The following is a 56,833-nucleotide window of genomic DNA, read 5'->3' as shown; positions in this document are numbered from 1 at the left end:
AGGCGGCCCCACGCATCTGCGCCTCCAAATCGGTCGCCGCGGCCTCCAGACGGGCCACGGCCTCGTCCACCTCCGTCTCGCCGACGATCAGCGGCGGCAGGAGGCGGACCACGTTGTCGCCGGCCGGGATCACCAGCAGGTGCCGCGCGCGGGCGGCCGCCGTGAACGTGGTGTTCGGCAGGTTGAGCTTCAGGCCCCGCATCAGCCCCTGCCCGCGCAACTCGGCGAAGACGTGGGGGTGCCGGTCGATCAGGCCCGCGAGCTTCTGCGTCAGCAGCAGGTCCATGCGCTCGACATGGGCCAGGAAGCCGTCACCCAGCACCACGTCGAGCACGGCGTTGCCGACCGCCATGGCGAGCGGGTTGCCGCCGAAGGTGGTGCCGTGGGTGCCGGCCGTCATGCCGCGGGCGGCCTCGGCCGTGGCGAGGCAGACGCCGAGCGGGAAGCCGCCGCCGATGCCCTTGGCCGCGCTCATGATGTCCGGCGTGACGCCCGACCACTCATGCGCGAAGAACTTGCCAGTGCGGCCGACGCCGGTCTGCACCTCGTCCATGATGAGGAGCAGGCCGTGCGCCTCGCAGAGCGCGCGCAGGCGCCGCAGGGTCTCGCCGGGGATCACCCGCAGGCCGCCCTCGCCCTGGATCGGCTCGATCATCAGAGCGGCGGTCTCCGGGCCGATCACGGCCTCCAGCGCAGCGAAATCGCCGACCGGCACCTGATCGAAGCCCTCGACCTTCGGACCGAAGCCCTCGATGTACTTCTGCTGGCCGCCCGCCGCGATGGTCGCGAGCGTGCGGCCGTGGAAGGCGCCCTCGAAGGTGATGATGCGGTAGCGCTCGGGATGGCCGCCCGCCGCATGATACTTGCGCGCCATCTTGATGGCGGCCTCGTTGGCCTCGGCACCGGAATTGGCGAAGAAGGCCACATCGGCGAAGGTCGCGTCCACGAGCCGTTGGCCCAGCCGCTCCCCTTCCGGGATCTGGAACAGATTCGAGGTGTGCCAGAGCTTTTGCGCCTGGGTGGTCAGCGCCTCGACCAAGTGCGGATGAGCGTGGCCGAGCGCGTTGACGGCGATGCCGGCACCGAAATCGAGGTAGCGGTCGCCGTCCTCGGCGACCAGCCATGCGCCCTCGCCTCGCTCGAAAGCGATCGGGGCGCGGGCATAGGTCGGCAGCAGGGCGGAGGTCACGCGGGTCCGTCTCCTCGGGCTCGATCCAGGGAACGCAATGGCTCCCGAAGTCGCCAAAAGAAAGTGCCGCCTCGGGGGACGGGCGGCACGGGCGCGATTACTAAGAAACGAGGCGCTTCTGTCAATCGCAGGACGGCGCCGGGGCGGCCCGCGCCACCGCGATCCGCCCGAAATCGACGCGCCGCGGTGCCGTCCGGCACCCGCTTTTGAGGCTCAGGCCCGCTGCAGCCGGGTCGCTTCCGTCGGCGAGCGCCCGATCATCTTGCGGAAGGTCCGCCCCATCCGCCGCGCATCGGGAAAGCCCGCGCGCAGGGCCGCCTCGCTCAAGGAGACCGTGCCGGAGCGGATCAGCGACTGGGCCAGCGTCACGCGTTCGCGCAACACATATTGATAGGGCGTCACGCCGAAGGTGCCCTTGAAGGCCCGCACGAAATAGCCCTCGCTGAGGCCTGCCACCGCCGCCATCTCCCCGAGCGACAGGGGCGCATCGATCCGCTCGGCGACGAGGTCGCGCACCCGCCGCGCCTGCCGGGCGGTGAGCGCCGCGCTCTTGCGGGCGGGCGGGCTCGAAAGGGCGCCGGAGGCGCGCAGCACCGCGAGCGCCACGCTGTCGACCAGAAGCGCGTCCGCGGCGCTGTCGTGGCCGCTGGCCGCCTGCCCCAGGGCGGCCAGGAGATGGGAGACGGTCATCCGCTCGGTGAGATCGCAGGTGATCGAATCGATCAGGAGATGCGAGAGCGGCGCCTCGATCATCCGCTCCACCGCGGCGGGCATGAAGGCGAGATAGCGCCCGCGGCATGGCCCGCTCCAGAGCGTGCGGCCGGCATAGCCGGGCCCGCGCAGGACGAAGGCCTCGCCGGTGCGCTCGTCGCAGGGCTCACTGCCGGTCGGGCCGTCGCTGAAGGTGAGCGTGGTCCGGCTCAGGCCGTACCAGCCGCCGTGCCACGTGCCGACGAGAAGGCCACCGACCCAGTGCGTGCTGAAACCTGCCGTCTCGTAGGCGAAATCGAGGAAGGCGATGCCGTCGAGGCCGCTGGCGGGGATCTGGCCGAAAATTCGGTCCGGCGGGGCGCTGAGATCGCCCTGCACCGAGGCGTTGACGAACGGAACGCTCATCGGCCGCGTCGTTCTCCCTCTCGCTGGCGCGCCTCCGGGGCGCGCTTCGAATTCTCTTTGCCTTGGCGGTCTTCGCCGCCCTTTGGCCGCCCTGCGCCCGGAACCGAGAGAACGGCGCGGTCACGGCGACGCTTCGATCCGAACGGATGAGAACGACCCGCCTACGCGGTCGTTCCCTCTGCTGTTCCCTCGGCCCGCGGGGTCGATCGTGCCGGCGGCGGAAGCGCCCGTCGAGGGCGCATCCGGTCGTCGCGTCCCGCACGAGGCCCACGGAAGCGGTGGGGGCGGCCGCTTCCGTGGGAGGACGTGTCAGGAAATCGGATTACTTCCCGAGCAAGCCGCCGAGAAGGCCGCCCACCGCGCCGAGCACGGTGTCGAGCGTGCCGCCGACGAGGCCGCCCACTTGATCGACGACACCGGACACGGCTCCGAGTTCGCTGCTGAGATCGAGATCGAGGCCGAGAGACAGACCGCCGCCGACCTGATCCAGCTCCGCAGCGTTCAGCTCGCGGACCGTATCAATGTTCTGCTGCATGGTTTTCTCCTTTGTCCGAATGGTACTGGAAGAACGTTCTGTATTTCTGTCTTCCCGTGGAATAAGAGCGCCGGTGTGCGTCGCTCTGCTGGATAAGGTACGGATATTATTCCGGCAGGCAACCCGGGCTGCGTTATACGGTCCGGGGTGATCGGCTCAGGACCTCTCGGATGGACAGATCTTGCTCTCTCACAGCACGACCAGCGGTCGTATCCGGACTCCGCGCGCCGCCCCCGGCCCTACACGTGCGCCGCTCCCCTTCCCTTCGGCCGACCCGCGCGATCGACCCTCGCGGGGCGGGTGTGGCGGGACGGGCCGCCGCCGGCGCGGGGGACAAAAATTGACGTGCCGGCCGGGGAGCCGGCCGTCCGCGCCGCCGGAGTGGCTAAGAATTTGATGCTGTTGCGGATTACGCCCTGCATGCGTCAGAACAACGCACCTGATCGTTCGGTCCCTACCCCGGAGGAGGCTTCCCGGTGAACGCGCCCCTGTTCCGTCGCGAGGTCGTGGAGGCACGGCGAAGCGCCTGGCTCGGCGAGGCCCAGGTAATCCAGCCCCTGGCGATCCGCGTCGTGGTCGGTCTGTGCCTCGCCTTCGCCGTCCTCGTCGGCGTCTACGCCTGGCTCGGCAGCTACACCCGCCGGGTCCATGCCGACGGCCTGCTCGCGCCCGATATCGGCCTCATCACCGTGGCGAGCCCGCTCGCGGGGCGGGTCAGCGCCTCGGGCGCCAAGGAGGGGGACCGGGTCGAGCGCGGCCAGCTCCTCTTCACCATCGACCTCGACGCGGTCTCGGCGAGCGGCCCGACCCAGGAGCGGGTGATCGCCCAGCTCGGCCGTCAGCGCGAGAGCGTGGAGCGCCAGCGCGCCGCCCGCGCGGCCATGGCCACCGCGGAGAAGGAGAGCTTGAGGGAGCAGGTCGCCAACCTGGAGGCGCAGCGCGCCAGGATCGAGGAGCAGCTCGCGCTCCAGGAAAAGCTGGTGCCGCCGCTCAAATCCCGCGCCGACGAACTCGCCGACCTCGTGACCCGCGGTTTTGCCCGCGCGGCCGACTTCCAGAGCCAGAACTACCTCTATCTCCAGGCCAGTTCGCAGCTCGCGCAGTTCCGCCAGGGCGGGCTTCAGGTCGAGGGCAAGCTCGGCGATCTGCGCGCCAAGCTCGCCACCTTCGACGAGACCCTGGCGCGGGATCTCGCCGAACTCGACCGCACCGCCGCGCAGCTCGAACAGCAGCGGGCCGAGAGCGAGGCGCGCCGCGCCATCGAGGTGCGCGCGCCGGAGCGCGGCATCCTCACCTCGATCCGGGCGCAAGCCGGGCAGACCGTGGCGGCGGGGGCAAACCTGCTCACCCTGCTGCCGAGCGAAGGCCGGCTGCAGGCCAACCTGTTCGTCGATTCCTCGGCGATCGGCTTCATCGAGCCCGGCGCCAGCGTGATGCTGCGCTACGCCGCCTTCCCGTTCCAGCGCTTCGGCCTGCACCGGGGCACGGTGACGGAGGTGACCCGCGCGCCTTTGGAAGGCGATGCCCGGCCCGTGGCAGCGCGGGACACGGCCAAAAATGCGGGGAACGGGGGCGTCTACCGCATCATCGTGCGGCCGGATGCCGACAGCGTGACGGCCTATGGCGAGCAACGCCGGCTGGAGGCCGGGATGCGGGTCGAGGCCGACATCGCGCTCGAGAAGCGCCCGCTCTACCGCTGGCTCCTCGACCCCCTCTACCACGTCAAGCGCAGCGTCGATCTCGTCACCGAAGGAGGGACACGTTGAGCCTGCTGTCGGATCTTCAGTTCGGCTTCCGGCGGCGCCTGCCGGTCGTGCTCCAGGCGGAGGCCGCCGAGTGCGGCATGGCCTGCCTCGCCATGGTGCTGGGCTACCACGGCCGCCGGGTCGATCTCGGCACACTGCGCGCGCGCCACGCCCTCTCGCTGAAGGGCATGACGCTGCGAAACCTCATGGACCTCTCCGGCACCCTGGGGCTCTCGACGCGGGCGCTGCGGGTGGAACTGCCCGATCTCGGCCGCCTGCGCCTGCCCTGCATCCTGCATTGGGGGCTCAACCACTTCGTCGTGCTGGCGCGGGTCGGGCGCCGGGAGATCGTGATCCACGATCCCGCCCGCGGGCGCCGTACGTTGAGCCTCACCGAAGCCTCGCGCGAATTCACCGGCGTCGCCCTGGAGGTGACGCCGAACCAGAGCTTCGTGCGCGAGCGGGCGGCCCGCGGCCTCGCGCTCTCCGACCTGTTCCGGGGCATGGCCGGCATCCGCGCGGCGATGATGCAGATCCTGGCCCTGTCGCTCGGGATCGAACTCGTGGCGATCCTGATGCCGATCGCCTCGCAGATCGTCATCGACGAGGTGATCGTGAACGGCGATCTCGATCTGCTGCTCGTCGTGGCGCTCGGCCTCGCCTTGCTGCTCGTGCTGCAACTCGGCCTCGGCGTCGCCCGAAGCTGGGCGATCATGCTCACGGGCACGAAGCTGAACTACCAGTGGTCGGGCTCGCTGTTCGACCACCTCTCGCGGCTGCCGCTCGACTATTTCCAGAAGCGGCATGTCGGCGACGTGATCTCGCGCTTCGGCACGCTGGCCACGATCCAGAAGGGCATCACCACCGACCTCGTCCAGGCCCTGCTCGACGGGCTGATGTCGGTCGGCATGCTGATCATGCTGTTCCTCTACGGCGGCTGGCTCGCCCTGGTGGCCATCGCCGCCACCGCGCTCAACGCCGGCTTACGGATCGCCGCCTACAAGGCCTATCGCGAGGGCACCGAAGAGGCGATCGTCGCGGAGGCGCGCCAGCAGAGCCACTTCATCGAGACCGTGCGCGGCATGGCGAGCGTCAAGCTCCTGAACCTGCGCGAGCGCCGCCGCGGCACCTGGATGAACCAGTTCGTCCAGGCGCTGAACGCCCGGCTGCGGCTGCAGCGGCTCGACCTCGTGTTCGGGCGCGGCAACGAGTTCCTGTTCGGTGCCGACCGGCTGATCCTGCTGGTGCTCGGCGCGCGTGCGGTGATCGACCAGTCGATGACGCTCGGCATGCTGGTCGCCTTCCTCGCCTATCGCGACCAGTTCTCGACCCGCATCGGCAACCTGATCCAGTCGGGCTTCCAGCTGCGGATGCTCAACGTGCAAACCGACCGGCTCTCGGACATCGTCATGACCGAGCCGGAGGAGGCCGCAGCCCCCATGCCCGCGGCGGCGCCGGTCGCGGCCCCCGCCCTCCTCGCCGGCGAGCGCCCGCCGGTGCGCGGCGCGGGCTTACGCGCCGTCGGCCTGTCCCTGCGCTACGGCGACGACGAGCCCTGGGTGTTCCGCAATCTCGGCCTGGCGGTGTCGCCGGGCGAAAGCCTGGCCATCACCGGCCCTTCGGGCTGCGGCAAGAGTTCGGTGATGAAGATCCTGATGGGTCTGCTGCCGCCCTCCGAAGGCGCGGTGCTGGTCGATGGCCGCGACATCCGCTCCGGAGGGTTGGCGGCCTACCGCGCCCGCATCGCCGGGGTGATGCAGGATGACGGGTTGTTCGCCGGCTCGATCGCCGAGAACATCGCCTGTTTCGACGAGCGGCCCGATCCCGGCTGGATCCGCGAATGCGCCGCCCGCGCGGCGATCCTCGACGACATCGCCCGCACGCCGATGGGCTTCGAGACCCTGGTCGGCGACATGGGCTCGACCCTCTCGGGCGGCCAGCGCCAGCGGGTGATCCTCGCCCGCGCCCTCTACCGGCGGCCGGAGATTCTGTTTCTGGACGAGGCGACGAGCGCGCTCGACGAGCCGACCGAGGCGGTCATCGCCGCCGCGCTGCGCGACCTGAAGATGACGCGGGTCATCGTCGCCCACCGTCCGGCGACCGTGGCCCATGCCGACCTGCGCTACGATTTTTCCGCGGAGGCACCGCGGGTCGAGCCTCAGGCGACGGAGACCGCCGGTTGAGAGGGCGCTTCGCCCTTCCCCCCTTGCGAGTCGCCCCTCCCCCATGCTCAGACCCCCGCAGCATCATGCGGGAGACGGCGATGAACTCGGTCAAGGAACGTCTGGAAGCGCTCGGCCTGAAGCTGCCGAAGGCAGCCGCCCCGGTCGCGAACTACGTGCCCTATATCCGCACCGGCAACCTCGTCGTCATCTCCGGCCAGATCTGCTTCGGGCCGGACGGCACCCTCGACCCGGCGCATAAGGGCAAGCTCGGCGCCGAGGTCTCGGCCGAGCAGGGCATCGCGGCGGCCCGGCTCTGCGCGCTCAACGTGCTGGCCCAGGTCCAGGCGGCGGTGGGCGACCTCGACCACGGCGTCGTGCAATGCGTGCGGCTCGGCGGCTTCATCAACGCGGTGCCGAGCTTTGCCGGTCTCGCCCCGATCATGAATGGCGCCTCCGACCTGATGGTCGCGATCCTCGGCGATCGTGGTCGCCATGCCCGCTCGACGGTGGGTGTCGCCGAACTGCCCCTCGACGCGGCGGTCGAGGTCGAGGCGATGTTCGAGGTCGCGTGAGCGCGACCCTGGACCGGGCGCCGGACTGGCTCATCGCACGTCCGATCGCCCATCGCGGCCTGCACGACCGCGCCGCCGGCATCCCGGAGAACACCCTGGCCGCGGCCGAGGCGGCGGTGGCGGGCGGCTACGCCATCGAGTGCGACGTGCAGCTCAGCGCCGACGGCGAGGCGATGGTGTTCCACGACGAGGCGCTCGGGTGCCTCACCGAGGCGTCCGAGCCGGTGGAATCGCGGACGGCGGCCGAACTCGGCATGCTGACCGTGGCCGGCACGGGGGAGCGCATCCCGACGCTGCCGGACTTCCTGGCGCGGGTCGCGGGCCGCGTCCCCGTCATCGTCGAGATCAAGTCGCGCTTCGACGGCGACCGGCGGCTCACCCGTCGCGCCGCCGAGATCGTCGCCGGGCTCGACGCCCCGGTGGCGCTGAAGTCGTTCGATCCGGGCATCGTCGCGACGCTGGCCGAGATCGTGCCGGGCCTGCCCCGCGGCATCGTCGCCGAGGCGAGCCAGGACGATCCGCACTACGCCCTGCTGGCGCCGTCAGCGCGGGCCGAATTGTCGGGCCTGCTCCACCTCCATGTGAGCCGGCCGCATTTCCTGTCCTGGCGTGTCGGCGACCTGCCGGGACCGGTGCCCTATCTCTGCCGCCGGCTCGGGAACATGCCGGTGATGACCTGGACCGTGCGCACCGAGGCGCAGCGGGCGCTGGCCCGCGAGCACGCGGACCAGATGATCTTCGAGGGTTTTCGCCCGTAACGGGTTCCCGAAGGGCAAGCCCTTCGGCGGGTCCAGGGCAGAGCCCTGGAAAAGCGGCTCCCGCCTCAGGCCGCGCGAACCGTATCGAGGAACCGGGACACCTCCGCACCGAGATGCTCGGACTGGCGCGACAGCTCGGTCGCGGAGGCCAGCACCTGGGCGGCGGCCGCCCCGGTCTCCTCGGCGGCACCCGCCACGCTCGCGATGGTGCGGGTGACGGATTCCGTGCCGCCCGCGGCCTGGGCGACGTTGCGCACGATCTCCTGGGTCGCCGCGCCCTGCTCCTCGACCGCAGCGGCGATGCCGGTGGCGACGCCGCTGATCTCGCGGATGCGCCCGCTGATGCTGTCGATGGCCGCGACCGCCTGACCCGTCGCGCCCTGGATGCGCCCGATCTGCCCGGTGATCTCGTCCGTGGCCCGCGCCGTCTGGTTGGCGAGTTCCTTGACCTCCGCCGCGACCACGGCGAAGCCGCGGCCCGCCTCGCCGGCCCGCGCCGCCTCGATCGTGGCGTTGAGTGCGAGCAGGTTGGTCTGGCCGGCGATGGTCGAGATCATCGCCACCACGTCGCCGATCCGCGCGGCGGCCTCGGAGAGGTCGCGCACGAGGATCGCCGTCTGCCCGGCCTCGGCCACCGCGGCCTGCGCCAGGGAGGCCGAGCCGTCGACCTGCCGGCCGATCTCCTGCACCGAGGCGCCGAGCTCCTCGGCCGCGGCGGCGACGGTGCCGACATTGGAGGCGGCCTCCTCGGCGGAGGCCGCCACCGTGCCGGATTGCCCGGCGGTCTGGCTGGCATTGGCGGTCAATTGCTGGGCGGTGGCCTGAAGCTCGGTCGCGGCGGCGGTCACGCCCGCAATGATGCCGCCGACAGCGCGCTGGAAGTCGTCGGCCAGGGCGCGCGCGGCGGCCCGCCGCTGCGCCTCGGCGCCGGCGCGGGCGGCCTGCGTCTCCTCTTCCAGGGCGCGGGTGCGGAGCAGGTTGTCCTTGAACACCTGCACCGCCGCGGCCATGGCGCCGATCTCGTCGCCGCGCCCCCGTCCCGGTACGGCAACCGCCGCGTCGCCCGCCGCGAGCGCGCCCATCGCCCCGGTCATCCGCGTGATCGGCCGCGAGATCCCGAACCAGCCGAACAGGGCGGCGGCGAGCGCCGAGAGCAGGGTCACGGCCATGGCGATCCAGGCGGAGGCGGTGGCGGAGGCCGCGCTGCCGACGGCGCCCTCGACGCTCTGCTTGGCGCCCCGCTTGTTGAGGGCGAGATTTTCCTGAAGCGCCTTGGTCGCGGATTGCGCGAGGCCCAGGGCCTCGGGCCCGGTGAGCAGGGCCAGCGCCTCGGCCCGCCGTCCCTCTCGCATCAGGGCGACGATCGCCTCGACCCGACCCGTATAGGTCGTCCAGGTCGAGGCGAAGCGCTCGTACAGCGCCCGCTCCTCGGGCGAGGCGATCAGCGGCTCGTAGGCGCGCCGCAGGGCTTCGAGGGCCGCCTGGCTCGCCCGCACGCTCTTCTCGTTCTCGGCGAGCAGCTGGTCCGTCGGCGAGGCGGCGACGTAGCGGTAGGTCTTCACCCGCTCGTCCCGCGTCGCGGTGCTGATGTCGCCGAGCAATCCCACCGAGGGCAGCCAATTGTCGGCGATGTCGCGGACTTCGTGATCGATGTTCGAGAGCTTGATGACGCTCATCCCGCCTTGGGCCGCAGCAACCACGGCCAGAAGGCTGAACGAGCCCGCCAGGGCAGCCTTGAGGGAAACGCGCATTATGGATCCGGGGGTGTGGTTGGCCTCTTGAGATGCCCCACCCTGCAACGCAATACTTAAGGTTCTCTCGATTTCTGCAAGAAAGTGCATGCGGCAGCCGGCGCCACCGGCTCGGATAGGCTGGCCGCCGTGTCACGACGGCCTGTGGCAGGCTCCGACGGATGGCTTTCGGCGCCGCCTCCGCTCCGCCAGCGGCCCAGCCCGTCTACCGGCTGCCCTCCGGCCGCTCCGACGAGCTCTCCTTCTCCGTCGTCGCCTCGGGCTGTCTCACGAATTCGGCGAGGTAGCCCTTCCACAGGCCCGCGAAGCGCAGGGATTGATGGCCGTGCGTCTCGGGCGAGGTCGGGACCAGCACGAAGCGGCCGTCCTTCACCCGCGCCAGCGCTGCGTTCATCACGTCGAGCTGGGGCGGGTTCAGCTCGTCGTCGGCGAAGTTCACCGCGAGCACCTTCGCGGTGATCTTTTCGAGGTCCGGCGAGGGGTCGTAATCGTAGGAGGAATCGAACCAGTACAGCCAATCGTTGGCGTCGGCCTTGTTCTCGTAGCCGGCGATCATCTTGTCGTAGGCCGTGTCGGCCGCCGCGCGGGTCGGGGCCTGCTTTTGAAGGCCGAGCACGCTCTCGGTCATGATGTTGAAAATCGGCAGGATGCGGCCGAAGCTGCGCGGCTGCGCGGTGTACTCGCCGCCCTTCCAGTCGGGATCGGTGCGGATGCCCTCGATCAGGAGGCGCCGCCACAGGGCGTTGCGCCCGCTCACCGGGATCGGCTGGCTCGCCACCGCCATCAGCAGGTCCATCTCGCCGGGATAGCGCTCGCCCCACATCCAGGCCTGCATCCCGCCCATGGAGGTGCCGAGCACGAGGCGCAGATGCTTGACGCCGAGCGCCTCGGTGACGACCCGATGCTGGCCCTCCACGACGTCGCCATAGCCGTAGCGGGGGAAATGCGCCTTGAGCCCGTCGGAGGGTTTCGAGGAGCCGCCGCGGCCGAGCCCGTCGGGCAGGATCACGTACCAGCGCCGCGCGTCGAGCGGCGCGCCCTCACCGAACAGCTCCGGCCCGAGCGTCGGGATCAGGAAGCTCTTGCCCGTGCCGGTGGTGCCGTGCAGGACGAGCACCGCGTTGTCGATCTCACCGTCGGCGCCGCGATGCGGCGTGCCGAGGGTGGTGTAGTGCAGCTTGACCCGATCCAGGCTCTCGCCGCTCGCGAGTTTGAAGTTCTCGACGACGTGGTCGCCCTCCTGCTGGCCGGGATAGGCGGCGGCCGGCGCGGCGATGGCCGCGATCGGAGCAAGGCCGGCGGCGAGCGGGGTCAGCGCCAAGGCCGAAACCAGTAGAGCGGTCCGAAGCGAGCGTATCCGAGCACCCATCAAGCGTTCTCCTCGACCCATCCGAACGAGCGTTCTACGGCCCGGCTCCAGCCGGCGAACAGTGCCCGACGTTCTTCTGCCTGGATATGCGGATGCCAGCGCTTGTCCACGGCCCAGTTGTCGCGAAGATCTTCGAGTGTCTTCCAAAACCCTGTGGCGAGGCCGGCGGCATAGGCCGCGCCCAGGGCCGTCGTCTCCGAGACCTTCGGGCGCAGGGTCGGCCGGTCGAGGATGTCGGCCTGGAACTGCATCAGCAGGTCGTTAACGGTCATGCCGCCGTCGCAGCGCAACTCGGCGATCGGACAACCGGAATCGCGCTCCATCGCCTCCAGCACTTCGCGGGTCTGGTAGGCCGTGGCCTCCAGGCAGGCGCGGGCGATGTGGCCGCGATTGGCGTAGCGGGTCAGGCCGATGATGAGGCCGCGGGCGTCGTCGCGCCAATGCGGCGCGTAGAGGCCGGAAAACGCCGGCACCACGTAGACGCCGCCATTGTCCTCGACGCTGCGGGCCAGCCCCTCGATCTCGCTCGACGCAGCGATCAGTCCGAGATTGTCGCGCAGCCACTGCACCAGGGCGCCGGTGATGGCGATGGAGCCCTCCAGCGCGTAGGCCGGCGGGCGCCCGTCGAGCCGGTAGGCCACGGTGGTGATGAGGCCGGCACTCGACGCGACGGGCGCGGGGCCGGTGTTCATCAGCGCGAAGCAGCCGGTGCCGTAGGTGTTCTTGGCCTCGCCCGCCGAAAAGCAGGTCTGCCCGAACAGGGCCGCCTGCTGGTCGCCCAGAATGCCGCCGAGCGGCACGCCGGGAAACGGGTCACGGGCCTCGCCCAGCACGGCGCTGGAGGAGACGATCGTCGGCAGCACCGCCCGCGGGATGCGGAACACGCCGAGCATCGCCTCGTCCCAATCGAGGGTCGCGAGCGACATGAGCTGCGTGCGGCTGGCATTGGTCACGTCGGTGACGTGGAGCCCGCCATCCGGGCCACCGGTGAGATTCCAGACGAGCCAGGAATCGATCGTCCCGAACAGGGCGGTGCCGTCCTCGGCCTTCGCCCGCGCGCCCGCCACGTGGTCGAGCAGCCAAGCGAGCTTGGAGGCGGAGAAGTAGCTCGCGAGCGGCAGGCCGGTGACGGCGCGGAAGCGGTCGCGACCGCCGTCGCGGGCGAGCGCGGCGACGGACCGGTCGGTGCGGGTGTCCTGCCAGACGATGGCATCGTGCAGCGGCTCGCCGGTCCGCCGGTCCCAGAGCACGGCGGTCTCGCGCTGGTTGGTGATGCCGATGGCGGCCAGATCCCCCGGCGCCAGCCCGGCGCGGGCCAGCCCCTCGCGCATCACCGCATGGGTGTTGCGCCAGATCTCCCGCGGGTCGTGCTCGACCCAGCCGGGACGGGGAAAGATCTGCTCGTGCTCGCGCTGGGCCTGCGCCAGGATCGTGCCCCGGCGGTCGAACACGATGAAGCGCGTGCTCGTGGTGCCCTGGTCGATCGCCCCGACCGCATCCGGCATGGCGTCCCTCCCGGCGTGTCTCGCCTCCGGGATTTTTCGCCCGGCTCGCGCCCGATCCTACACGAGGCCGGGCGCGCCGGAACCGGTCAGCCCGCTTGTCAGTCCCCTTGCGCCCGTTCCAACTGGGCCGGCGTGTTCTGCGCCCCCATCTGCCGGGCCATGTCGGCGGCGCTCATCCCCGAAGCGTCGCGCCTGGACGGGTCTGCGCCTTGGGCGAGCAGCAGATCGACGATCTCGGTGCGGTCGAACATCGCCGCCACCATCAGCGCGGTGCGGGTGCCGTCGCCGGCTCCATCGACCTGCGCGCCGTGCTCCAGCAGCAGCCGGACGATGTCCGCATCGCCCTTGAACGCGGCGCCGGCGAGCGGGGTCTGGCCGCGGTCGTTGGCGAGTTCGGGATCACCCCCGGCCTCCAGAATCACCCGGGCCGTCGCCGCCTGGCCGTTATAGGCGGCGAGCATCAGCAGGCTGTCGCCCTTGTCGTTGCGCAGGTTCGCCGGCAGCCCCTGGCCGAACAGCTCGGCCAATTCCTCCGCATGGCCCATCCGGGCGTACTGGAAGAGGCGCGCCGCGAAGGCGAGGGTCTCGTCGTCGAGGGCGGGAGGCGCAGCGTTCGGATCGGCCTGCATCGGAATCTTTTTGGAAGCTTCGTGACGGGATTGGTCCCGTGCATGTGGCGTTTGCGGGGGCTTCGTCCAGTCAGGCGGCCTCGCGACCAGCCGGACGGGATCGGGCCGCGGCGCGCACGGCCATCGCCTCCTCCCGCTCTTGCCCCCTGCCCCAGAACGCCACGACCGTCGGGCCCGTCCGTGTCAGCGGATCGCGCAGCCAAGCCAGGATCTCGTGGGACCAGACTCGCCGGCCCATCCGCGTGTACCAGCGCATGGCGTGGCGCAGGCGAGGATCGCGGTTCAGGTAGATGCGCGCCAGCGCCTTCGGGCGGGCCTGAAGGATCACCTCGATCAGCTTGAACCAGAGCAGCACCCGCCAGGGCGGCATGTGGCGGGTGGCGAGCACCTGATGCTTGTAGTCCCACCGCCGCCGGTCGAGCTGGATCACGCGGCGCTCCTCGGCAAGCCGGAAATAGGGCGTCCAGCGATGCGGCGTGACGTAGAGCATCTGGATCTGGTCGGGGTCGTAGGCGAGGAGCTGCCGCAGGCCGCGCCAGTAGTCGCGGTCGCGCTCCTCCTCGAAGCCCACCACCCAGGTCGCCATGGAGAGGATGCCGTTCGCCCGCAGGAGGCGGATCGCCTCGCGGTCGGTCGTCGTGGTGGCGCCCTTGCGGATCAGGTCGAGGGTGGCCGTATCGGTGCTCTCGAGACCGAGCAGGAAGCGCTCCCACCCCGCCCGCTTGTAGAGCGGCAGGATGTCGGCATCGCGCACGATGTCGTCCGCCCGCGTCGAGCCGACCAGGATGAGATCGACGTTCTCCGCAATCAGCGCTTCCAGGAAGGTGCGCCAGACCTTTTTCGAGACGGTCGGATTCTCGTCGGCGAAGTTGATCACCCGCACGCCGTGCTCGCGGTGAAGCCGGGCGAGTTCGGCGGCGAAGCGGACGGGATCGCGGTGGCGCCAGCGGGTCCAGAAGCCGCGCTGGCCGCAATAGGTGCAGGGATGCGGGCAGCCGCGGGAGAACTGGACGACGACCGCACGCAGACCGCCCCAGTAGCTGTAACGGGCATGGTCGATCAGCTCCCAGCCGATCCGGTAGGCGTCGAGATCGCGGATCAGCGGGGCCGGCGCCGTCTCGCGGATCGCGTCGCCGTCGCGGTAGGCGAGGCCGGGCACGGTGCCGAGCGACCGTCCCGCCGCGAGGGCCGCCATGAGCCGCCGGGCGGTCTCCTCGCCCTCCCCGCGCACGATCGCGGCGACGTGGGGCTCGGCCTCGAGAATCTCGCGCGCGTGATAGGTTGGAAAGACGCCACCGTAGACGATCGTCACGCCCGGCATCGCCGCGGCCACCCTCGACGACACCTCCGCGATGACCGGGTGCCCCGAGGTCGAGCCGGAATGACCGAACAGGACCGCCTCGGGTGCCTGCGCCACGATCTCCCGGACGAGGTCCGGCAGCGGCACGGGTCCGAACTCGGCGTCGATGAGCGAGACGGCATGCCCGTCATCGATCAACGGGCCGCCGATGGCGAGAAGACCCAGCGGAGGCAGATGGTCGTCGGGGATCCGGCTGCCGATCGCCGGATGGGGCACGTTGACGAGCAGGATCTTCATCGTGTGCACCGGACATGAGCGAGGGTTCGCAGAACCGGACGAATCCTGCGTCGAGACCACCCGGGCAGCTGGGCCGTGGTTGGAGCGTGTCAGGCGGCTTGCGGCACCGCGGGTGGGTTCAGTCCGCCGAACCGCCGGTCGCGGGCGGTGAAGTCGGCGACCGCCGCGGCGAGGTCGGTCGCGCCGAAATCGGGCCACATCCGGTCTGTGAAGTGCAGCTCCGCGTAGGCCGCCTCCCAGAGGAGGAAGTCGGAGAGCCGCTTCTCGCCCCCCGTTCGGATCAGGAGATCGACATCCCCGTCCGCCCCCAGGGCCTCGCTCAGGCCCTCGCGGCTGAGCCCCTCCGGCCCGAGCCGGGCGGCGGCGGCGAGGATCGCGTCGCGCGAGGAGTAATCGACGGCGATGCGCAGGTGCAGCCGGTCGCCCGACGCGGTCGCGGCTTCGGCCCGCTCGATCGCCTCCGGGATACCGGGCGGCAGGCGGTCGCGGCGGCCGATCACCGTGAGGCGGGTGCCGCTGCGAGCGAGCCGATCGGTCTCGCCGCGCAGATAGGCCCGCAACAGGCGCATCAGTCCGCCGACCTCCTCGGCCGGGCGGCGCCAGTTGTCGCTGGAGAAGGCGTAGAGCGTCAGCGTGCCGATGCCGAGAGCGAGGGCGGCCTCCGCCACCCGCTGGATCGTCTTGACGCCCGCCCGGTGGCCCGCCCCCCGCGGCAGGCCGCGGGCGCTCGCCCAGCGGCCGTTGCCGTCCATGATGATCGCCGCGTGGAGGCCTGATCTGCGATCGAGAGGGCTTTGCATCGTAAAGTCTCCGGGCGAGGTGCGGGACAGGCGGGGGGATGCGGCGTTCGGTGGGATGTCGGAGTGCGGTCGTCAGACCGGTTTGGCGAGGCCGGAACGGTCGTGGCCGGCGGGCCGGTCGTCGGCGGCCTGGGACCGGCCGGCAGCGTTCTGCGGCCTGCCGGCGGCGTTCTGTGGCCTGCCGGCGGCTTGTGCGGCGTCGCGCACCACCTGCTCCAGCACCCCGAGATAATCGAGGAAGCGGGTGCGCCCGGAGGGCGTCAGGCGGCAGAGGGTCTGCGGCCGGTTCTGGTCGTAGCCCTTCTCCAGGCTGACGAGGTCGGCCTCCTGCAGCACGGCGAGGTGGCGGCTGAGATTGCCGTCGGTGAGCCCGCACAGGCGCTTGAGGTCGGGGAAGGCGAGGCCGCGGGGATGCGAGACCAGGGAGGTCAGCACCGAGAGCCGCGCCCGCTCGTGGATGATCCGGTCGAGCCCCTCGTAGGAGAAGCGGGCGTCGCTGCGATCAGAGGTCGGCATCGGCGTCTCCGTCGGCAGATCCGTCAGTCGATCCGTCACCTGGGCCCGAATGGCGGTGGATGATGATGGCGACGAGCCCCTGCCCCACCGCGAAGGGCACGCCCATCAGCCAGGGCGAGAGGTGGCGCGTCTCGCTGGCGAGGGCCAGCACCGTGAGTCCGGCGAGCAGGTACCACGCGCCCGCCAGCGGCACGGAGCGGGGCAGGATGCGGGCGGAGGCGAACAGGCCGAGCCCGACCAGAACCTGCCACAGGCCCGGCAGCATCCAGAGCTGGTCCGGCGCGAAGCGGGCGAAGACGAGCCCCAGACAGAGGCCCGCCCCGCCCGCGGGCAAAAAACCTTCGATGGCGTTGAACACCATCGCGTCGGCCAGCCCCGAATGGACCCGGCGCGAGCGGCGAACCGCCTCGAACCCGATCAGGAGGCAGGCGGTGACGGCGGCGGCGATCCACAGGCCGAAGAAGACGACCGGCCGCGCCGTCGGGTCGTCGAGCAGCAGGGCCTGGGCCCCCGCGACGACGAGGGCGAGGGCGCCGGTGGCCGCGAGCGTGGCAGAGCCGAGCCCGCGGAACGCTGTGTCCCGCGCGATCTGCATCCGGATCGCGACGATGTCGGCCAGGGCCCTGTCGAGGTCGCCGTGGGTCTCACGCATGGGGTTCAGCTTCCCGCGTCGAAGCGTGCTTTGCATTGCAAAGTACACGCGGGTGCAGAGCCGTCAAGCGGAGAAGCGTCAGGCTTCCGCCCGCAGGCCCGCGAGGTCGAGCCGGCGGGTGACCATGGTGAGATCGCCCGTCCCGTCCCGCGGCCACTCGGCCTCCGGGCGGTCGCGGTACAGTTCGACCCCGTTCCCGTCGGGATCGCGCAGGTAGAGCGCCTCGGACACGCCGTGGTCGCTGGCCCCGTCGAGGGAGAGGCCGGCCGCCTCGACCCGGCGCAGGGCGTCGGCCAGGGCCGCCCGGCTCGGGTAGAGGACCGCGAGGTGGTAGAGCCCAGTCGTGCCGGGCGGCGGAGGGCCGCCCGCGCTCTCCCAAGTGTTGAGGCCGATATGGTGGTGATAGCCGCCGGCCGAGACGAAGGCGGCTCGGGCACCGAAGCGCTGCATGAGGGCGAAGCCGAGCACGCCGCAATAGAAGCCCAGTGCCCGTTCGAGATCGGCCACCTTGAGGTGAACGTGGCCGATGCGGGTGCCGGGATGGATCGGTTCGCTCATGGTTCCTCTCCCCATGGTCCCTCTCCCGATGGGTTCCGTCTCACGCCCGCCGCAGGGCGTAGGCGCCGTCGCCGAGCCCGGCCTGGACCAGCAGCATCACCGCCCAGAAGCCGGCGAACTCCCAGCCGCCGCCCGGATTCTGCGCGAAGAAGCCGTTGGCGCCGTGCACGGTGACGATGGCGCCGATCAGGATCGGGACGAGGGCCAGGGCGACGAAGCGGGCGTAGAGGCCGAGGATCAGGGCGAGGCCGCCGACGGCTTCCGCGGCGATCACCCCATAGCCGAACGCGGGCGGCAGGCCGAGCGAGCCGAAGAAGGCGGCGGTGCCCGCGGGCGTGAACACGAACAGCTTCAGCCCGGCATGGGCCAGGAACAGGCCGCCGAGGGTGAGCCGCAGCAGCAGGGCGGCGTAGGGGGCGGTGCGGGCGTCGGTCATGATCATCTCGAAGGTGTGGCGCGGTCGCGGTCTTTGCGGTGACCGGACCATGCCTTTCTCAGGCGATTGCGATAATTCGCGTTCGCTGCCATTCACCTCACTCTGAGAGAGTGAGGCTGTCGTGCTCGACCGCGTGACGGGAATGCAGGTCTTCTGCCGCGTCGCCGCACTCGGCAGCTTCTCGGCCGCCGGGCGGGCGCTCGGCCTCTCGCAGACCGGGGTGACCAAGCATGTCGCGGCCCTGGAGGCGCGGCTCGGAACGCGGCTCCTGCACCGGACGACCCGCCGCCTGACGCTCACCGAAACCGGCCGGACCTATCTCGAGGCCTGCGAGCGTATTCTCGCCGAGATCGACGACGCGGAGGCGGCGGTCGGTGCCGAAGGGGTCGAGGCCCACGGCACCCTGCGGCTCAACGTGCCGCTCTCCTTCGGCGTGCGGGAGATCGCCCCGGCGCTCGCGGCGTTCTCCGCCGCGCATCCGGCGCTGACGATCGAACTCGGCCTCAACGACCGGCGGGTCGACCTGATCGAGGAGGGGTGGGATCTCGCCGTGCGGATCGGGACCCTCGCCGATTCGGGGCTGATCGCCCGGCGTCTCACATCCAGCCGCCTCGTGGCCTGCGGCGCGCCCGCCTATTTCGAGCGGCACGGCACGCCGCGCCGGCCCGAGGAGCTGAAGAACCACAATTGCCTGGGCTACACCCTGTCGGATTCCAGCGGCTGGCACTTCGGCGAGCAGGCCTACCCGGTCTCGGGCAACCTGCGGGCGCCGAACGGCGCCGCCCTGACGGCTGCGGCCATGGCCGGCCTCGGGCTGATCTACCAGCCGACCTTTCTGGTGGCGCAGGCCCTGCGGGCGGGAACGCTCGTCCCCCTCGATTTCGGCACCCCCTCCCCGGTTCTGCCGATCCACGCCCTGATGCCGCCGGGCCGGCGCCCGGCCAAGACGTGCGCCTTCGTGGAGTTTCTGGTGCAGCGGTTCGCGGGCGAGCCGGCCTGGGAGCGGGATCTGCCGGAGGCTTTGCGGCGGTGAGGGCGATCAGACACGCCGAATCGGGCCGGGATAGCGGGCGACGAGAGCGTCGGAGGTCAGGAGCGTGATGCCTTCCACGGTCGCCTGAGCGACGAGGAGCCGGTCGAACGGGTCCTTGTGGATGAGGGGAAGTCCCTCCACCGCAACGGCATGCTTTCCGAGAACGGGTAGCTCTTCGTACCCGTTCTCAATCAGGCCGCGATACAGGATGCAGCTGTCGATCCTGAAATCCGGCCGGCCGAGACTGCGCTTGATCGCGATTTCCCAAAGGCTGGCGATGCTGAAGACGGGCGTAAGATCTGGATCCTCGATCGAGGTGCGGACCGAGGCCGGCAACCGAGGGGATCCCTCCGCAACCCAGATCAGCAAGTGGGTGTCGAGGAGGAGCCTCACTTGTCCTCTTCGCCCTCGAACAACCGGATGATCTCGTCCTGAAACATCGTGTCGAAATCGTCCGGCACCGAGATCTGCCCGGCGAGGAAACCGAGGCGTCGCTTCCGCGGCGGCTCGGCTTCCGCGGGCACGACGCGGACCAAAGGTCGGCCGTTTTCGGCGATCACGAACGGCTCGCCGCGCGACGCCGCCTCGATCAGCCGCGACAGATCCGCCTCGGCCTCGCGGAGGCTGACCGTTTTCATGACGGTCTCCCTGATGTGAAAACGCGCTAAAGCTAGTCCGGGCCCAAAACGGCCGCAAGCCGGGACAATCTTGGGCCGTTCGGACTCTTCCGGAGACCGCCCGACGGGCCCATATTGCCGCCATGCCCGCACCCAAGACACCGCGCGTGAGTCCGGCCAAAGCGCCTGCCAAAGCGACCTCGAAGACGACGGCGAAGGCCGACCGGCCCGAGCTGATGCCGCTCGACGAGCATCTTGCCGCGCTGCTCAACCCGGCCCTTAACCGCAACCGCCTGAAGGCGGTCGAGCCCGAGCCGGAGCCGCCCCGAAAGGGACGCGGGCAAAAGGGCGAGGCGAAGGCCTACAAGAAAATCGCGCAGGACGGCTTCGCCGAGGCGCCGCAGGCGGGCTTCGCCATCGGTGACGCGGCCGACGTCGATCCGCGGCTGGCCCAGGCGCTCGGCCTCGTCCCGCCCGACGACGGCCCGGCACCGGAAACCGCGCCCGATGCCGACACGCCCTCGCTTGCGACGGAGGGCGTGTCGGCCACGGTCGAGGCGCTGGAGCGGCTGCTCGTCGAGGGCAACCCGCTGTTCAAGAACGGCGAGGCCTGGGTGCCGCACAGGCCCGAGCGGCCGGCGAAGTCCGAGGGCGGCGTGAAGTTCACGCTGAAATCCGAGTTCACGCCCGCCGGTGACCAGCCCACCGCCATCGCCGCCCTGGTCGAGGGCGTCCGGACCGCCGAGCGCGATCAGGTGCTGCTCGGCGTCACCGGCTCGGGAAAAACCTTCACGATGGCCAAGGTCATCGAGGAGACGCAGCGCCCGGCCCTGATCCTGGCGCCGAACAAGACTCTTGCCGCGCAGCTCTACGGCGAGTTCAAGAGCTTTTTCCCGGACAACGCGGTCGAGTACTTCGTCTCGTATTACGACTATTACCAGCCCGAGGCCTACGTGCCCCGGTCCGACACCTTCATCGAGAAGGAAAGCTCGATCAACGAGCAGATCGACCGGATGCGCCACTCGGCCACCCGTGCCCTGCTGGAGCGGGACGACGTCATCATCGTCGCCTCGGTCTCGTGCATCTACGGTATCGGCTCGGTCGAGACCTACACGGCGATGTCGTTCACGGTGTCGCTCGGCGAGCGGATCGAGCAGCGCCAACTCATCGCCGACCTCGTGGCCCTTCAGTACAAGCGCATCCAGTCGGACTTCGCCCGCGGCACCTTCCGGGTGCGCGGCGACGTGATCGAGCTGTGGCCGGCCCACTTGGAGGATCGCGGCTGGCGCATCGGCCTGTTCGGCGACGAGATCGAATCCATCGTCGAGTTCGATCCGCTGACCGGCAAGAAGCTCAACGAGCTGAAGTTCGTCAAAGTCTACGCGAACTCGCACTACGTCACGCCGCGCCCGACGCTGCAGCAGGCGATCAAGGGCATCAAGACGGAGCTGAAACAGCGCGTCGAGGAGCTGACCCGGATGGGCCGGCTGATCGAGGCGCAGCGGCTGGAACAGCGCTGCACCTTCGACATCGAGATGATCGAGGCCACCGGCGCCTGCAACGGCATCGAGAATTATTCGCGCTACCTCACCGGCCGCAAGCCCGGCGAGCCGCCGCCGACCCTGTTCGAGTACCTGCCCGACAACGCCCTCGTCTTCACCGATGAGAGCCACGTCACGGTTCCGCAGATCGGCGGCATGTACAAGGGCGACTTCCGCCGCAAGGCGACGCTGGCCGAGTACGGCTTCCGCCTGCCCTCCTGCCTCGACAACCGCCCGCTGCGGTTCGAGGAATGGGACGCGATGCGCCCGCAATCGGTCCACGTCTCGGCGACCCCGGCCAAGTGGGAGATGGAGCGCACGGCCGGCGTCTTCGCCGAGCAGGTCATCCGCCCCACCGGCCTCGTCGATCCGGTGATCGAGATCCGCCCGGCCCGCTCCCAGGTCGACGACCTGCTGGGCGAAGTCCGCGAAGTCGCCCAGGCCGGCTACCGCACCCTGGTGACCACGCTGACCAAGCGCATGGCCGAGGATCTCACCGAGTACCTGCACGAGAACTCGGTGCGGGTGCGCTACATGCACTCCGACATCGACACCCTGGAGCGCATCGAGATTATTCGCGACCTGCGCCTCGGCGCCTTCGACGTGCTGATCGGCATCAACCTCCTGCGCGAGGGTCTCGACATCCCCGAATGCGCGCTGGTCGCCATTCTCGACGCCGACAAGGAAGGCTTTCTGCGCTCCGAGACCTCGCTGATCCAGACCATCGGCCGCGCGGCCCGCAACGCGGATGCCCGCTGCATCCTCTACGCGGACAACATCACCGGCTCGATGGAGCGGGCGATGGCCGAGACCGAGCGGCGCCGCCAGAAGCAGCTCGCCTACAACGAGGAACACGGCATCACGCCGCAATCGGTCAAGCGCGGCATCAGCGACATCCTCGAGAGCGTGTACGAGCGCGACCACGTCCGCGTCGATACGGGGCTGGCCAAGGACGCGATCACCGTCGGCCACAACCTCAAGGCGGTCATGGCCGACCTCGAAAAGCGCATGCGCGCCGCCGCCGCCGATCTCGACTTCGAGGAGGCCGCACGGCTTCGCGACGAGCTCAAGCGCCTCCAGGCGACCGAACTCATGGTCTCCGACGATCCCATGGCCCGGCAGGGCGACATCGAGCGCGAGGCCGGCCGCTACGGGCAGAAGGGCAGCCGCATCTCGAAGCCCACCCTCGACAATATGGGCCCCGGCACCGACCGCGAACTCCCGGCCGACGCCGTGCCCTGGCAGGAGCGGCCCAAGGCGCGCTCGACGCAAGGACTCGGCGGCCAGAAGCCCCGCTACAAGGGGGGCGGCGGACGCAAGCGAGGGTGAGGGCGCGCGACGGCGGAACCTCGGCCGTCGCCTGCGATTGGCTCTTCAGATCCTGCAACCGTCGGTCCGCTCCGCCGTGAGCCCGGCCGGCGGCGCCAAGCGTGATGGAGTCGACCGATGCGATCCCCCTCCCCCCTCAGCCGGGCCGCCCTGGGCGCCCTCCTCGGCAGCCTGCTCCTGTCCGCGCCGGCCCTGGCCCAGAGCGCGGCCAACCCCAACGACCAGCCCACCGCCGGCACCCTGCCCTCCGGCACCGATACGGTGCGCGGCAACGACCGCTCCGCCGAGCGGCCGACCGGCGAGGTCTCGCCCCCGAGCGCGATCCGCTCCTCGACCGCGGTGGTGCCGGAAGGCAAGAGCGGAAAGACCGTGCGCACCAACCCGTCCGATCACCTCTCGAAGCCGTTCCGCTCGAACCACGAAAACTGATCCGCAACCCCACCCCCGCATTCGCCGTTGCACCGGCACGGCCGCCACACGGGGCGTGAAGGGCGGCGTGAACCGGCGGGAGGAAACGCATGGGGCTGCTCGATCAGGTCATCGGCGGAGTCGTCGGACAGGTTTTGGGGGGCGGACGCGGCGGGGCGCTGGCCTCGCCGGTGGTGAAAGCGCTCCTCATGCTGCTGCTCGCCAAGGGCGGCGGCGGCCTCGGCGACATCCTCGGCCGCGGATCACCGGAATCCGGCGGCCGATCTTTCCCCGGCCCGGGCGAAGACGACGGCGATCTCGGCGGGTTCAACCAGGGCCGCCGCAGCGGGCCGCCGTCTCAGGCAAGTGAGGCCGGCAACGACCTCGGCGGCGATTTCGGCGACCTTGCCGGCATGCTCGACGGTCCCGGCGGGGGTGCCTCTGGCAGCCGTTCGCCCGCCGGAGGTCCCTATGCCGGGCTCGACCGTGAGCCGGATGACGGAAGCGGCGCGGCCTCCCACGGGCTCGACGGCTTGATACAGAGCTTCGAGCGGAGCGGTCTCGGCGACGTGATCGGCTCGTGGATCGGCCACGGCCCCAACCGCGAGATCGCGCCGAACCGTCTCGCCGAGGCTCTGGGCCCGGGCACCCTCGACAGCTTGAGCCGCGAGACCGGCCTGCCGCGCGAGGATCTGCTCGCGCAACTGGCGCAGGCCCTGCCCGGCGTGATCGATGCGCTGACGCCCCAAGGCCGGGCGCCGAGCCGCGAGGAGCGCGGCGGCTGGTAGTCCGAGAAAGGCTTCTGCCATGGCCTACGAGCTGCACTACTGGCCGATGATCCCCGGCCGCGGCGAGTTCGTGCGGCTCGCCCTCGAACAGGCCGGGGCGGATTACGTCGATGTTGCCCGCCAGCCCGAGGAGGCGGGCGGCGGCATCGCGGCGATGATGGACCGGCTGGAGGACGAGCCGATCCGCCCGCCCTTCGCTCCGCCTTTCCTCAAGGACGGCGACCGCGTGATCGGTCAGACCGCGGCGATCCTGCTCTATCTCGGGCCGCGCCTCGGCCTGGTCGGGGCGGATGAGGCCGACCGGATCTGGACGCACCAGATCCAGCTCACGATCGCCGACATGGTGGCGGAGGCGCACGACACCCATCACCCGGTCGGCGTCGGCCTGTACTACGAGGACCAGCGGCCGGAGGCGCGCCGCCGCGCCGAGGATTTCTGCAAGAACCGCATCCCGAAATTCCTGGACTGGTTCGAGCGCGTGCTCGCCCGCAACCCGGCAGGGCCGGAGCATCTGGTGGGCGGCGCGGTGAGCTACGCCGACACCTCGCTGTTCCAGCTCGTGGAAGGTCTGCGCTACGCCTTTCCCCGGGCCGCGGCCCGGGCGCTGGCGCAGACGCCGCATGTCGTCGCCCACGCGGAGCGGATCGGGCGGCTGCCGCGCATCGCCGCCTACCGGGCCAGCGAGCGCTGCCTCCCCTTCAATGAAGAGGGCATCTTCCGGCATTATCCGGAACTCGATGCCCGCTAACCTGCCGGTGCCGGTCACGGCACCGGGGCGGAGCGACGAAGGCCGTTTTGTCCAAACCGTCGCGCTTGTGCCCGCTGGCGGCGTGCTACATGTGCTCTTGTGAACATGCCCGAAAGTCTTCCCTCTCCCGTGCCATCCGACGCCGAATCGGCGCGCTTTCGGATCCTGGAGCCGTTGCGGGCGGCGCAGGAACAGCTCGCCCGCGTGCAGGATGCCGCCGGGATCGGTGTCTTCACCCTCGACCTGCGCGAGGGCGTGCTGCATCCGAGCCCCGCCTTCTGCCGCCTGCACGGCCTGGAGGTGCGCGAGCGATACGCCCTCGCCGCCCTCGCCGAGCGCTTCCCGGCGGAGGATACGGCGATCCCCTCGGGTACGTCCTCCGAGGAGGCGGTCTACCGCGTGCGCGATTCCCGGACCGGGGCGTCGCGCTGGATTGCCCGCACCCTCGAGATCGAGCGCGATGCGGACGGCGCGGCCCTGCGGCTCGCGGGCGTGGTGCGGGACGTGACCGAGCAGCGGGCCCAGGGCACGGCGCTGGCCGAGAGTGAGCAGCACTACCGCACGCTGTTCGAGCAGATGGACGAGGGCTACTCCGTCATCGAGTTCATCGATGGCCCGCACGGCCCCTTGAGCGACTACGTCCACGTCACCGCCAACCGCGCCTACGCCCAGCATGCCGGCATCGAGAACGTGGCCGGCAAGCGCCTGCGCGAGATCGTCGGCGAGGAGGCCGAGGGCTGGCTCGCGCTCTACGGCGACGTCCTGCGCACCGGCCGGCCGATCCGCTTCCAGCGCGAGCTGGTCGCTACCGGGCGCTACCTCGAACTCGCCGCCTTCCGCATCGAGCCGCCGTCGCGGCGGCAGGTCGCGGTGCTGTTCCAGGACATCACGGCCCGGCGGCGCGTGGAGCACCTGCTCCATTCCAAGGCTGCCGACCTGGAGGCGGAGGTGGTGGCGCAACGGCGCGACCGCGACCGCGTCTGGACGCTCTCGCCGGTCCTCAAGGTCGTGGCCACCCCCGACGGGCGGATCGAGGCGGTGAACCCCTCCTGGGGCCGGACGCTGGGCTGGTCGCCGGCCGAAACGGTGGGCCGCTACGTGCCCGACTTCTTCGCACCCGAGGAGCGCGCGGCCGCCGAAGCGGCGCTGGAACGGCTCGCGGCCGGCGCCTCGACCGATCTCGAACTGACCTGCCTGACCAAGGACGGCGGCACCTGCCGGGTGCTCTGGACCATCGTGCCGGCCGACGGCCTGCTCTACGGTTTCGGCCGCGACATCACCGAGCAGCGCCACGCGGAGGAGGCCCTGCGCCAATCGCAGAAGCTGGAGGCGGTGGGCCAGCTCACGGGGGGCGTGGCCCACGACTTCAACAACCTGCTCACCATCATCCGCTCCTCGGTCGAGTTCCTGCGCCGGCCCGACCTCGCGCCCGAGCGCAAGCGCCGCTACCTCGACGCGGTCTCCGACACGGTGGACCGGGCGGCGAAGCTGACGGGTCAACTCCTCGCCTTCGCCCGGCGGCAGGCGCTCAAGCCCGAGACCTTCGATGTCGGCGAGCGGCTGCGCAGCATCTCGGAGATGCTCGATTCGGTGACCGGCGCGCGCATCCGCGTGGTGACCGACCTGCCCGGCGCCCCCTGCTTCGTGCGCGCCGATGCGAGCCAGTTCGAGACGGCCCTGGTCAACATGGCGGTCAACGCCCGCGACGCCATGGACGGCGAGGGCCGCCTGACCCTGCGCCTCGACGGCGCCGTTCCGATGCCGCCGATCCGCGGCCATGCCGGCGCGGCCGGGCCCTTCGTCGCGGTTTCGGTCGTCGACACCGGCACCGGGATCGCCAGCGCCGACCTCGGCCGCATCTTCGAGCCGTTCTTCACCACCAAGGAGGTCGGAAGGGGCACGGGGCTCGGCCTCTCCCAGGTGATCGGCTTTGCCAAGCAATCGGGCGGAGACGTGGACGTGTGGAGCCGCGCGGGCGAGGGCACTACCTTCACCCTCTACCTACCCGAAGTCGCCGCCCCCCTCGAAGCCCCCGCCCCCGCCCGGCCGAGGCCAGATGCGGATGCCGAGGCGCATCTGCGGATCCTCGTGGTCGAGGACAACCTCGAAGTGGGCCGCTTCTGCACCCAGATCCTGGAAGAACTCGGCCACCAGCCGGTCTGGGCCGAGAACGCCGAGGCGGCTCTGGTCGAGCTGGAACGCACCGAGACGCCGTTCGAGGCGGTGTTTTCCGACGTCGTGATGCCCGGCATGGGCGGCATCGCCCTCGCCCGCATCCTGCGCGAGCGCTACCCCGATCTGCCGGTGGTCCTCACCTCCGGCTACAGCCACGTCCTGGCGCAGGACGACGCGCACGGGTTCGAGCTGCTGAGGAAGCCCTACTCGGCGCAGGAGCTGGGGCGAGTGCTGAAGGAGATGGCGGGGCGGCGGGGGAGGCGGGAGACGGCCTCGCGCTGACGGCCAAAGCCGGACGCGCGGCCATCCATCCCGAGAGAGCCTTTCGAAGCGGACCGCGCCCGGCCGCTGGCGCAGCCTCGCGCCTCGGCGCTCACTCGCTCGCCCGATCGAGCGTGCCGAGACCGTTCGCGTTCAGCGCGTCGAGCGTCACCGCATCGGCCTTGCCCCCGCTTCCGACGGCGAAACGGATGGCCGACGGATTGTCCGGCGCCTCCGCATCGGGAAAGCAGAGGAAAAGGTCGCGATCGAAGTGGCGCAGCGGATAGGTCCGCGCCCCGCCAGGCCCGACCGTAAGGGTCAGGCGACCGTCGATCTCCGCCACCTCGGCATTGCCGACATACGCGTTGGCGTAACGCCCCGTATAGGCCGACAGGGGGAGCGACGCCGAGGCGTTCGCCGGAGGCTGGCCGTAGACGGCGCGGTTCGCCGCCGCGCCCGGCCCGAACAGGCTCGTGTAGGCTTCGCCCCAATCTTTCAGCCAATCCTTGCGGATCCGCCCGTCGAAGACGAGATCCGCGAAGCTGTCGGCCAATCCCTCCGGGACGCCGGACGGGAAGGCGTTCGTGAGCAGGACGATGCCGAGCTTGGCCTCCGGATGGATCGAGACGAGGGTCTGCGCGCCGATGCTGAAGGCGCCGGCATGGCCCCAGACGAGGCCGTGGCGGCCGTACTCGATGTTCCAGCCCAGGCCGTAGAAGGAGGCGCCTCCGGTCACGGGATTGGTGCCGCGTGCGGTAAGCGGCCCACGCGTCTGAGCGAGGGCCGCGCCGGCAACCCGTTGCGTGCCCTCGAACAGGCCGTTTCCGATTTCGAGCCGCACCCAGCGGGCGAGGTCGCGGACATTCGAGCTGACGCCGCCGGCCGGCGCCTGCGCGTCGGGATCGCGTTCGGTCCCGGCCGTCCAGACGCCGTCGCGCCTGACATGGAGTGCGGCCCGGTCGGCCCGCGTCAGGAAGTCGTCATGCCGCGTGCTCGTGGAGGTCATCCCCAGCGGGCCGAACAGCTTTTCTTGAGCCACGACATCCCACAGCTTGCCGGTCGGCCTCGCGGCGGCCACGGCCCCCTCGGTGAACCCGAAATTGCTGTAGGCGTAGCCCGCACGGAAGCTGGAGGACGGCGGCACGAGGCGCAACCTGCGGAGGATGTCGTCGCGGCCGTATCCGATCCCTTCAAGGTCGTCCCCGGCGCTGCCCGGCAACCCGCTGCGGTGATTGAGAAAATCGCGCACCGTGACCTGCGAGGCCGGATAGGGCTCGTGAAGCCGGAAGCCGGGGTCGAGATCGGCGACGCGCGAATCCCAGCCGACGACACCCTCGCTCACGAGGGCGGCCACCACGGTCGAGGTCACGGGCTTGGACAGGGAGGCGATCTGAAACACCGTCTCCGGCCCGACCAAGTCGGGCTTTCCGATCGCCCTGCGGCCGAAGCCTTTCAGGAAGAGGGTCTCGTCGCCGTAGACGATTGCGATCGCGAGACCCGGCACGTTGCCCGCATCGATGGCCTGCTGCGCCAGCGCTTCGAGGGCCGGCAAACGCGCCTCGACCTGCGCACGGGTGACGGCTTGGCCGAACGCGCTGCCGGAACAGCCCGAGATGACGCCGAGCGTGAGACAGAACTGCGCGACGCGCGGATGGGATCGAAGCCGCTGCATCTGATCGTCGATCCCATCAAGGACGGCTCGGGCATAGAGAATCGCGCCAAGGCCGCCTCCAAACTGATCGCGGCGACAATCGCTGACAAGCCGATATCAGTCGCTCCGATTGAAGGGGGATCGAACTGGATTTGGGCTGTCTCGTTTTCGGTGCCGGCCTGCACGGCGAAGCCGCGTCGAGACGGGTCCGCCTCGGAGAAAAGCAACAACGGCTTGCCGCATGCCCCTGACGAGGGTCGGGAGGGGCACCGTAGCCGCCGGTCCCGACGCTCGTTCGATCGGCTCCCCTCACGCCGCCAGGCGCGGAAACACCAGCGTCTGATGCAGCGCCACGCCGGCGGTCACGCCGTCCGCCGAGGCCCAGGCCACGCTGTGGGGAGACCGTGCCGCGTCCCCGGCCGCGTAGACGCCGGGAACCGTCGTCTCCTTCATCGCGTCGGTGCGGATCACCGGCCCGAGCATGCCCTCATCCACGGCGCAGCCGAGTTGTTCGGCGAGCGGGCTGTTCAGGCGGTAGCGGGGGCCGGCGAAGAGGGCCTCCAGCGGGAGCGTCCGACCGTCCGCCATAACGAGTGCCGAGAGGGCCCGCCCCTCGCCCGCAAGCGCCCGGATCGGGCCGGGTTCGATTCCGATGTTGCGGGCGGCGAGCCGGGCGCAGGCCTCCGCGTCGGGCGCCGGGTGTCCGTTCAGGAAGAGCGTGGTCGGGCCCCATTCCGCGACCAGTTCGGCCTGATGGACCGATAGGGCGCCGGCCGACAGCACGCCGAGGACGCGCCCGGAAAACTCGAAGCCGTGGCAGTAGGGGCAGTGCAGCACGCTCGCGCCCCAGCGCTCCGCCAGCCCGGGAAGATCGGGCAGGATATCGCTGATGCCGAAGGCGAGGACGAGCTTGGACGCCGCGAGGCGTTGCCCTCCGGCCAGCGAGACGGCAAAGCCGTCGCCTGCGGCTCGCGCCGACACCGCCTCCCCCGTCACGAAGGTGGCGTTCGGGTAGTCGGCAAGCTGCGCGCGGGCTGTCGCGATCATCGCCAGCGGATTCTCGCCGTCCTGCGCGAAGAAGCCGTGCGAGGCGGCGGCAAACCGGTTGCGGGGCGCGCCGGCATCGATGACGCAGACCTTCCGGCGCCCTCGGGCGATGTAGAGCGCTGCGGAGAGGCCGGCGAAGCTGCCGCCGACGATGATCGCATCATACCGCATGGGCCGTCTCCAGATTGAAATCGCCGCCGCGCGCCGCGAGGCGGGCATGGAAGTCGGCGCTGAGCGCGGCGAGGGTAATCCGGCCGAGTTGCTCCATCAGAAGCGCCTCCGCCTCGCGAAAACTCTCGTCCATCGCGGCATTGACCGCCTGCTCGACGAGGCAGCCGGGCGCCTCGCTGCGGTTGCCCATGGCGAAGATTTCGGGCGCGCCGAGCGCGTCGTAGATGTCGCGCAGGGTGACGGCCCCGAAATCGCAGGCGATTCGCCAGCCGCCGCCATGCCCCTTCTCCGAGCGGACGTAACCCCGGTCGCGCAGGCCCGCCATGATGCGCCGGACCACGACGGGATTGGTCTGCATCACGCCGGCCAGGAACTCGGAGGTCACCGGCCCCTCGATCTCGGCCATGTGCAGGAGCACGTGGAGGACGCCCGAAAGCTTGCTGTCTCGTCTCATGTAACTTTACATGTTTCATGAGACGGCGGCTGTCAAGCGCGTCGGGTGGCAGGCCCCCGAACGCAAGAAGGCCCGCCTCCCGGCGAGCCTTCCTCCTTTCATGCCGCCCGGTCACCGACCGGGCGACGTCGCAAATCCGCTAAAACTACGGCTGGCCAGCGGGCTTGTTGGTCGCCGGCGGGGTGGTCGGCGCCGTGGTCTGGCCGGCGGCGGGCGGCGTCGCGGGGGCGGTGGTCGTGGTGTTGGCCGGAGGCGTGGTCGTGCCCGTGGTGTCCTTCTTCTCGTCCTTGCAGGCTGCGAGGCCGAGGGCGAGCAGGCCGAGAACCGGGATCAGCTTGATGGCGCGCATGTGTTCCTCCGTGTCGTTGAGCTCTTGAGGCGCTGCCGCGAACGGCCGGCGCATCGGAAGAGCGGAAACGGTCTTTGCCGTGCTGTGGCAAAGCTGAGAACGCGTTGCGGCCCTGAACCGTTCAACATTCGCGTGGGCGGTGAGCCGAAGAACGGGGGATGAGCGCCGAATTTCAGGGAGACATAAGCGGGATGAAACCGGCGGCCCCGCCGTTCAGACCTTACCGGACCGGCAACACCTGGCAGGTTTCGCAGAAGAAGGTCGAGCGTCCACCCTGCACGATCCGGCCGACCCGGCCGGTACAGCCCTTGGTCGGGCAGGCATGGCCCACCCGGTCGTAGACGCGGAAGCCGTGCTGGAAGGCGCCGCGCTCCCCGTCCGGCCGGGCGTAGTCGCGCAAGGTGGAGCCGCCGGCCGCCACTGCCTCCGTCAGCACCGCCTTGATCTCCTTGACGAGTGTCTTCGCCTTGGGCGCCGGCGAACCGTCGGGCTTGGCGAGCGCGCCCGCCGGCAGGGCCGGGTGGAGGCCCGAGCGGTGCAGCGCCTCGCAGACATAGATGTTGCCCAGGCCCGCGATCAGGCGCTGGTCGAGCAGTGCCGCCTTCAACGGCGTGATCTTCCGGGCGAACAGGCGCGCGAGCCGGGGTGCGTCGAGGGCGTCGGAGAGCGGCTCGACGCCCATGCTGGCGAAGTGGCGGCAGGTCTCGAGATCGCGCGTGGCCACGAGATCCATGAAGCCGAAGCGGCGGGCGTCGTTGTAGGTGACGGTGGCACCGTTGGCGAACGCCATCACCACGTGGTCGTGCTTGGGCGTGCCGAGCGCCCCTTCAAGGTAGAAGTCGCCCGGCGAGAGGTTCGAGCCGTCGGGCAGCCGCACGTCGAAGCGCCCGCTCATGCCGAGATGCAGGATCAGGCTCTCGCCGGAATCGAGATGCGCCGTGAGGTATTTGGCCCGGCGCGCCAGCTCCAGCACCGTGGTGCCCTCCAGCCGCTCGGCGAAGCGCTCGGGGAAGGGGAAGCGCAGGTTCGGCCGGCGCAGGGTGACGCGGGCGACGCGCGCCCCGACCATCGCGGGGGCGAGCCCCCGGCGCACGGTCTCGACTTCGGGCAGTTCGGGCATGGTCGTGGGAGACAAGCGGCGGCGGGAAAGAGAGCTGTAGCGCCCTCCCCGGCTCCGGCGCGAGCCCCGCCGGCCCGTGCCGGGCGGCCACGGTGTCGCGCTTGCCGCCGGGCCTCCCCGGGAACCGATATCGGGGCTCACGGCTTGCTCCCGGCCAAGGTCCTTTCGGTGCGCCTCTCTGGCTGGAGCGGCCTCCCCTCCGATGAGAGCGCGTCAGCCGGTCGTCGGAGTCAGCACGGCATGAGCGCCCACCCCTACCGGTTCGGGATCGAGGAAGAGTATTTCCTTGCCGATGCCGAGACCCGCGGCACCCCGCGCCGCTCGGTCAAGCCGTTCCATCAGGCGGCCGGGGAGCGGCTGCCCGAGATCGGGCGCGAGCTGCTGCAATGCCAGGTCGAGGTCTGCACCCCGCCCTCCACGGCGTTCCCGGCCGCCCACGCCGCGCTGCGGGAGCAGCGGCAGGCGCTGGCGGAGCTGGGCCGCGAGCACGGGCTTCTGGTCTTTGCCGCCGGCACCCACCCCATCGCCGACTGGGCGCGGCAATTGCCGACCAAGGGCGACCGCTACCGCGGCATCCTGCGCGATGTCGGCCTCGCCGGGCGGCGCAGCCTGATCTGCGGCATGCACGTCCATGTCGAGGTCGCCGACCCCGACCGGCGCGTCGCGCTGATGGACCGGCTGCTGCCGTTCCAGCCGCTGCTGTTGGCCCTCTCCGTCTCCTCGCCGTTCTGGCAGGGCAAGCCGACGGGGCTGGCCGCCTATCGCCTCAGCGCGTTCGGCGAGCTGCCGCGCACCGGCCTGCCCGACCTGATGGGCGATGCGGCGGCCTACGAACGCTACGTGCGGATCATGACCAATGCCGGCTCGATCCAGGATGCGAGCTTCCTGTGGTGGTCCCTGCGCCCCTCGATCAAGTTCCCGACGCTCGAACTGCGCATCGCCGATTCCTGTACCCGGCTCGCCGACGCCATCGTGGTCGCGGCCCTGTTCCGCTGCCTCGTGCGGCTGATCGAGCGCCGGCCCGACATCAATGCGGGGCTCACCGGCGTCTCGCGGGCGATCGCGGCGGAGAACCTGTGGCGGGCCCAGCGCAGCGGGATCGAGGCCGAGCTGATCGACGAGGCGTCCGAGCAGGCCTTCCCCTTCGACGCCGCCCTCGACACGCTGCTCTCGCTGATCGCGGAGGATGCCGAGGCGCTGGGCTGCACCGAAGAGGTGGCCGACGCCCGCCGCATCCTTCGCGAGGGCACCAGCGCCGACCGGCAGATCGCCGCCTTCGAGGGCACCCGCGGCGGCGACACCAGCAACCGCCAAGCCCTCGACGCGGTGGTGGACTGGCTCGCCGAGACCACGCGTGACGGGTGACGGCTAACCGAACAGCTCCGCGAGGCTCACGAGGCTGAGGCTCGCGATCAGGAGGCCCACCACGACCATCAACACCCGCGCCGGGATCACCCGCACCAGCAGGGCGGCGATGGGTGCCGCGAACAACCCGCCGACGACGAGGCCGGCGATGGTGGTCCAGTGGGTCAGCCCGCCGAGCAGGGTGAAGGACAACCCGCTCGCCACCGCGACGAAGAACTCCGCGGCGTTGACCGAGCCGATCGAGGTGCGCGGATCCTGACCGCCGCCGACCAGCGTGGCTGTCACCACCGGCCCCCACCCGCCGCCACCGACCGCATCGACGAAGCCGCCGCCGAGCGCCAGCGGCACCACGGCCCGCGGCGGCGCGCGGTTGGCCTTCAGGGTGCGGAACGCCTTCGACAGGACGTAGAGCCCCATCCCGAGCAGGTAGACCGAGACGAACGGCTTGATGGTCTCGCCATCGACCGAGGTGAGAAGGGTCGCGCCCGCGACCGCGCCGATCACGCCGGGGATCAGCAAGCGCCGGAACAGCGGCCCGTCGACATTACCGAGCCGCCAATGCGAGAGGCCGGAGAAGGCGGTGGTGAAGATCTCGGCCACATGCACGGAGGCTGAGGCCGCCGCCGGCGGCACCCCGGTGGACAGCAGGAACGTGGTCGAGGTGATGCCGTAGGCCATGCCGAGCGCGCCATCGACGGTCTGCGCCGCGAGGCCGACCGCCGCCGCGGTCCAGAAGCCGCGACTGCTGAGGCCGTCCCGGACCGCCTGGACGGTGCCGGCATCGGCCAATGTCGCGAACAGGGCCGCAGCGGCGGCGACGGCGAGGCCCGCGAGCCCGATCAGGGCCAGCGTGCGCGGCTCGACGCGCTTCGTCGGCCGCGCGGCGGCGGAGGACGATCCGGCCATCGGGAAACGATCCATGCGAGAGGGAGCCGACAGGCTAAGGACTCGGGCGGCGCGAGCAAGGGAGCGGAGTTCCCAAGTTCAACGCGCGCCAAGGCCGAAGCTCTCCCTCGCTCCCCTGCGGGGGGGAATGTCCTTCCCGCGAGGATCGCGCTTTCCCTGACGGAGCGGCCGTCTCAGCCCTTCTCGAACGGGTTCTTCGTGGTGCGCAGGGACAGCCGGATCGGCGTGCCGGGCAGATCGAAGGCTTCGCGCAGGCCGTTGACGAGGTAGCGGGTGTAGGATTTCGGCAGGGCGTCGAGCTGGTTGCCGAACAGGGCGAAGTGCGGCGGGCGGCTCTTCACCTGGGTCGCGTAGCGGATCTTGATGCGCCGGCCGGAGACCGCGGGCGGCGGGTTGCGCTGGAGCGCGTCGGTGAGCCACGCATTGATCCGCGCCGTCGAGACGCGCCGGCTCCACACCTCGGAGGCATCGACCACGGCCTGCATCAGCTTGTCGATGCCGTCGCCGGCGAGCCCCGAGAGCGACACCACCGAGACGCCGCGCACCTGCGGCAGCAGGCGGGTGCAGTCTTCCCGGAGGGTCTTGAGCAGGCCCGGCTGGTCGGCCACGAGATCCCACTTGTTGAGGCCGATCACCACCGCGCGGCCCTCGCTCTCGACGAGATCGACGATGGTGAGATCCTGCTTCTCGAACGGGATCGTCGCGTCGAGGAGCACGACCACGACCTCGGCGAAGCGCACGGCGCGCAAGCCGTCCGAGACCGCGAGCTTTTCGAGCTTGTCGTCGATGCGCGCCCGGCGGCGCATGCCGGCGGTGTCGTGCAGCTTGATCCGGCGCCCGCGCCACTCCCAATCGAGGGAGATCGAATCGCGGGTGATGCCGGCCTCGGGGCCAACCAGCAGGCGATCCTCGCCGATCATCCGGTTGATCAGGGTGGACTTGCCGGCATTCGGGCGCCCGACGATGGCGACGCGCAGGCCCTTGCCGCCCTCCCCGTCCTCGTCCTCCTCGTCGGGTTCGGGCAGAACCTCGCGCAGGGCATCCTGCAGCGAGCCCAGGCCCTCGCCGTGCTCGGCCGAGAACGGGATCGGATCGCCGAGCCCCAGCGAGAACGCGTCGTAGGCGCCGGCCATGCCGGCGCCGCCCTCGGCCTTGTTGGCGATGAGGATGACGGGGCAACCGGAGCGGCGCACCAGTTCGGCGAAGGGCCGGTCGGACGGCAGGACGCCGGCGCGGGCGTCGATGACGAACAGCACCGCGTCGGCTTCGAGAATGGCGGCCTCGGTCTGGGCGCGCATGCGGCCGAGCAGCGAATCGGCGTCCGCCTCTTCGAGGCCCGCGGTGTCGATGACGCGGAAGGCGACGTCGCCGATGAAGCCCTCGCCCTCGCGGCGGTCGCGGGTCACGCCAGGGCGGTCATCCACCAGGGCGAGCTTGCGCCCGACCAGCCGATTGAACAGGGTCGACTTGCCGACATTCGGGCGTCCGACGATCGCGACGGTCGGCAGATCCATGGGAAATAACAGTCTCGTCAGGCGCGCGGGCAAGGGAGCCCGACGCGCAACATCCAGTTCGAAGATAGGCGGTTCCGGCCGCGCCGTCAGCGGGTGATCGGCGGCGGCGCGGCATTCTCGGGCTTGGCTTCCGTCACGGTGACGGCGCCACCGGCCACAAGCGCTTGGTAGATCTCGACCCGCTGACGCAGGCCCTGGGGCGTCTCGCCGTCGGTGCTGATCTGGTCGAACCAGCGTCCGGCGCCCTCGATGTCGCCGCGCTTGAGCGCCGTCAGGCCGAGCATCTCGCGGGCGGTGTGGCGGAAGGCGTTGGTCGGGGCGGCAAGCCCCTGGAGGCTGGTCAGCGCCGCGTTCGGATCGGTGCCGTCGAGGCGCAGCAGCGCCGCGCGCAGGCGGGCGAGGTCGCGCAGGGCATCGCCGATGCCGGTATCGGCGGCGAGCTTGTCGTAGGCGTCGGCCCCGGCGGCGGCATCGCGCTTGGTCGCCTCGGCGGCGAGGCGGAAGCGGGCGAGCAGGGCGTAGCCCCCCGGCCCGTCGGCTTGGATCGCGGCGAAGTCGCGGTCCGCCTCCTCCGCCTTGCCGTCCTTGGCGAGGCGGTTGGCCTTGTCGAAACGCACGGAGGCCGCCTCGGCGCGGGTGCGCTCGGCATGGCGCCAGTAATTGTAGCCGCCGACGCCGGCCACGAGGAGGACCGCCAGGGTGATGATCAGCGCGTTGTAGCGCTTCCAGATGTTGGCGATCTGGTCGCGGCGGTAATCCTCGTCGACCTCGCGGATGAACTCGTTGTTCTCGGCCATGACAAATCCGGGCGCTCCTCGCGGAGCGCGCTCGCCTCGCTCGTCGTCGTATCGAGGGCGCCTAGCACAGCGCCCCCGCTTTGGCGAATAGGGGGCTCAAGTCTGTCAGGGCCATCGCGCGAAGCCGCTTGAGCGGTTTCGCGGCGCGAAGAGTGCCGCGCGGAGCGGGCTTTTCGGGGCTTTAGCCTCGGAAAGCATCGAGCGGAGCGACAGCCTGAGGTCGCGGAGGCGACCGCCGACGCTTGAGGCCGGAGTCAAACTAGAGCCGTATCCGACCTGATTGTATCAGGCCGGCGTCTCTAGGTCCTTGTTTTGACGCGCATTCTATCGACGAACCGGTTCCCACTTCGTCGGAATGCGCTCTAGGGCGATCGCTTCGAGCGATCGCCCTGTCAGGCCTGCCCCGGCCAGGCGGCGACGCCGATGAGCAGCGGGTGCAGGTACTTGCCGAACACGAACCACGCCACGACGCCGACGACCACGGCGATGGCGTCGTTGCGCCAGCCGGCCGGCGCGGCCTGCCCGCCATGCTGCTGCGCCACTTGGCCCGCCGTGAGCGCGCGGCGCTTGGCGCTGATGCGGGCGACCACCGCCCAGGCAAGGAAGGAGCCGAACAGCAGGATCGAGCCGAGATCGCCGTTGGCCAGGAGGTGGGCGGTCGCCCAGATCTTCACGGCCAGCAGCATCGGGTGCTTGAGCCGGGCGCGGAGATGGCCGGGCAGGTAGGTCGCGGCGAGGCTGATGAAGGCGAACAAGGTCAACAGCACCGCGAGATGCCGGGTCCAGAGCGGCGGCGACCAGACCGGGATCATGCCCTCCTGCCGGTAGAGGCCGTAGCCGTAGACGGTCAGGATCAGGCCGAGCACCGAGAGCAGGGTGTAACCGAGCTTGAACCGGCCCTCGCCGATCCGGCCGATCACCTCCCCGCGCTTGGCCCGGGCCATGGAGAAGGCGTGCGTGCCGAGAAACAGCACGAGGCCGAGGATCATAACCAGCATGGGGGCAGCCTGTGGACGGCGCTCGCTCCGGCGGATGCGGACAAGCTCCCTGTAACGGTTCAAAACGCAATCTTTTCGCGATGTCCAGACTGACTCGCCTCCTCGTCGCAGCGCTCGCGCTCTCCTGCGGCGCCGTGCCGCCGGCCCGCGCCGCAGCGGAGCCGCCGCTCTCGGCGCTGACCCTGACGGGACCGGAGCGGACGCTGTTCTCCGCCACCCGCGACGCCTGCGACGGCGCCGACGTGCCCGATGCGCCCGCCCGCGCCTTCCGCGACGCGTCGGGTCAGATCGCCATCTTCGGCCTGCACTACCGCAACCGGGCCCTGCGCGGCCCCGACTTCGAGCGCCTCAAAATCGATTGCCGCGTGGTGCTCGATTCCGGCGAGAAACCCGACCCGGCGCTCTACGACGACCGCTCGTGGATCACCGCCACCTGGACCGAGGACGGCACGACCATCGCCGCCCTCCTCCACCACGAGTATCAGGCCAACGAGCATGAGGGCCGCTGCCGCTCCAAGGTGTACATGGAGTGCTGGTACAACACGGTCACGGCGGCCTTTTCCCGCGACGGGGGCTTGAGCTTCACCCGCGCGGCGCCGCCCGCGGTGGTGGCGGGCGCGCCGTTCCGGCAGGAGGAGGGCCAGGGCCGGCACAGGGGCTTCTTCAACCCCTCGAACATCGTCAGTGAGGGGCGAACCCGCTACTTCCTCGCCTCGACCACGGGCTGGGACCGGCCCGGCAGCGATCAGGCGGCGGGCGTCTGCCTGTTCCGCACGGAGCGGCCGGAGGATCCCACAAGCTGGCGCGCCTGGACCGGCACCGGTTTCACCGCCGCCTTCCCCGACCCCTACCGCAAGACGGCCAAGATCGCCGACACCTGCCGGCCGGTCGGGCCGTTTCCCGCCCCCGTCGGCGCGGTGGTGCGCCACCGCGGCACAGGGGCCTGGATCGCGGTGTTCATGGCGGCCAAGGGCGGCGTGTTTCCGGAATCGGGCTTCTACTGGAGCACGTCGCGCGACCTGCTGACCTGGGACGTGCCGCGGCTGCTGTTGGCCGGAGCCACGCTCTACGACGATCCCTGCAGGGCCAAGGGCAGGCTGATCGCCTACCCGTCCCTGCTCGATCCGGGTGCCAAGGGCCGCAACTTCGACGATGTCGGCGAAGGCGCGCTCCTCACCTTCGCGACCCTGCGCCTCGAGGGCTGCACCATCACCTCCGACCGCGACCTCGTGCGGCGGCCGGTATCGATCAAGGTCTGGCCGTGAGGCTTACGAGGCAACCGCCTCTCCCATCCTCCGCCTCATCCTGAGGCGCCCGCGTCAGCGGGCCTCGAAGGATCGTCCAGATGCCGCGCGAGAACGGGAGGCTCCTTCGAGGGCGACGCTTCGCGCCGCCACCTCAGGATGAGGATGCGAGTGGGATAAAAGCTGTCAGCCGCGTGTCACCCCTCAGCCGAAGCCGAGCGCCGCCTTCTCCTCGAGATAGGCCGCGTGCACCGCGTCCTTGCCGTAGGCCCGCTCGAGCCGGCGCACGGTGAAGTGGGCGCGGGCCATGGACTGGAAGTGGTCCATGAAGGCGGCGTTGACGGCAGCGCCCCCGAGTGCCCCGATCACCGGCACGGCCTGGGCCGCGACCTTCTGCGAGACGACGAGGCCGAACCGGGCGGCGATCTGCGCGGTGAGCCGCACCAGCGGCGGCGCGCCGGCATCGAGCAGCGAGCGGTGGGCCGCATAACGGGCCGCCTCCGACATGGTCTTGGCGAGTGCGGCGCGCACCGCGAAGTAGCCGCTATCGGCGACCGTCGTCTCGGCGCCGGCCCGTCCGCCGAGCGCGAAGACCTGCACGCAGGCGAGCGCGCTCTCGGGGTCGCTGAGGTCTTCGCCCTCTTCCCGGGCGATCTCGGCGATGGAGCGCAGCATGAGCGTCGTGGAGACCGGCAGCTCGACCGCCAGCGTCGCGAGGCCGAGCACGCCGCCGACCGCGCCGGTCACCGCGGCGAGCGCCTTGTGACGGGTTTCGCTCGACCCGAGCAGGCGGCTCAGGCGCCCGCCGGCCTCGGTTTCGATGCGCTCCAGCGCCGTGCCGGCCGGCTTCACGTCCTTGTCCGGCAGGGTCGCCAGCGCGACCCGAAGGGCCGTGCGCATCGCGCCTTCCGTGGCGCTGGCCACCGTCTCGGTAATGGGCGCCGGCAGTGCGCGGCCGATCATGTCGAGGGGTGCGCCCGCGGCCGCCGAGAGGCGGGAGGCGAGCCCCGGCTTCTCCAATACGGTCACCGCGCGCCGCAGGACGGCGCGGTCCTCCTCCGACAGGGGCTTTCCGGCCGGCGGGTCGATCGGAACCGGCAGGGTTTCTCCGACAACGGCAAGGTCGTTCACGTCTGCGCCCTCGCGACTTTGGACGGGATCTTGGGGCCCGCTTCGGCTGAGGCAAGACCGACGGGGCCGGTTGGGTTCCCCTGCACGGCCTCGGGCGTGGCCTCGGCCGGGCTTTCCGCGGGCGCCGTGCGCTGCGGGGTGCGTCCCACGGCAAAGCACAGGGCGACGACGGGGATGCCGACCGCCGCGGTCATCGCGAAGAAGGCCGGGAAGCCGTAAGCCGCCACCACGAAGCCGGAGGTGCCGGCGACCAGCTTGCCCGGCAGGGCGTAGAGCGAGGAGAACAGGGCGTATTGCGTGGCCGCAAAGCCCGGCGTGGTCAGGCTCGACATGTAGGCGATCAGCGCGATGCCGGCGAAGGAGCCGCACAGGCTCTCGATCGAGACCGCGATGGCGAGCCGCCATTGCTCCGGCTCGCCCAGCGCCAGCCACGCCAGCGACAGGTGCGAGGCGGCGGCGATGAAGGCGCCGATCACCAGGGTCGGGAACATGCCGAGCCGGGCGATCGACCAGCCGCCCGCAAAGCCCCCGGCGATCCCGACCCAGATGCCGAACAGCTTGACGATGGTGGCGATCTCCGCCTTGCCGTAGCCGAGCGTGATGTAGAGCGGGTTGGCCATCACGCCGGAGACGAAGTCCGGCATCCGGTAGAGCGCGACGAGCGCCAGCACCGCGAACAGGGCCTTGCCCATCCGGGCGTAGAGTTCCGTCAGCGGCTCCAGCACGGCGCGGCGCACGGCGGCGGGCAGGTCGCGCTTGCCCGTCGCCGCCTCGCGCGGCCGGTCATAGGGCGTGGCGAGCAGGGCCGCGATCAGGCCGACGCCCATCAGCGCGGCCATGCAGAGATAGGCGAGCGTCCAGCCGCCATAGGCCGCGACGTAGAGCGCGCCGGCCCCCGCCAGGATCAGCCCGAACCGGTAGCCGAGGTTCGAGGTGGCGGCCATGATGCCCTGCAGGTCGGTGCCCGCCGCCTCGATGCGCCAGCCGTCGATCACCACGTCCTGGGTGGCGGCGCAGAAGGCGACGAGGAAGGCGCCGAGGCCGATGAGCGCGAGATGCTCCTTCGGGTCGGCGAAGGCCATCAGGACCAGCGCCAGGGCGGTGGCGATCTGCGTCACGATCATCCAGGCGCGCTTGCGGCCGAGGCGCGGGGCCAGGAACGGGACGTCGACGCGGTCGATCGAGGGCGCCCAGAGGAACTTCAGCGAGTAGGGCAGCGCGACGTAGCTGAACAGGCCGATCGTCTTGATGTCGATGCCGGAATCGGCGAGCCGCAGGGTGAAGGTGCCGAGCACGAGCAGGAGCGGCAGGCCGGAGGAGAAGCCGAGCGCCAGCATCTGCGCGACGCGCTTGTCCTCGGTGATGTCGCGCAGGCGCAGCTTGCGCGGCTGCGCTTTCAGGGCCGTGTCCTTAGGAAGCGTCTTGGAGTTCGCCGCATCCGCCATCGCGTAAAACTCCCTGGAGCCCCCGCCCGTCGGGCTGGGTTGCATGGATCTGGGACGCCGCGCGGAGCCGGGCGCCCGGACACTCGCGCATCTTTGATCCCGATCTCCGCAGAAAACATGACGGACTTGCGGCCCGCAGCCCCCGTCATGTCCCTTGCGAGTCCCGCGCAAAGTCGGAATCCTGGGCTCCGTATAGAGCCAACATGGTTGATAGAACCGTAATTGCAGGCTCCCGCACGATGACAGGTCCGCAGGGTGCTCCGTGCTTCACCGCACGGAACGGGGGAGGGGCCGGCTCGTTGGAGTCGCGGGGCCGGACGCTACGGAATGCGTCGGGTGACTCCGGTTCGCGTGCTGCGATCGAGAGCGGCATGCCTGTGTTGGCGTAGAGATGACGGGTTTTCCCAAAGGAGCGAGCCTGCCCTCGGGCGTCACGGTGGAGGTCTTCGCGGCAGCCTTCGAGGCCAGCCCGACGCCGATGGTGGTCACCGATCCGCGGCGGGGCGACAACCCGGTCGTCTGGGCCAACGGCGCCTTTCTCGGGCTCACGGGCTATGCCCGCGAGGAACTCTACGGCCAGAATTGCCGCATGCTGCAAGGTCCCCTCACCGATGCGGCGGTGCTTCAGACGATGCGGTCGGCGCTCGCCACAGGCCGTCCGTTCGAGGGCGAGCTGCTCAATTACCGCAAGGACGGCACATCGTTCTGGAACGGCATGACGATCAACCCCGTCTGCGACGAGGCGGGCAAGGTCCTGTTCTTCTTCTCGGCCCAGGCCGACATGACCGACAAGCACCGCCTGGAATTGGCGATGCGCGACGCCAACGACGCGCTGGAGCGCGAGGTGAGCGAGCGCACCGCCGACCTGCGCTCGGCCCTGGAACAGAAGACCGCGCTGCTCCACGAGGTCGATCATCGGGTCAAGAACAATCTCCAGGTCATCTCCTCGCTGATGCTGCTGAAGGCCCGCCGCACGCCGGAGGGCGACGCCCGCAACGCGCTCCAGGCCATGGCCGACCGGATCGGCGCCCTCTCCACGGCCCACCGGATGCTGTACTCGGAGGGCGACGTCACCCGCTTCGACTTCCGGGAGTTCACCGCCGACCTGATCGCAGACCTCGCCGCCGGCCTCGACGGGGACCGCACCCGGATCGAGACGGAGATCGAGGCGCTGGCGCTTTCCGCCGCCATGGCCGCCCCGCTGGCGCTGCTGATCCACGAATTGACGACGAACGCCCTGCACCACGCCTTCCCGGAGGCGCGCCGCGGCCGGGTAGCGATCGAGGCACACCGTTTCGAGGCGGGGATGCGCCTCGTCATTCAGGACGACGGCATCGGCATGGCCGCGGTGCCGTCCAACCCCGCAGGCTTCGGCCGCACCCTGGTCGAGATGGTGGTGCGCCAGTTGCGCGGCACCCTCGAATGGTCGGATGCCGGGCCCGGCACCCGGATCACGATCACGATCCCGCTGGTCGGGACCGACGCATTGTGACGGACATGCGTTTCTTCACTCCGGGCCGTTTCCACCGGAAACCGGTCCCGCGACGGGCCGGGCCCGCTCCCTTCGCCGCCAATCCGGCGGATCGATTCGGGGCGGGGGGACAAACGACGCCGGGAGAACCGCGATGCCCGAGGTGAGGGAGGGGCCCCTGCGCGTTCTCGTTGTCGAGGACGAGGTGCTGATCGCCCTCGAACTGGAATGCCTGCTGGAAGACCTCGGTCATGTCAGCGTCGGCGTCGCGGGCTCCTCGGCGGACGCCATCGCGCTGGGCCGCACCGCCCTGCCGGACGTGGCGCTGGTGGACATCCACCTCATCGACGGGCCGACCGGGGTGGAGGTGGCGCGCCAGTTGAGCCGCGACCCGCGGGTCACCGTGGTGTTCATGACCGCCAACGCCAAGCGCATCCCGCCGGATTTCGCGGGCGCACTCGGGGTGATCGCGAAGCCCTATTCCGAGCGCGCCGTGGCGGGCGCCCTCGACTACGTCGCCCAGCGCCGTGCCGGCCACCCGCCCTCCGCCGAGACCCTCGACGGCTTCCACCTCGCTCCGGCCGCAGGCGGCGGGGATTGGACCGGCGGAGTGCCGTAAGAGACGGGCGCCGCCGCCCTCACCCCTTCGGCACGTTCCGCTCCAGCTCGTCGAGCCACGCCCGGGCGCTGGCATCCGACGGCGCGCGCCAGTCGCCGCGGGGCGAGAGCGAGCCGCCGGCCGAGACCTTCGGGCCGTTGGGGAGCGCCGAGCGCTTGAACTGGCTGAAGCGGAAGAAGCGATCGAGGAAGACGCCGAGCCAGCGCCGGATCTCCGGCAGGTCGTAGGCGACGCGCTTGGCTTGCGGGAAATCCGGCGGCCAGTCGCCGGCCGCCGCATCGCCCCAGGCATGGAGCGCGAGGAAGGCGATCTTCGACGGCCGGAAGCCGTGGCGCAGGGTGAACCAGAGATTGAAGTCCTGCAGGGCGTAGGGGCCGATCTTGGCCTCCGTGCTCTGCGGCCCCTCGCCTTCCGAGGCCGGCACCAGTTCAGGCGAAATCTCGGTGTCGAGCACCGCCCGGAGGGTGCGGTTCTCCGCCTCGCCGAACTGCCCGGACGCGATCACCCAGCGGATCAGGTGCTGAATCAGGGTCTTGGGCACGCCGGCATTGACGCCGTAATGGCTCATCTGGTCACCGACGCCGTAGGTGCTCCAGCCGAGCGCCAACTCCGAGAGATCCCCGGTGCCGATGACGATGCCGCCGTGCTGGTTGGCCAGCCGGAACAGGTAATCGGTGCGCAGGCCCGCCTGCACGTTCTCGAAGGTGACGTCGTAGACCGCCTCCCCGCGCCCGAACGGGTGGCCCATATCGGCCAACATCTGCCGGGCGGCCGGCCGGATGTCGATCTCCTCCGAGGTGGTGCCGAGCGCCCGCATCAGGGCGTGGGCGTTGGTCTTGGTCTCGTCGGAGGTGGCAAAGCCCGGCAGGGTGTAGGCCAGGATGTCCTTGCGCGGCAGCCCGAGCCGATCGAAGGCCTTCGCGACGACGATCAGCGCATGGGTCGAGTCGAGGCCGCCGGAGACGCCGATCACCGCCCGCTTCGTGCCGGTGGCCGCCAGCCGCTGGGCGAGGCCGGCGACCTGAATGTTGTAGGCCTCGTAGCAATCCTGCGCGAGGCGTGCGGGGTCGGCCGGCACGAAGGGGAAGCGCTCGACCCGGCGCTCGAGCCCGAGATCGCTCTCCGGCGGATCGAGCCGGAAGGGAATCGTCCGCCAGGGCGGGGTGCCGTGCCGTCGGGCGTTGTCGTCGAGGCTGCCGGCCTGAAGCCGCTCCTGGGCGATGAGGTCGAGGTCGATATCGGCGAGCGTCACGACCGGCGCTTGAGGGAAGCGCTGCCCTTCCGCCAGCCGCACGCCGTTCTCGTCGATGCTGGTCTGCCCGTCCCAGGACAGGTCGGTGGTGGATTCCCCCGTCCCGGCCGCCGCGTAGACGTAGGCGCACAGGCCGCGCATCGAGGCGGCGCGGGTCAGCAGGGCGCGGGAATCGGCCCGGCCCACGGTGATCGGGCTGCCCGACGGGTTGGCGATCACGGTGGCGCCGGCGAGCACCGCGTCCATGCCCGGCGTCTGCGGCACCCAGAGATCTTCGCAGACCTCGATCGCGAGGCGGAAGCCCGGCAGGTCGTCGGCGGCGAAGATCAGGTCGGTGCCGAACGGCGCCTCGAGCCCGCCGAGGCGGATCGTCTCGCCCGTGATGCCGGCGCCTGAGGCGAAGTGGCGCTTCTCGTAGAACTCCCGGTAGTTCGGCAGGTAGCTCTTCGGCACCACGCCGAGCAGCCGCCCGCCCCGGATCGCCACGGCGCAATTGTAGAGCCGGTTGCGCCAGCGCAGGGGCGCGCCGACGACGAGCAGCGGCGTGAGCCCGGCGCTCTCTTCGACCAGCCGCGCCACGCCCGTCTCGACCGCGTCGAGGAGGGTCGCCTGCAACAGCAGATCCTCGATGGCGTAGGAGGAGACGCAGAGTTCGGGAAAGACCGCGAGCGCCGCCCCGGCCCCATGCGCCTGCCGCGCGAGGCCTGAGATGTCGGCGACATTGGCCGCCGGGTCGCCCGGATGGCTGCGGCCGGTGCAGGCGGCGACGCGGGCAAAGCCGTGCCGGTAGAGGGAGCGGAAGTTTTTCGGACTCAAGGTCTCTTGGCTCGGATTCGTCACCGGATCTCGCAGCTCACCTGATACGGCAGGAAACCCTGCCAAGCGCCTCTCAGAGCACGATTTCAAGCCTGATTTAGGGGATGCCCGCGACCGGGCCGCCCTCCGTCACCGGGCCTCGAAACATCACCGCCAAGAGCCAACTGCGCTCGATGATATCCGGTTCGCGTCACGCTTGCACCGGCGGGTCCGGGGCGCCCCGGAAGAGGGGAGGGCGCCTGCGGGATGAGCGTGGGCCAAGGTCGAGGCAAGCGTTCGTTAACGACGATCCGCCTACCTTGGGGCTCGAACCGCTCCGCAGGAGCCGGACCTTGTTTCGAGTCATCTCACAGATCATGCGCGCATCGGGACGGCCTCCCCATTCCCATCGTGATCCATCGCGGCCGAGCCGCGGCGGCGACCGCCTGGACCGGTCGATCGGCGGTATCGCCCATCGGCTGATGAGCCTGCGCTCCAACCTCGCCCGGCGGATCGCCGGGGCGCCGCCGGCCTCGCCGCGGGCGCTCCCGCACGCGTTGCCGCATCCGGCGCTGCCGCAGCCCGGCACGGACGGGTTCGACGCCGGCAACGTGCCGAGCTGGCTGGTGCCGCCGGGGGCGATGCTCGGCCGCGCGCCGGCCGCTCCGGAGGGCTGGGGTTCGGAAGCTTGGGCACCCGAACCGGAGGAGGGGCTGTTCGAGATGCCCGCGCCCGCCCTGCCCTACGGCGCTCAGCCGGAGATGCCGTTCGAGAGCCGCATCGATCCCCGCGCCTCCGGTCCCGGCGTCCTGGTGCGCACGCCGCGGCGCCCGGCCGCGATCGCGCCCGAGGCCGGCGTGATCCCGGCGGCCCACGCCCTGCCCGCCTCACAGGATGGGTCTTACGGCGTGCCGCAGCCTGCGCTGCCCGAGGCGGTGCGCTTCACCCGAACCCCCGACACCGTTCTGATGGAACGCCGCCGCCAGGCCCTGGAGGCCGAGCGCGAGGCGCAGCTCCGGGCCCAGGCCCTGCTCGACGCCCAGGCCGCCGCCGAGGCCGCGGCGCTGGAAGCGCAGCGGGCCCGCGAGGCGGCGGAACGTGAAGCCGCCGAGCGCGCGGCGCAACGCAGTGCCGAGAGCGACGAGGCCGCCCGGCTGCGCGCCGAGCAGGCCGCTTCCGAGGTGCCGAGCTGGCGCCGCCCGTTCGTGCCGCCGCCCGGCGTGAGCTTCTTCCGCACCCCCGACCGCCGGCAGAAGTCCGTCGTCCAAGCGCCGCAGGCTGAGACTGCGCAACAGGCGGAGGTCGTGCCGCAGGCTGAGGTCTTGCCGCAGGCCGAGATCGCATCGCAGTCCGCGCTGGCGATCGAGGAGATCCGGTTCGACGCGATGCGCTTCGAGGCCGTCGCCGCCGAGTCCATGCCGGTCGCGCCGCTCCCCGCCCCGGCGGAAACGCCGGAGGCCGCCCTCTTCGCGGCATTCTACGCGCCCTTCATCCCGCCGGTCCCGGCCGAGCCGTCCGACTGGTCGGATGTGCCGGACTGGTCGGCCCTGCACGGCTGGTTCGGCCCGGCCGAGTCGGTGGTCGAGGCCGCCGAGCCTGTCGCGCCCGCCGCGCCCCGCCCGGTGCTGAACGCCATGGCCGCCCGCGCTGCGATCCGCCCGGCCCGTTCGGCGTTCGCCGAGGCCGCGCTGCAGCCCGCTTTTGAGGCCGCCCCGCAAGCCGTCGCACCGCAAGCCGTGGCGCCCGCCCCGGCCCCGGTCTCCGCCATGGCGGCGGCGCCCGTCGCCACGCGGCCTTTCACAGCTTATCCGGCTCCGGCCCCTGCCCCGGTCCAGCCTGCCCCGCAGGCCCCCTCCCCTGCCCCCCAGGGGATGACGACGGCGCCGCTGACCATCCCGGCCCGGCCGGTCCTGCTGCGCACCAAGCCCGGTGCCGAGGTCGAGCCGAGCGAAGATCTGGCCGAGGATCTTGCCCAGGATTTCGCCCGGAATCTTGTCGAAGAGCCGGCTGCCGAGATGATGCAGGAGGCTGCCCTCGACACCGCCGACGCGTTCGAGGTGGAAGCCGCCGAGCCCGTGGCGACCACCGAGCCCGAACCCGAAAACCGTCCGCGGGCGATCCTGCCCGAGCGTCCGATGCTGATCCCCGCCGGCCGCCACCTGGAGGCGTCGTTCGTCGGCAATGCCGACTACGAACTGCCCGACCTGGAACTGCTCGCCGAGCCGCCGCTGAACGACGGCGAGGAGGTCGACGCGGACGAGTTGGAGCAGAACGCGCTCAACCTCCAGCAAACCGTGCAGGATTTCGGCGTGCGCGGTGACATCCTCGCCGTGCGCCCCGGCCCCGTCGTCACCCTCTACGAACTGGAGCCGGCGCCCGGCACCAAGTCGAGCCGCGTCATCGGCCTGTCGGACGACATCGCCCGCTCGATGTCCGCCATCTCCGCCCGTGTCGCCGTCGTCCCCGGCCGCAACGTGATCGGAATCGAGCTGCCGAACCCGGTGCGCGAGACCGTGTACCTGCGCGAACTGCTGGCCTCGGTCGATTTCGTCGAGACCAAGCACAAGCTCGCTTTGTGCCTCGGCAAGAACATCGGCGGCGAGCCGATCATCGCCGACCTCGCCCGCATGCCGCACCTGCTGGTGGCCGGTACCACCGGCTCGGGCAAGTCGGTCGCCATCAACACCATGATCCTCAGCTTGCTCTACCGGCTGAAGCCGGAGGAGTGCCGCCTCATCATGGTCGATCCCAAGATGCTGGAACTGTCGGTCTATGACGGCATCCCGCACCTGCTCTCCCCCGTCGTCATCGACCCGAAGAAGGCGGTCATCGCCCTCAAATGGGCCGTGCGCGAGATGGAGGAGCGCTACAAGAAGATGTCCAAGATCAGCGTGCGCAACATCGACGGGTACAATGCCCGGATGAAGGAGGCGCGCGAGCGGGGCGAGATCATCACCCGCACGATCCAGACCGGCTTCGACCGCACCACCGGCGAGGCGGTGTTCGAAGAGCAGGAGATGGACCTCTCGGCCCTGCCCTACATCGTGATCGTGGTCGACGAGATGGCCGACCTGATGATGGTGGCGGGCAAGGACATCGAGGGCGCGATCCAGCGGCTGGCGCAGATGGCGCGTGCGGCCGGCATCCACCTGATCATGGCGACGCAGCGTCCCTCGGTCGACGTCATCACCGGCACGATCAAGGCGAACTTCCCGACCCGCATCTCCTTCCAGGTGACGAGCAAGATCGATAGCCGCACGATCCTGGGCGAGATGGGCGCCGAGCAATTGCTGGGACAGGGCGACATGCTGTTCATGGCCGGCGGCGGGCGCACGACGCGCGTGCACGGGCCGTTCTGCTCGGATTCGGAAGTCGAGACCGTGGTCGCCCACCTCAAGCGCCAGGGCCGGCCATCCTACCTCGAAGCCGTCACGGCGGACGACGGCTCCTCCGAGCAGCCGGAGAAGCCGGCCAAGGGCGGGCGGGCCGCGGCCAAGGCCGAGAAGGACGATTTTGCCGAAACCGAAGAGTCCGACGCTCCGGTCTTCGACATCGGTGCCTTCGCGGCCACCGCGGGCGCCGAGGGCGGCGAACTCTACGAGCAGGCCATCGCCGTGGTGCTGCGCGACCGCAAGGCCTCGACGAGCTACATCCAGCGCCGTCTCCAGATCGGCTACAACCGCGCCGCCTCGATCATGGAGCGGATGGAGATCGAGGGGATCGTCGGGCCGGCCAACCATGCAGGCAAGCGCGAGATCCTGGTCGAGGGCCTCGCGAGCGCACCGTCCAGCGGCTACGACGACGACTGAGGCCTCTCACGACCGCGCCAATCCGGCCCCCGTCGCATATTCGCCACAGGGGCCGGGTCTACCCGCGAACACGACATCCGGACGCGCCGCCATCGCGCGCGTCCGCACCGGGACGGTAAGTGCCCCACCGGGACGGCAGGAGCCCCACCGGGACGGCAAGTGCCCCGCGCACCCGCAAGCTTTCGGAGATGCCCACACGATGACTGGCCGACGCCTCTCCCTCGCTGCCGGTCCGCTGCTCGTCGCCGCGCTGGCGCTCCAGCCGCAGCCCGTGGAGGCGCAGGTCTCCTCCTTCCTCGACGGCCTGTTCGGCCGCAAGGAGGAGCCGCCGGCCCCTCCGGCCCGGGCGCCCGAGCCGGAGGCCGCCCCGGCCCCGGCCAAGAAGGCGGCAGCCAAGCCCGGCAAAGGACCAGACAAGGCGGCCGAGAAGAGCTCAGAGAAACCCGCTGAGAAGACCGGCAGCATCAAGGCGGCGGCCAAGCCCGGCGCGCCCGCTTCGGCGGCCCCGGCAGCCCCGTCCGGCACGCGGGTTGCGGCGGTCGGAGCGCCGACCCTCGGCGCCTCGCTGCAGGATGCCGACCCGGCCACCGTCGTGGCGGCGGCCAACAGCTATTTCAACGGCTTCCAGACCCTGACCGGCGGCTTCATCCAGATCGGCGCCGACGGGCGGCGCATCGGCGGCAAGCTCACGCTCGCCAAGCCCGGGCGCCTGCGCTTCGAGTACGACCAGCCCTCCCCGCTCGAAGTGGTGGCCGACGGCACCTCGGTCGCGGTGCGTGACCGCAAGCTCGGCACCCAGGATCTCTACTTCATCTCGCAGACGCCGCTGAAATTCCTGCTGCGGGAGAAGATCGACCTCGCCCGCGACCTGACGGTGAGCGAGGTGACCAACGATCCGGGCGGCGTGCGCATCGGGCTGGAGGACCGCTCGACGCTGGGCGGCACCTCGAAGATCCAGCTCTTCTTCGACGCCGAGATGAAGACCCTGTCGCAATGGCGGATCACCGACCCGCAGGGCTATCTCACCACCGTGCAGCTCTCGAACCTGCAGAAGGGCAAGGCGGTCGATGGGTCGCTGTTCTTCATCAATTACGGCCGGTCCGAGGACAAGGCGATGCAGCAGCAGATCGAGGGACGAAACCCCTGATCTGAGCGCGATGAGGGACGGCAACAACATGAATTGCTTCCCCCCTCCGCATCACCAAAATGTGTTGTCTCGCCCCGTGTTGAGTGCTCTCAAATTCTTTGAATAATTCCCTGGATACGCTCCGGCGCATCCCGGCTTTAAGCATCCGTTGAGAGGAAAGCAGGCCTATAGGTGGGCCGCCCAGGTGGGGCGGCCTCCATAGGACGCTGTCCGGCCGCATGTCCGCCCTCGCCGCTCCGTCGCTGTCGATCGCCCTGCCGTTCGAGGCGGCGCTGGCCGAGATGGCCGCGCCCCTGCTCCTGCTCGATGTGGGCGGCAGCGTCGTCTTCGCCAATGCCCACGCGGCGGCCTTGCTCGCCTGCACCGAACCGGTCGGCCTTCCCCTCCCCGCCCTGCTGGTACCCTTTGGCGCCGCGGAGCCGGAGGCCGAGCCCATCCTGGAAGCTGTGCGCGCCGCCCGCCCCATCCGGGTGCGGCTCACCCTCGGCGGCGACCGCCGCGTCGAGGCGGCGCTGGCGCCACTCTCGGTCGGCGGCTTCGCCCTCACCTTCGAGGACGTGACCGAGCAACTCCGCGGCGCGGCCCTGGCCCGGCAGGAGCCGCTCACCGGCCTGTGCAACCGCGTCGGCCTGCACGACCGCCTCGACGCGGCGCTGACCGAGGCGGCCCGGACGGGGGCACCGCTCGCGGTGCTGATGCTCGACCTCGATCGGTTCAAGACGGTCAACGACACCCTCGGGCATCCGGTCGGCGATGCGCTCCTGCGCAAGGTCGCCGAGCGCCTGCGCCGGGCCACCCGCAGCGGGGATCTGGTCGCGCGGCTCGGCGGCGACGAGTTCGCCATCCTTCAAGTCGATCCCCAAGTTGGACCCCATGCTGGCGTCGAGCAGCCGCACGCGGCCGAGGCGCTGGCACGCCGCCTCGTCGATCTCGTCGGGCGCACCTACGTCGTCGATGGCCACATGCTCAATGTCGGCGTCAGCGTCGGCGTCGCCATCGCCCCCGCCGACGGCCAGAACGCCGACGACCTGCTGAAACACGCCGACCTCGCGCTCTACCGTGCCAAGGCCGCGGGCCGGGGCACCTACCGCTTCTTCGAGCCGGCGATGAACGCGCAGATGCAAGCGCGCCGCGGCCTGGAGATCGACCTGCGCCGGGCAATGGCCCTCAAGCAGTTCGATCTCGCCTTCCAGCCGCAGATCCAGCTGGAGAGCGGGGACGTCACGGGCTTCGAGGCGCTGCTGCGCTGGAACCACCCCGAGCGCGGACCGGTCTCGCCGGCCCTGTTCATTCCGTTGGCCGAGGAGATCGGCGTCATCGTCGGCATCGGCGAGTGGGTGTTGCGCACCGCCTGCCGCGAGGCGGCGCGCTGGCCGCACCCCGCATCGATCGCCGTGAACCTCTCGCCTGTGCAGTTCCGCGGCGGCCGGCTGGTCGAGACGGTGACGAACGTGCTGGCCCAGACCGGCCTCGACCCGGCCCGGCTGGAACTGGAGATCACCGAAGGCGCGCTCCTCGAGAACACCGACAGCGTGCTCGACGTGCTGAACGGCCTGCGCGCGCTCGGCGTGAAGATCTCGATGGACGATTTCGGCACCGGCTACTCGTCCCTGAGCTACCTGCAGAAATTCCCCTTCGACAAGATCAAGATCGACCAGTCCTTCGTCCGCGGCATGGAGGGCAATGCCGAGTGCGGGGCGATCGTGCGGGCCATCGCCCGGCTCGGCGCCAGCCTCGGCATGCGCACCACCGCCGAAGGGGTCGAGACGGCGACGCAGCTCGACGCCATCCGCGCCGAGGGCTGTACCGAGGTCCAGGGCTACCTGACCGGACGCCCGATGCCGGCCGCCCAGGCCGCCGCCCTGTTGTCGGCCTCGCCCGCTCCCTCGCCCTCGACCTTGCCCGCCTGATCCAGGAGCCCGCCGAATGAAGCCGAAAGACCTGCGCCGCCTCGTCTACTACAGCCGCAACCGGGTCGCCGGCGCCCCCGCGGCAATGGACGAGACGATCCGCGGCATCCTGGCCGCGAGCCGCACCAACAACGCCCGCATCGACGTCACCGGGGCGCTGATGTTCAACGCCGGCTGCTTCGCGCAGGTGCTGGAGGGGCCGGAAGACGCGGTCGAGGCCACCTTCGAGCGCATCCAGCAGGACGAGCGCCACGGCGAGGTCTCGCTGCTCGCCTTCGAGGCGGTGGAGACGCGCCTCTTCACCGATTGGTCGATGGCCTATGTCGGGGCCTCGCCGGACGACGCGGCCCGCTACGGCGACGTGGCCGGCGAGAGCGGCTTCGACCTCTCGCGGATGACCGGAGACCGGCTCTGCGCCATGCTGCACGGGCTCGCCCTAGAGGAGGAGGCGGCCGAGGCCTGACGGTTTGCGAGGCGCGCAGGTTCCGCTATCGGAGCGGCTCTCCACGCCACGCTTCTCAGGCAATCCCCGTGCGCCTCACCGTCACGACCTGGAACATCAACTCGGTGCGTCTGCGCATCGAGTCCGTGCTGCGCTTCCTCCGCGAAGCGCAGCCGGACGTGCTGTGCCTGCAGGAGACCAAGTGCCCCGACGACCAGTTCCCGCTCAAGGCGTTCAAGGGATCGGGCTACGAGAACATCGTCTTCGCCGGGCAGAAGGGCTATAACGGCGTCGCGATCATCTCGCGGTTTCCGCTGCTGACCCGCGACGTGATGAGCTTCTGCGAGCGGCCCGATGCGCGCCACATCTCAGCAGTGCTCGGGCCCGAGGCGGGACCGGCAGCGGGGATCGTGCTGCACGATTTCTACGTGCCCGCGGGCGGCGACATGCCCCACCGCGACCTCAACCCGAAATTCGCGCACAAGCTCGACTTCCTGTCCGAATTGCGGGTCTGGGGCGGACGGCGGGTCTCCGGGCCGGCGATCCTGGTGGGCGACCTCAACGTTGCGCCGCTGGAGCACGACGTCTGGTCGCACAAGCAGCTCCTCGATGTGGTGAGCCACACCCCCGTCGAGACCGAAGCGCTCGAGACACTGCGGGGCGAGGCCGGCTGGATCGACGCGGCGCGGCTCCTCACCCCGGAGCCGGAGAAGATCTACACGTGGTGGAGCTACCGCTCGCCGAACTGGGAACTCGCCAACAAGGGCCGGCGCCTCGACCATACCTGGGTCTCGCCCGATCTCGCCGGCACCGTGCGCCGGGTCGCCGTGTTCCGCGAGGCGCGCGGCTGGGAGAAGCCGTCCGATCACGTCCCGGTGACGTTGACGTTGGAGCTCTGAGCCGGGAACGCGGAAGCCCGTCCAGGCATTGGGTCTCCAATCTGAGCTTTCGCAATGGAGTCCCACCGCATGCGCTCGATCCTGCGCCAGATCGTCGTCGTCTTCCTGCTGCCCAAGGCCATCGGCTACCTGCGTCGCCGCTTCGGCGGCGGTCGCGCCGCAGGCTCTCATCGCTCGTACTGAGTGCGGGCTTCCAAAGGGATCATCCCTTTGGCGGGGTGCCGGGGCAGAGCCCCGGCCTCCCTTCAACCAGGGCTCTGCCCTGGACCCGCGAAAGGACCTGTCCTTTCGAAACCCGGATTCCGGCCGACGCGCCGGCGGCTGTAGCCGAACCAGATCGCCAGCCCGAGGCCGAGCCAAGCCAGCAGGCGCAGCCACGTATCGCCGGGCAGGCTCACCATCAGGGCGAGGCAGGCGAGGATGCCGAGCACCGGCACCACGGCACCGCCCGGCACGCGGAAGGGCCGTGCCCGCTCCGGCTCCGTCCGTCGAAGAATCAGCACGCTGGCACAGACGAGGATGAACGCGAACAGCGTCCCGATGCTGACGAGTTCGCCGAGGATGTCGATCGGCACCAAAGCCGCCACCACGGCCGTGGCGAGACCGATCACCCCTTGCGCGACGAACGGCGTCCGGCTCCGCGCCCCGATCCGTGCGAACAGATCCGGCAGCATGCGGTCGCGGGCCATGGCGTAGCAGATCCGCGCTTGGCCATAGAGCGCGGTGAGCGCCGCGGTGGTGAGCCCGATCAACGCGCCCGCCTTGATCGCCGCGGAGAAGCCGGTCAGCCCCGTCACCGCCATGGCCCGCGCGATCGGGTCGGCCACGTCGAGGTCGCGATAGGGCACGAGGCCGGTGAGCACGGCGGCCACCGCCACGTAGAGCGCCGCGGTGACGAGGAGCGAACCGATCAAGCCCACCGGCGCGTCCCGCTGCGGATTGCGGGTCTCGCCGGCGGCGGTCGAGATGGTCTCGAAGCCGACATAGGCGAAGAACACGACCCCCGCCCCGCGAAAGATCCCGCTCCAGCCGAAGGCGCCGAACGTGCCCTCGTTCGCAGGCACCAGCGGCTGCCACAGTTCGGGCCGCAGATGCCCCACGCCGAGGCCGAGGAAAGCGAGGATGATCGCGACCTTCAGCGCCACCAGCACGGCATTGGTGCGGGCCGCCTCCCGGTTGTCGCGCATCAGCAGGGCGGTGAGCGCCAGCACGACGAGCGCCGCCGGAAGGTTCACGATCCCGCCCTCCCCCGGCCCCGCGGCCAGCCATGCCGGCAGCCGCAGGCCCGCATCGGCGAGCAGGCTCTGCGCATAGCCCGACCAGCCGACGGCGATGGTCGCCGCCGCCATGGCGAATTCGAGAACCAGATCCCAGCCAATGATCCAGGCCGGCAGGGCGCCGAGCGTGACGTAGGTGTAGGAATAGGTCGAGCCGGCCACGGGGATCATCGCGGCGAGTTCCGCGTAGCACAGGGCCACCAGCCCGCTCGCGACCGCGCCGAGCACGAAGGAGAGCATCAGCCCCGGCCCGGCATAATTCGCCGCCGCCGTGCCGGTGAGCACGAAGATGCCCGCCCCGACGGTTGCGCCGACGCCGATGCAGACGAGGCTGAAGGCGGAGAGGTTTCGGGCGAGCGCCGGACCGTCCGAATCGGCGGCGTCCGCGACGAGGGCGGCGATGGGCTTTCGGGCGCCGAGGGCGGAACGGGGCATAGGGTCTCACGTGCCTGACCGGACTGCATCCGGCGAAGCGAAAGCCGGGCCGGATGCAGGGCGGGATCGGGAAGCAGTATGGGGCGGATTTCGCCTCGACGGGCGGCGCCACTGGCACATCCCGCGATTTCGTGTATGGTCCGCGCCGCCTCGACCCGGTTACCGGGCGGGGCTTGTGCCGCTTGCGGCTGACCGTGCTGGACGACATCCCGGCACCGGCCCGACCGCGAGTTTTTCAAAGGTGCCCTTCCCTCCCATGGGCGGCGCCTCCGACCAAACCTCCATCTGAAAGGCCTGCGATGTCGATCACGGCAGAGCGCAAGACCGCGCTCATCAAGGACTACGCCAAGGGCAACAAGGACACCGGCTCGCCGGAGGTCCAGATCGCCATCCTCACCGAGCGGATCACCAACCTGACCGCCCACTTCAAGACCCACGGCAAGGACAACCACTCCCGCCGCGGCCTCCTGAAGCTGGTCTCGCAGCGCCGCTCGCTGCTCGACTACCTGAAGCGCAAGGAAGAGGCGCGCTACCGCACCCTCATCGAGCGCCTCGGCATCCGCCGCTAAGGCCTGCCGAACCTTCGCGCGGTCCCCCACGGGGCCGCGTTTTCACAAGCCGCGCTTCGCACGAAGTGGACGCCGGTTCGGCGTCGAAGAGCGCGGCAGACCAAGAAGGATCGCTCGGGCATGGGGCCCGGCCGGTCCGATCCGGGCGGCTTGAAGGCGCAGGGCGCCAGGGCAGGATCGCGAGACGCTTCCTTGAGACGAAGCGTCTCGCCGTCTTGCCTCTGGCGGCGCCGGGCTCAGCCCACCGCATGTTTGAAGGCGAGAGACATATGTTCGACGTACAACGTGAAGAGCTGATCTGGGGCGACCGCAAGCTCGTCCTCGAGACCGGCAAGACCGCCCGCCAGGCGGACGGCTCCGTGGTCGCCACCTACGGCGAGACCACCGTGCTCGCCACCGTGGTCGCGGGCAAGGAGCCCAAGGCCGGCATCGACTTCCTGCCGCTCACCGTGAACTACCAGGAGCGCGCCTACGCCGCCGGCCGCATCCCCGGCGGCTACTTCAAGCGCGAAGGCCGTCCCTCCGAGAAGGAGACGCTGGTCTCCCGCCTGATCGACCGCCCGATCCGTCCGCTCTTCGTCGAGGGCTGGCGCAACGACACCCAGGTCGTCGTCACCGTCCTCTCCCACGATCTCGAGAACGATCCCGACATCGTCGCGATGGTCGCGGCCTCCGCCGCCCTCACCCTCTCGGGCGTGCCCTTCATGGGCCCGATCGGCGCGGCCCGCGTCGGCTACCTCAACGGCGGCTACAAGCTGAACCCGCTCGTGACGGAAATCGCCGAATCGACCCTCGACCTCGTCGTCGCCGGCACCCAGGACGCGGTGCTGATGGTCGAGTCCGAGGCCAAGGAGCTCTCCGAGGACGTGATGCTCGGGGCCGTGATGTTCGGCCACAAGCACTTCCAGCCGGTGATCGAGGCGATCATCCGTCTGGCCGAGAAGGCCGCCAAGGAGCCGCGCGATTTCACCCCGCCGGAGAACGCCGACGTCGAAGCCGCCGTTCTCGCGGTCGCCGAGACCGAGCTGCGCGAGGCCTACAAGAAGACGGTCAAGCAGGAGCGCTACGCCGCCGTCGACGCCGTGAAGGCGAAGGTCGTGGCCGCACTCTGCCCGGCCGAGGGCGAGCAGAAGTTCAGCCCTGAGAAGGTCAAGGCGGCCTTCAAGGAAGCGCAGTCGAAGGTGGTCCGCTGGAACATCCTCGACACCGGCTCGCGCATCGAC

The 56,833-nt window shown here is 70.5% G+C and carries 49 protein-coding genes (2 of these 49 cut by a window edge); 21 read left to right on the top strand and 28 right to left on the bottom strand.

Going from position 1 to position 56,833, the window contains the following annotated elements:
* From OVA30_RS16655 to OVA30_RS16645, 3 genes are all read right to left on the bottom strand, one after another.
* Positions 1-1,189: the 5' portion of an aspartate aminotransferase family protein gene (locus OVA30_RS16655; protein WP_012255222.1), read on the bottom strand. Its footprint begins 2 nt before the window's first position; the window shows 1,189 of its 1,191 coding nt (coding positions 1-1,189); the start codon lies at positions 1,187-1,189; the stop codon is cut by the window's left edge — 1 of its three bases falls inside, at position 1.
* Positions 1,190-1,402: 213 nt separating this feature from the next.
* Positions 1,403-2,305 (bottom strand): helix-turn-helix domain-containing protein, encoded by a 903-nt coding sequence (locus OVA30_RS16650; protein WP_268176109.1) that lies wholly within the window; start codon positions 2,303-2,305, stop codon positions 1,403-1,405.
* 322 nt (positions 2,306-2,627) lie between these two features.
* Positions 2,628-2,840: a hypothetical protein gene (locus OVA30_RS16645; RefSeq protein WP_004447062.1), complete on the bottom strand. Its 213-nt coding sequence runs from the start codon at positions 2,838-2,840 to the stop codon at positions 2,628-2,630.
* 476 nt (positions 2,841-3,316) lie between these two features.
* On the opposite strand from OVA30_RS16645, the gene OVA30_RS16640 reads away from it, so the two are divergent.
* From OVA30_RS16640 to OVA30_RS16625, 4 genes are all read left to right on the top strand, one after another.
* A complete protein-coding gene (locus OVA30_RS16640) occupies positions 3,317-4,606 on the top strand; it encodes an HlyD family secretion protein (RefSeq protein WP_268176108.1) in 1,290 nt (429 codons plus the stop codon).
* Complete coding sequence (locus OVA30_RS16635) at positions 4,603-6,768, top strand: peptidase domain-containing ABC transporter (protein WP_268176107.1); 2,166 nt, start codon at positions 4,603-4,605, stop codon at positions 6,766-6,768. The genes OVA30_RS16640 and OVA30_RS16635 overlap by 4 nt, the downstream gene beginning before the upstream one ends.
* An 80-nt stretch (positions 6,769-6,848) precedes the next feature.
* Positions 6,849-7,322 (top strand): RidA family protein, encoded by a 474-nt coding sequence (locus OVA30_RS16630; protein WP_003601986.1) that lies wholly within the window; start codon positions 6,849-6,851, stop codon positions 7,320-7,322.
* A complete protein-coding gene (locus tag OVA30_RS16625) occupies positions 7,319-8,080 on the top strand; it encodes a glycerophosphodiester phosphodiesterase family protein (protein WP_268176106.1) in 762 nt (253 codons plus the stop codon). Before OVA30_RS16630 ends, OVA30_RS16625 begins: the two co-directional genes overlap by 4 nt.
* Before the next feature lie 65 nt (positions 8,081-8,145).
* On the opposite strand, the gene OVA30_RS16620 is transcribed toward OVA30_RS16625, so the two are convergent.
* The 10 genes from OVA30_RS16620 to OVA30_RS16575 form a co-directional block, all read right to left on the bottom strand.
* Positions 8,146-9,831, bottom strand: coding sequence for a methyl-accepting chemotaxis protein (locus OVA30_RS16620; protein ID WP_268176105.1), 1,686 nt, complete (start codon positions 9,829-9,831; stop codon positions 8,146-8,148).
* 205 nt (positions 9,832-10,036) lie between these two features.
* On the bottom strand, positions 10,037-11,200 hold the full coding sequence (locus OVA30_RS16615) for an alpha/beta fold hydrolase (RefSeq protein WP_268176104.1): 1,164 nt from the start codon (positions 11,198-11,200) through the stop codon (positions 10,037-10,039).
* Positions 11,200-12,705, bottom strand: a complete 1,506-nt coding sequence (gene glpK, locus OVA30_RS16610; RefSeq protein ID WP_268176103.1) for a glycerol kinase GlpK — start codon at positions 12,703-12,705, stop codon at positions 11,200-11,202. The genes OVA30_RS16615 and glpK overlap by 1 nt, the downstream gene beginning before the upstream one ends.
* Positions 12,706-12,803: 98 nt before the next feature.
* Positions 12,804-13,334: an ankyrin repeat domain-containing protein gene (locus OVA30_RS16605; protein WP_076642184.1), complete on the bottom strand. Its 531-nt coding sequence runs from the start codon at positions 13,332-13,334 to the stop codon at positions 12,804-12,806.
* 70 nt (positions 13,335-13,404) lie between these two features.
* Positions 13,405-14,931 (bottom strand): magnesium-protoporphyrin IX monomethyl ester anaerobic oxidative cyclase, encoded by a 1,527-nt coding sequence (gene bchE / locus OVA30_RS16600; protein WP_268176102.1) that lies wholly within the window; start codon positions 14,929-14,931, stop codon positions 13,405-13,407.
* A gap of 89 nt (positions 14,932-15,020) precedes the next feature.
* Entirely contained in the window at positions 15,021-15,731 is a 711-nt protein-coding gene (locus tag OVA30_RS16595; RefSeq protein ID WP_268176101.1) for a di-trans,poly-cis-decaprenylcistransferase, read from the bottom strand.
* A 72-nt stretch (positions 15,732-15,803) separates the two neighbouring features.
* Positions 15,804-16,247, bottom strand: coding sequence for a transcriptional regulator (locus OVA30_RS16590; protein WP_003599614.1), 444 nt, complete (start codon positions 16,245-16,247; stop codon positions 15,804-15,806).
* Positions 16,234-16,899 carry a hypothetical protein gene (locus OVA30_RS16585; protein WP_253397944.1) on the bottom strand — a complete coding sequence of 222 codons (666 nt, stop codon included), beginning with the start codon at positions 16,897-16,899 and terminating at the stop codon, positions 16,234-16,236. Before OVA30_RS16585 ends, OVA30_RS16590 begins: the two co-directional genes overlap by 14 nt.
* Before the next feature lie 78 nt (positions 16,900-16,977).
* Complete coding sequence (locus tag OVA30_RS16580; RefSeq protein ID WP_268176100.1) at positions 16,978-17,457, bottom strand: VOC family protein; 480 nt, start codon at positions 17,455-17,457, stop codon at positions 16,978-16,980.
* A 40-nt stretch (positions 17,458-17,497) separates the two neighbouring features.
* Complete coding sequence (locus OVA30_RS16575; RefSeq protein ID WP_268176099.1) at positions 17,498-17,893, bottom strand: DoxX family protein; 396 nt, start codon at positions 17,891-17,893, stop codon at positions 17,498-17,500.
* A 121-nt stretch (positions 17,894-18,014) separates the two neighbouring features.
* Here OVA30_RS16575 and OVA30_RS16570 point away from each other — a divergent pair, with 121 nt between their 5' ends.
* Positions 18,015-18,926 carry a LysR family transcriptional regulator gene (locus OVA30_RS16570; protein WP_268176098.1) on the top strand — a complete coding sequence of 304 codons (912 nt, stop codon included), beginning with the start codon at positions 18,015-18,017 and terminating at the stop codon, positions 18,924-18,926.
* 6 nt (positions 18,927-18,932) lie between these two features.
* Here OVA30_RS16570 and OVA30_RS16565 read toward each other — a convergent pair whose 3' ends face one another.
* Both OVA30_RS16565 and OVA30_RS16560 read right to left on the bottom strand, forming a co-directional pair.
* Complete coding sequence (locus OVA30_RS16565; protein WP_268176097.1) at positions 18,933-19,319, bottom strand: type II toxin-antitoxin system VapC family toxin; 387 nt, start codon at positions 19,317-19,319, stop codon at positions 18,933-18,935.
* Positions 19,316-19,564: a type II toxin-antitoxin system Phd/YefM family antitoxin gene (locus OVA30_RS16560; protein WP_268176096.1), complete on the bottom strand. Its 249-nt coding sequence runs from the start codon at positions 19,562-19,564 to the stop codon at positions 19,316-19,318. Before OVA30_RS16560 ends, OVA30_RS16565 begins: the two co-directional genes overlap by 4 nt.
* Positions 19,565-19,686: 122 nt before the next feature.
* Here OVA30_RS16560 and uvrB point away from each other — a divergent pair, with 122 nt between their 5' ends.
* The 5 genes from uvrB (at position 19,687) to OVA30_RS16535 (ending at position 26,814) form a co-directional block, all read left to right on the top strand.
* Positions 19,687-22,413: an excinuclease ABC subunit UvrB gene (gene uvrB / locus OVA30_RS16555; protein WP_268176095.1), complete on the top strand. Its 2,727-nt coding sequence runs from the start codon at positions 19,687-19,689 to the stop codon at positions 22,411-22,413.
* Between the two features lie 117 nt (positions 22,414-22,530).
* Positions 22,531-22,842, top strand: a complete 312-nt coding sequence (locus OVA30_RS16550) for a hypothetical protein (protein WP_012255203.1) — start codon at positions 22,531-22,533, stop codon at positions 22,840-22,842.
* A gap of 89 nt (positions 22,843-22,931) precedes the next feature.
* Positions 22,932-23,609 carry a YidB family protein gene (locus OVA30_RS16545; protein WP_268176094.1) on the top strand — a complete coding sequence of 226 codons (678 nt, stop codon included), beginning with the start codon at positions 22,932-22,934 and terminating at the stop codon, positions 23,607-23,609.
* A 19-nt stretch (positions 23,610-23,628) separates the two neighbouring features.
* Entirely contained in the window at positions 23,629-24,357 is a 729-nt protein-coding gene (locus OVA30_RS16540) for a glutathione S-transferase (protein ID WP_268176093.1), read from the top strand.
* A 105-nt stretch (positions 24,358-24,462) separates the two neighbouring features.
* Positions 24,463-26,814 (top strand): PAS domain-containing protein, encoded by a 2,352-nt coding sequence (locus OVA30_RS16535; protein ID WP_268176092.1) that lies wholly within the window; start codon positions 24,463-24,465, stop codon positions 26,812-26,814.
* A 91-nt stretch (positions 26,815-26,905) separates the two neighbouring features.
* On the opposite strand, the gene OVA30_RS16530 is transcribed toward OVA30_RS16535, so the two are convergent.
* From OVA30_RS16530 to mutM, 5 genes are all read right to left on the bottom strand, one after another.
* Positions 26,906-28,465 carry a serine hydrolase gene (locus OVA30_RS16530; protein ID WP_268176091.1) on the bottom strand — a complete coding sequence of 520 codons (1,560 nt, stop codon included), beginning with the start codon at positions 28,463-28,465 and terminating at the stop codon, positions 26,906-26,908.
* Positions 28,466-28,753: 288 nt separating this feature from the next.
* Entirely contained in the window at positions 28,754-29,662 is a 909-nt protein-coding gene (locus tag OVA30_RS16525; protein WP_268176090.1) for an NAD(P)/FAD-dependent oxidoreductase, read from the bottom strand.
* The gene (locus tag OVA30_RS16520) at positions 29,652-30,116 is read right to left on the bottom strand and encodes an Rrf2 family transcriptional regulator (protein WP_268176089.1); all 465 of its coding nucleotides are present in this window, start codon (positions 30,114-30,116) and stop codon (positions 29,652-29,654) included. Before OVA30_RS16520 ends, OVA30_RS16525 begins: the two co-directional genes overlap by 11 nt.
* Positions 30,117-30,261: 145 nt before the next feature.
* Positions 30,262-30,465 (bottom strand): hypothetical protein, encoded by a 204-nt coding sequence (locus tag OVA30_RS16515; RefSeq protein WP_003599639.1) that lies wholly within the window; start codon positions 30,463-30,465, stop codon positions 30,262-30,264.
* 220 nt (positions 30,466-30,685) lie between these two features.
* Positions 30,686-31,585 (bottom strand): bifunctional DNA-formamidopyrimidine glycosylase/DNA-(apurinic or apyrimidinic site) lyase, encoded by a 900-nt coding sequence (gene mutM, locus OVA30_RS16510; RefSeq protein ID WP_056499854.1) that lies wholly within the window; start codon positions 31,583-31,585, stop codon positions 30,686-30,688.
* Between the two features lie 240 nt (positions 31,586-31,825).
* Between mutM and OVA30_RS16505 the strand changes: the two genes are divergently transcribed.
* Complete coding sequence (locus OVA30_RS16505; protein ID WP_003599641.1) at positions 31,826-32,950, top strand: carboxylate-amine ligase; 1,125 nt, start codon at positions 31,826-31,828, stop codon at positions 32,948-32,950.
* 3 nt (positions 32,951-32,953) lie between these two features.
* Here OVA30_RS16505 and OVA30_RS16500 read toward each other — a convergent pair whose 3' ends face one another.
* The 4 genes from OVA30_RS16500 to OVA30_RS16485 form a co-directional block, all read right to left on the bottom strand.
* Positions 32,954-33,856, bottom strand: coding sequence for a sulfite exporter TauE/SafE family protein (locus tag OVA30_RS16500; protein WP_056464441.1), 903 nt, complete (start codon positions 33,854-33,856; stop codon positions 32,954-32,956).
* A gap of 173 nt (positions 33,857-34,029) precedes the next feature.
* The gene (gene der / locus OVA30_RS16495) at positions 34,030-35,370 is read right to left on the bottom strand and encodes a ribosome biogenesis GTPase Der (protein ID WP_003599648.1); all 1,341 of its coding nucleotides are present in this window, start codon (positions 35,368-35,370) and stop codon (positions 34,030-34,032) included.
* A gap of 86 nt (positions 35,371-35,456) precedes the next feature.
* The gene (locus OVA30_RS16490) at positions 35,457-36,167 is read right to left on the bottom strand and encodes a tetratricopeptide repeat protein (protein ID WP_012255192.1); all 711 of its coding nucleotides are present in this window, start codon (positions 36,165-36,167) and stop codon (positions 35,457-35,459) included.
* Positions 36,168-36,559: 392 nt separating this feature from the next.
* The gene (locus OVA30_RS16485; protein ID WP_253397914.1) at positions 36,560-37,165 is read right to left on the bottom strand and encodes an NnrU family protein; all 606 of its coding nucleotides are present in this window, start codon (positions 37,163-37,165) and stop codon (positions 36,560-36,562) included.
* Between the two features lie 80 nt (positions 37,166-37,245).
* On the opposite strand from OVA30_RS16485, the gene OVA30_RS16480 reads away from it, so the two are divergent.
* Positions 37,246-38,430: a hypothetical protein gene (locus OVA30_RS16480; RefSeq protein ID WP_268176088.1), complete on the top strand. Its 1,185-nt coding sequence runs from the start codon at positions 37,246-37,248 to the stop codon at positions 38,428-38,430.
* Positions 38,431-38,613: 183 nt separating this feature from the next.
* Here the strand turns inward: OVA30_RS16480 and OVA30_RS16475 are convergent, their stop codons facing one another.
* Both OVA30_RS16475 and OVA30_RS16470 read right to left on the bottom strand, forming a co-directional pair.
* Positions 38,614-39,540: an EcsC family protein gene (locus OVA30_RS16475; RefSeq protein ID WP_268176087.1), complete on the bottom strand. Its 927-nt coding sequence runs from the start codon at positions 39,538-39,540 to the stop codon at positions 38,614-38,616.
* Positions 39,537-40,985: an AmpG family muropeptide MFS transporter gene (locus OVA30_RS16470; protein WP_268176086.1), complete on the bottom strand. Its 1,449-nt coding sequence runs from the start codon at positions 40,983-40,985 to the stop codon at positions 39,537-39,539. Before OVA30_RS16470 ends, OVA30_RS16475 begins: the two co-directional genes overlap by 4 nt.
* Positions 40,986-41,376: 391 nt before the next feature.
* On the opposite strand from OVA30_RS16470, the gene OVA30_RS16465 reads away from it, so the two are divergent.
* Complete coding sequence (locus OVA30_RS16465; protein WP_003599658.1) at positions 41,377-42,477, top strand: histidine kinase dimerization/phosphoacceptor domain -containing protein; 1,101 nt, start codon at positions 41,377-41,379, stop codon at positions 42,475-42,477.
* Between the two features lie 133 nt (positions 42,478-42,610).
* Positions 42,611-43,075: a response regulator gene (locus OVA30_RS16460; protein ID WP_268176085.1), complete on the top strand. Its 465-nt coding sequence runs from the start codon at positions 42,611-42,613 to the stop codon at positions 43,073-43,075.
* A gap of 19 nt (positions 43,076-43,094) precedes the next feature.
* On the opposite strand, the gene OVA30_RS16455 is transcribed toward OVA30_RS16460, so the two are convergent.
* Positions 43,095-45,167, bottom strand: a complete 2,073-nt coding sequence (locus tag OVA30_RS16455; RefSeq protein WP_056115587.1) for an NAD(+) synthase — start codon at positions 45,165-45,167, stop codon at positions 43,095-43,097.
* 437 nt (positions 45,168-45,604) lie between these two features.
* Here OVA30_RS16455 and OVA30_RS16450 point away from each other — a divergent pair, with 437 nt between their 5' ends.
* From OVA30_RS16450 to xth, 5 genes are all read left to right on the top strand, one after another.
* Complete coding sequence (locus OVA30_RS16450) at positions 45,605-48,931, top strand: DNA translocase FtsK (RefSeq protein WP_268176084.1); 3,327 nt, start codon at positions 45,605-45,607, stop codon at positions 48,929-48,931.
* Between the two features lie 199 nt (positions 48,932-49,130).
* Positions 49,131-50,078: a LolA family protein gene (locus tag OVA30_RS16445; protein WP_268176083.1), complete on the top strand. Its 948-nt coding sequence runs from the start codon at positions 49,131-49,133 to the stop codon at positions 50,076-50,078.
* Between the two features lie 218 nt (positions 50,079-50,296).
* Complete coding sequence (locus OVA30_RS16440; protein ID WP_268176082.1) at positions 50,297-51,988, top strand: putative bifunctional diguanylate cyclase/phosphodiesterase; 1,692 nt, start codon at positions 50,297-50,299, stop codon at positions 51,986-51,988.
* Positions 51,989-52,004: 16 nt separating this feature from the next.
* A complete protein-coding gene (locus tag OVA30_RS16435) occupies positions 52,005-52,451 on the top strand; it encodes a BLUF domain-containing protein (RefSeq protein ID WP_003597563.1) in 447 nt (148 codons plus the stop codon).
* Between the two features lie 68 nt (positions 52,452-52,519).
* Complete coding sequence (gene xth, locus OVA30_RS16430; RefSeq protein WP_056464426.1) at positions 52,520-53,329, top strand: exodeoxyribonuclease III; 810 nt, start codon at positions 52,520-52,522, stop codon at positions 53,327-53,329.
* Between the two features lie 245 nt (positions 53,330-53,574).
* On the opposite strand, the gene OVA30_RS16425 is transcribed toward xth, so the two are convergent.
* Positions 53,575-55,041, bottom strand: a complete 1,467-nt coding sequence (locus OVA30_RS16425) for an amino acid permease (protein WP_268176081.1) — start codon at positions 55,039-55,041, stop codon at positions 53,575-53,577.
* A 299-nt stretch (positions 55,042-55,340) separates the two neighbouring features.
* Here OVA30_RS16425 and rpsO point away from each other — a divergent pair, with 299 nt between their 5' ends.
* The gene (gene rpsO / locus OVA30_RS16420; protein WP_003597553.1) at positions 55,341-55,610 is read left to right on the top strand and encodes a 30S ribosomal protein S15; all 270 of its coding nucleotides are present in this window, start codon (positions 55,341-55,343) and stop codon (positions 55,608-55,610) included.
* Positions 55,611-55,879: 269 nt separating this feature from the next.
* A protein-coding gene (gene pnp, locus OVA30_RS16415) for a polyribonucleotide nucleotidyltransferase (protein WP_003597551.1) crosses the window boundary here: on the top strand, positions 55,880-56,833 show its 5' end (the start). It continues 1,284 nt past the right edge of the window; 954 of the gene's 2,238 nt are visible here — the first part of the coding sequence; its start codon is at positions 55,880-55,882; its stop codon lies off the right edge, out of view.

It is taken from the genome of Methylorubrum sp. SL192, from assembly GCF_026672325.1.
Lineage (GTDB): Bacteria > Pseudomonadota > Alphaproteobacteria > Rhizobiales > Beijerinckiaceae > Methylobacterium > Methylobacterium extorquens.
Note: the sequence above shows the minus strand (reverse complement) of the source record. Positions and strands in the feature narration are given on the sequence as shown.

What these genes read in the sequence shown, in the direction of transcription:
- OVA30_RS16650 (WP_268176109.1), bottom strand. Translation starts at nt 2,305, where the DNA reads ATGAGCGTTCCGTTCGTCAACGCCTCGGTGCAGGGCGATCTCAGCGCC.
- OVA30_RS16645 (WP_004447062.1), bottom strand. Translation starts at nt 2,840, where the DNA reads ATGCAGCAGAACATTGATACGGTCCGCGAGCTGAACGCTGCGGAGCTG.
- OVA30_RS16630 (WP_003601986.1), top strand. Translation starts at nt 6,849, where the DNA reads ATGAACTCGGTCAAGGAACGTCTGGAAGCGCTCGGCCTGAAGCTGCCG.
- OVA30_RS16620 (WP_268176105.1), bottom strand. Translation starts at nt 9,831, where the DNA reads ATGCGCGTTTCCCTCAAGGCTGCCCTGGCGGGCTCGTTCAGCCTTCTG.
- OVA30_RS16615 (WP_268176104.1), bottom strand. Translation starts at nt 11,200, where the DNA reads ATGGGTGCTCGGATACGCTCGCTTCGGACCGCTCTACTGGTTTCGGCC.
- glpK (WP_268176103.1), bottom strand. Translation starts at nt 12,705, where the DNA reads ATGCCGGATGCGGTCGGGGCGATCGACCAGGGCACCACGAGCACGCGC.
- OVA30_RS16605 (WP_076642184.1), bottom strand. Translation starts at nt 13,334, where the DNA reads ATGCAGGCCGATCCGAACGCTGCGCCTCCCGCCCTCGACGACGAGACC.
- bchE (WP_268176102.1), bottom strand. Translation starts at nt 14,931, where the DNA reads ATGAAGATCCTGCTCGTCAACGTGCCCCATCCGGCGATCGGCAGCCGG.
- OVA30_RS16595 (WP_268176101.1), bottom strand. Translation starts at nt 15,731, where the DNA reads ATGCAAAGCCCTCTCGATCGCAGATCAGGCCTCCACGCGGCGATCATC.
- OVA30_RS16590 (WP_003599614.1), bottom strand. Translation starts at nt 16,247, where the DNA reads ATGCCGACCTCTGATCGCAGCGACGCCCGCTTCTCCTACGAGGGGCTC.
- OVA30_RS16585 (WP_253397944.1), bottom strand. Translation starts at nt 16,899, where the DNA reads ATGCGTGAGACCCACGGCGACCTCGACAGGGCCCTGGCCGACATCGTC.
- OVA30_RS16580 (WP_268176100.1), bottom strand. Translation starts at nt 17,457, where the DNA reads ATGAGCGAACCGATCCATCCCGGCACCCGCATCGGCCACGTTCACCTC.
- OVA30_RS16575 (WP_268176099.1), bottom strand. Translation starts at nt 17,893, where the DNA reads ATGACCGACGCCCGCACCGCCCCCTACGCCGCCCTGCTGCTGCGGCTC.
- OVA30_RS16560 (WP_268176096.1), bottom strand. Translation starts at nt 19,564, where the DNA reads ATGAAAACGGTCAGCCTCCGCGAGGCCGAGGCGGATCTGTCGCGGCTG.
- uvrB (WP_268176095.1), top strand. Translation starts at nt 19,687, where the DNA reads ATGCCCGCACCCAAGACACCGCGCGTGAGTCCGGCCAAAGCGCCTGCC.
- OVA30_RS16550 (WP_012255203.1), top strand. Translation starts at nt 22,531, where the DNA reads ATGCGATCCCCCTCCCCCCTCAGCCGGGCCGCCCTGGGCGCCCTCCTC.
- OVA30_RS16545 (WP_268176094.1), top strand. Translation starts at nt 22,932, where the DNA reads ATGGGGCTGCTCGATCAGGTCATCGGCGGAGTCGTCGGACAGGTTTTG.
- OVA30_RS16540 (WP_268176093.1), top strand. Translation starts at nt 23,629, where the DNA reads ATGGCCTACGAGCTGCACTACTGGCCGATGATCCCCGGCCGCGGCGAG.
- OVA30_RS16535 (WP_268176092.1), top strand. Translation starts at nt 24,463, where the DNA reads ATGCCCGAAAGTCTTCCCTCTCCCGTGCCATCCGACGCCGAATCGGCG.
- OVA30_RS16530 (WP_268176091.1), bottom strand. Translation starts at nt 28,465, where the DNA reads ATGCAGCGGCTTCGATCCCATCCGCGCGTCGCGCAGTTCTGTCTCACG.
- OVA30_RS16525 (WP_268176090.1), bottom strand. Translation starts at nt 29,662, where the DNA reads ATGCGGTATGATGCGATCATCGTCGGCGGCAGCTTCGCCGGCCTCTCC.
- OVA30_RS16520 (WP_268176089.1), bottom strand. Translation starts at nt 30,116, where the DNA reads ATGAGACGAGACAGCAAGCTTTCGGGCGTCCTCCACGTGCTCCTGCAC.
- OVA30_RS16515 (WP_003599639.1), bottom strand. Translation starts at nt 30,465, where the DNA reads ATGCGCGCCATCAAGCTGATCCCGGTTCTCGGCCTGCTCGCCCTCGGC.
- mutM (WP_056499854.1), bottom strand. Translation starts at nt 31,585, where the DNA reads ATGCCCGAACTGCCCGAAGTCGAGACCGTGCGCCGGGGGCTCGCCCCC.
- OVA30_RS16505 (WP_003599641.1), top strand. Translation starts at nt 31,826, where the DNA reads ATGAGCGCCCACCCCTACCGGTTCGGGATCGAGGAAGAGTATTTCCTT.
- OVA30_RS16500 (WP_056464441.1), bottom strand. Translation starts at nt 33,856, where the DNA reads ATGGCCGGATCGTCCTCCGCCGCCGCGCGGCCGACGAAGCGCGTCGAG.
- der (WP_003599648.1), bottom strand. Translation starts at nt 35,370, where the DNA reads ATGGATCTGCCGACCGTCGCGATCGTCGGACGCCCGAATGTCGGCAAG.
- OVA30_RS16490 (WP_012255192.1), bottom strand. Translation starts at nt 36,167, where the DNA reads ATGGCCGAGAACAACGAGTTCATCCGCGAGGTCGACGAGGATTACCGC.
- OVA30_RS16485 (WP_253397914.1), bottom strand. Translation starts at nt 37,165, where the DNA reads ATGCTGGTTATGATCCTCGGCCTCGTGCTGTTTCTCGGCACGCACGCC.
- OVA30_RS16480 (WP_268176088.1), top strand. Translation starts at nt 37,246, where the DNA reads ATGTCCAGACTGACTCGCCTCCTCGTCGCAGCGCTCGCGCTCTCCTGC.
- OVA30_RS16470 (WP_268176086.1), bottom strand. Translation starts at nt 40,985, where the DNA reads ATGGCGGATGCGGCGAACTCCAAGACGCTTCCTAAGGACACGGCCCTG.
- OVA30_RS16465 (WP_003599658.1), top strand. Translation starts at nt 41,377, where the DNA reads ATGACGGGTTTTCCCAAAGGAGCGAGCCTGCCCTCGGGCGTCACGGTG.
- OVA30_RS16460 (WP_268176085.1), top strand. Translation starts at nt 42,611, where the DNA reads ATGCCCGAGGTGAGGGAGGGGCCCCTGCGCGTTCTCGTTGTCGAGGAC.
- OVA30_RS16450 (WP_268176084.1), top strand. Translation starts at nt 45,605, where the DNA reads ATGAGCCTGCGCTCCAACCTCGCCCGGCGGATCGCCGGGGCGCCGCCG.
- OVA30_RS16445 (WP_268176083.1), top strand. Translation starts at nt 49,131, where the DNA reads ATGACTGGCCGACGCCTCTCCCTCGCTGCCGGTCCGCTGCTCGTCGCC.
- OVA30_RS16440 (WP_268176082.1), top strand. Translation starts at nt 50,297, where the DNA reads ATGTCCGCCCTCGCCGCTCCGTCGCTGTCGATCGCCCTGCCGTTCGAG.
- OVA30_RS16435 (WP_003597563.1), top strand. Translation starts at nt 52,005, where the DNA reads ATGAAGCCGAAAGACCTGCGCCGCCTCGTCTACTACAGCCGCAACCGG.
- OVA30_RS16425 (WP_268176081.1), bottom strand. Translation starts at nt 55,041, where the DNA reads ATGCCCCGTTCCGCCCTCGGCGCCCGAAAGCCCATCGCCGCCCTCGTC.
- rpsO (WP_003597553.1), top strand. Translation starts at nt 55,341, where the DNA reads ATGTCGATCACGGCAGAGCGCAAGACCGCGCTCATCAAGGACTACGCC.